General features: G+C 65.0%; 44 protein-coding genes, 1 tRNA gene and 1 pseudogene (1 of these 46 running past the window's edge). 9 read left to right on the top strand and 37 right to left on the bottom strand.

The genetic code is table 11. From position 1 onward, the window contains the following. The 13 genes and pseudogenes from ahpF to FHR95_RS07585 all read right to left on the bottom strand — a co-directional run. Window positions 1-1,136, bottom strand: the 5' portion of a protein-coding gene (ahpF, locus tag FHR95_RS07645) for an alkyl hydroperoxide reductase subunit F (protein ID WP_183313960.1). Its footprint begins 418 nt before the window's first position; 1,136 of the gene's 1,554 nt are visible here — the first part of the coding sequence; it begins with the start codon at window positions 1,134-1,136; its stop codon lies off the left edge, out of view. Between the two features lie 181 nt (window positions 1,137-1,317). Further along, the gene (ahpC, locus tag FHR95_RS07640) at window positions 1,318-1,881 is read right to left on the bottom strand and encodes an alkyl hydroperoxide reductase subunit C (RefSeq protein ID WP_040183500.1); all 564 of its coding nucleotides are present in this window, start codon (window positions 1,879-1,881) and stop codon (window positions 1,318-1,320) included. Window positions 1,882-2,018: 137 nt separating this feature from the next. Continuing rightward, window positions 2,019-2,411 carry a ribonucleotide reductase subunit alpha gene (locus FHR95_RS07635; RefSeq protein ID WP_183313959.1) on the bottom strand — a complete coding sequence of 131 codons (393 nt, stop codon included), beginning with the start codon at window positions 2,409-2,411 and terminating at the stop codon, window positions 2,019-2,021. A gap of 146 nt (window positions 2,412-2,557) precedes the next feature. Beyond that, entirely contained in the window at window positions 2,558-3,481 is a 924-nt protein-coding gene (locus FHR95_RS07630; RefSeq protein WP_246378443.1) for a DMT family transporter, read from the bottom strand. A gap of 13 nt (window positions 3,482-3,494) precedes the next feature. Further along, window positions 3,495-3,638 carry a hypothetical protein gene (locus FHR95_RS17410; protein WP_183313958.1) on the bottom strand — a complete coding sequence of 48 codons (144 nt, stop codon included), beginning with the start codon at window positions 3,636-3,638 and terminating at the stop codon, window positions 3,495-3,497. Between the two features lie 14 nt (window positions 3,639-3,652). Continuing rightward, window positions 3,653-3,821: pseudogene (locus tag FHR95_RS17405) on the bottom strand (aldehyde dehydrogenase family protein); the annotation flags it as partial. Between the two features lie 168 nt (window positions 3,822-3,989). Next, window positions 3,990-4,856 carry a formyltetrahydrofolate deformylase gene (gene purU, locus FHR95_RS07615; RefSeq protein ID WP_183313957.1) on the bottom strand — a complete coding sequence of 289 codons (867 nt, stop codon included), beginning with the start codon at window positions 4,854-4,856 and terminating at the stop codon, window positions 3,990-3,992. A 71-nt stretch (window positions 4,857-4,927) separates the two neighbouring features. Next, window positions 4,928-5,563, bottom strand: coding sequence for a sarcosine oxidase subunit gamma (locus tag FHR95_RS07610; protein ID WP_183313956.1), 636 nt, complete (start codon window positions 5,561-5,563; stop codon window positions 4,928-4,930). After that, window positions 5,556-8,606 carry a sarcosine oxidase subunit alpha gene (locus FHR95_RS07605; RefSeq protein WP_183313955.1) on the bottom strand — a complete coding sequence of 1,017 codons (3,051 nt, stop codon included), beginning with the start codon at window positions 8,604-8,606 and terminating at the stop codon, window positions 5,556-5,558. Before FHR95_RS07605 ends, FHR95_RS07610 begins: the two co-directional genes overlap by 8 nt. Further along, entirely contained in the window at window positions 8,603-8,959 is a 357-nt protein-coding gene (locus FHR95_RS07600) for a sarcosine oxidase subunit delta (protein WP_040183514.1), read from the bottom strand. Before FHR95_RS07600 ends, FHR95_RS07605 begins: the two co-directional genes overlap by 4 nt. A 12-nt stretch (window positions 8,960-8,971) precedes the next feature. Next, the gene (locus tag FHR95_RS07595) at window positions 8,972-10,222 is read right to left on the bottom strand and encodes a sarcosine oxidase subunit beta family protein (RefSeq protein WP_040183515.1); all 1,251 of its coding nucleotides are present in this window, start codon (window positions 10,220-10,222) and stop codon (window positions 8,972-8,974) included. A 47-nt stretch (window positions 10,223-10,269) separates the two neighbouring features. Next, a complete protein-coding gene (gene glyA / locus FHR95_RS07590; RefSeq protein WP_183313954.1) occupies window positions 10,270-11,574 on the bottom strand; it encodes a serine hydroxymethyltransferase in 1,305 nt (434 codons plus the stop codon). Between the two features lie 148 nt (window positions 11,575-11,722). After that, entirely contained in the window at window positions 11,723-12,829 is a 1,107-nt protein-coding gene (locus FHR95_RS07585; protein ID WP_183313953.1) for an FAD-binding oxidoreductase, read from the bottom strand. A gap of 329 nt (window positions 12,830-13,158) precedes the next feature. Between FHR95_RS07585 and FHR95_RS07580 the strand changes: the two genes are divergently transcribed. Beyond that, window positions 13,159-14,445: an aromatic ring-hydroxylating oxygenase subunit alpha gene (locus FHR95_RS07580; RefSeq protein WP_183313952.1), complete on the top strand. Its 1,287-nt coding sequence runs from the start codon at window positions 13,159-13,161 to the stop codon at window positions 14,443-14,445. A gap of 107 nt (window positions 14,446-14,552) precedes the next feature. Here FHR95_RS07580 and FHR95_RS07575 read toward each other — a convergent pair whose 3' ends face one another. The 10 genes from FHR95_RS07575 to FHR95_RS07530 all read right to left on the bottom strand — a co-directional run bounded on the left by FHR95_RS07575 (window position 14,553) and on the right by FHR95_RS07530 (window position 27,104). Next, window positions 14,553-14,897 (bottom strand): hypothetical protein, encoded by a 345-nt coding sequence (locus FHR95_RS07575; RefSeq protein ID WP_183313951.1) that lies wholly within the window; start codon window positions 14,895-14,897, stop codon window positions 14,553-14,555. Window positions 14,898-15,084: 187 nt separating this feature from the next. Then, window positions 15,085-15,324 carry a hypothetical protein gene (locus FHR95_RS07570; protein WP_040183520.1) on the bottom strand — a complete coding sequence of 80 codons (240 nt, stop codon included), beginning with the start codon at window positions 15,322-15,324 and terminating at the stop codon, window positions 15,085-15,087. Between the two features lie 18 nt (window positions 15,325-15,342). After that, a complete protein-coding gene (fdhF, locus tag FHR95_RS07565) occupies window positions 15,343-18,192 on the bottom strand; it encodes a formate dehydrogenase subunit alpha (protein ID WP_246378441.1) in 2,850 nt (949 codons plus the stop codon). A gap of 11 nt (window positions 18,193-18,203) precedes the next feature. Continuing rightward, window positions 18,204-19,922 (bottom strand): NAD(P)H-dependent oxidoreductase subunit E, encoded by a 1,719-nt coding sequence (locus tag FHR95_RS07560; protein ID WP_221199259.1) that lies wholly within the window; start codon window positions 19,920-19,922, stop codon window positions 18,204-18,206. A 159-nt stretch (window positions 19,923-20,081) separates the two neighbouring features. Continuing rightward, a complete protein-coding gene (locus FHR95_RS07555; protein WP_183313949.1) occupies window positions 20,082-20,480 on the bottom strand; it encodes a RidA family protein in 399 nt (132 codons plus the stop codon). 24 nt (window positions 20,481-20,504) lie between these two features. Then, window positions 20,505-21,272, bottom strand: a complete 768-nt coding sequence (locus FHR95_RS07550; RefSeq protein ID WP_183313948.1) for an Ldh family oxidoreductase — start codon at window positions 21,270-21,272, stop codon at window positions 20,505-20,507. Then, window positions 21,269-23,029 (bottom strand): hypothetical protein, encoded by a 1,761-nt coding sequence (locus tag FHR95_RS07545; protein ID WP_183313947.1) that lies wholly within the window; start codon window positions 23,027-23,029, stop codon window positions 21,269-21,271. Before FHR95_RS07545 ends, FHR95_RS07550 begins: the two co-directional genes overlap by 4 nt. After that, window positions 23,022-24,608 carry a BCCT family transporter gene (locus tag FHR95_RS07540; RefSeq protein ID WP_040183525.1) on the bottom strand — a complete coding sequence of 529 codons (1,587 nt, stop codon included), beginning with the start codon at window positions 24,606-24,608 and terminating at the stop codon, window positions 23,022-23,024. Before FHR95_RS07540 ends, FHR95_RS07545 begins: the two co-directional genes overlap by 8 nt. A gap of 53 nt (window positions 24,609-24,661) precedes the next feature. Further along, complete coding sequence (locus FHR95_RS07535) at window positions 24,662-25,654, bottom strand: dipeptidase (protein ID WP_179861987.1); 993 nt, start codon at window positions 25,652-25,654, stop codon at window positions 24,662-24,664. A gap of 10 nt (window positions 25,655-25,664) precedes the next feature. Then, window positions 25,665-27,104, bottom strand: a complete 1,440-nt coding sequence (locus FHR95_RS07530) for an aldehyde dehydrogenase family protein (protein ID WP_183313946.1) — start codon at window positions 27,102-27,104, stop codon at window positions 25,665-25,667. 94 nt (window positions 27,105-27,198) lie between these two features. Here FHR95_RS07530 and FHR95_RS07525 point away from each other — a divergent pair, with 94 nt between their 5' ends. Further along, on the top strand, window positions 27,199-28,086 hold the full coding sequence (locus FHR95_RS07525) for a LysR family transcriptional regulator (protein ID WP_040183527.1): 888 nt from the start codon (window positions 27,199-27,201) through the stop codon (window positions 28,084-28,086). Window positions 28,087-28,297: 211 nt separating this feature from the next. Here FHR95_RS07525 and fdhA read toward each other — a convergent pair whose 3' ends face one another. After that, a complete protein-coding gene (gene fdhA, locus FHR95_RS07520; RefSeq protein WP_183313945.1) occupies window positions 28,298-29,491 on the bottom strand; it encodes a formaldehyde dehydrogenase, glutathione-independent in 1,194 nt (397 codons plus the stop codon). A 248-nt stretch (window positions 29,492-29,739) separates the two neighbouring features. On the opposite strand from fdhA, the gene FHR95_RS07515 reads away from it, so the two are divergent. Next, the gene (locus tag FHR95_RS07515) at window positions 29,740-30,264 is read left to right on the top strand and encodes an invasion associated locus B family protein (protein ID WP_040183529.1); all 525 of its coding nucleotides are present in this window, start codon (window positions 29,740-29,742) and stop codon (window positions 30,262-30,264) included. A gap of 74 nt (window positions 30,265-30,338) precedes the next feature. Here the strand turns inward: FHR95_RS07515 and etfB are convergent, their stop codons facing one another. The 9 genes from etfB to FHR95_RS07470 all read right to left on the bottom strand — a co-directional run bounded on the left by etfB (window position 30,339) and on the right by FHR95_RS07470 (window position 41,281). Next, window positions 30,339-31,160, bottom strand: coding sequence for an electron transfer flavoprotein subunit beta (gene etfB, locus FHR95_RS07510; RefSeq protein ID WP_183313944.1), 822 nt, complete (start codon window positions 31,158-31,160; stop codon window positions 30,339-30,341). Beyond that, window positions 31,150-32,445 carry an electron transfer flavoprotein subunit alpha gene (etfA, locus tag FHR95_RS07505; protein WP_183313943.1) on the bottom strand — a complete coding sequence of 432 codons (1,296 nt, stop codon included), beginning with the start codon at window positions 32,443-32,445 and terminating at the stop codon, window positions 31,150-31,152. Before etfA ends, etfB begins: the two co-directional genes overlap by 11 nt. Further along, window positions 32,445-34,421, bottom strand: a complete 1,977-nt coding sequence (locus FHR95_RS07500) for a (Fe-S)-binding protein (RefSeq protein WP_183313942.1) — start codon at window positions 34,419-34,421, stop codon at window positions 32,445-32,447. Before FHR95_RS07500 ends, etfA begins: the two co-directional genes overlap by 1 nt. A 93-nt stretch (window positions 34,422-34,514) precedes the next feature. Further along, the gene (gene dgcA, locus FHR95_RS07495; protein ID WP_183313941.1) at window positions 34,515-36,587 is read right to left on the bottom strand and encodes a dimethylglycine demethylation protein DgcA; all 2,073 of its coding nucleotides are present in this window, start codon (window positions 36,585-36,587) and stop codon (window positions 34,515-34,517) included. A 12-nt stretch (window positions 36,588-36,599) separates the two neighbouring features. After that, a complete protein-coding gene (locus FHR95_RS07490; protein ID WP_183313940.1) occupies window positions 36,600-37,145 on the bottom strand; it encodes a DUF5943 domain-containing protein in 546 nt (181 codons plus the stop codon). Window positions 37,146-37,198: 53 nt separating this feature from the next. Beyond that, window positions 37,199-38,176, bottom strand: coding sequence for a dipeptidase (locus tag FHR95_RS07485; protein ID WP_183313939.1), 978 nt, complete (start codon window positions 38,174-38,176; stop codon window positions 37,199-37,201). Window positions 38,177-38,371: 195 nt separating this feature from the next. Beyond that, on the bottom strand, window positions 38,372-39,511 hold the full coding sequence (gene gbdR, locus FHR95_RS07480; protein ID WP_040183538.1) for a choline metabolism transcriptional regulator GbdR: 1,140 nt from the start codon (window positions 39,509-39,511) through the stop codon (window positions 38,372-38,374). Window positions 39,512-39,878: 367 nt separating this feature from the next. After that, the gene (locus FHR95_RS07475; RefSeq protein WP_183313938.1) at window positions 39,879-40,652 is read right to left on the bottom strand and encodes a MauE/DoxX family redox-associated membrane protein; all 774 of its coding nucleotides are present in this window, start codon (window positions 40,650-40,652) and stop codon (window positions 39,879-39,881) included. 254 nt (window positions 40,653-40,906) lie between these two features. Next, window positions 40,907-41,281 (bottom strand): Rieske 2Fe-2S domain-containing protein, encoded by a 375-nt coding sequence (locus FHR95_RS07470; RefSeq protein WP_183313937.1) that lies wholly within the window; start codon window positions 41,279-41,281, stop codon window positions 40,907-40,909. 333 nt (window positions 41,282-41,614) lie between these two features. Here FHR95_RS07470 and putA point away from each other — a divergent pair, with 333 nt between their 5' ends. From putA to FHR95_RS07445, 5 genes are all read left to right on the top strand, one after another. Beyond that, window positions 41,615-45,292: a bifunctional proline dehydrogenase/L-glutamate gamma-semialdehyde dehydrogenase PutA gene (gene putA / locus FHR95_RS07465; RefSeq protein ID WP_183313936.1), complete on the top strand. Its 3,678-nt coding sequence runs from the start codon at window positions 41,615-41,617 to the stop codon at window positions 45,290-45,292. 159 nt (window positions 45,293-45,451) lie between these two features. After that, window positions 45,452-46,432, top strand: coding sequence for a 2-hydroxyacid dehydrogenase (locus FHR95_RS07460; protein ID WP_183313935.1), 981 nt, complete (start codon window positions 45,452-45,454; stop codon window positions 46,430-46,432). A 217-nt stretch (window positions 46,433-46,649) separates the two neighbouring features. Continuing rightward, a complete protein-coding gene (locus FHR95_RS07455) occupies window positions 46,650-47,126 on the top strand; it encodes a hypothetical protein (RefSeq protein WP_183313934.1) in 477 nt (158 codons plus the stop codon). 120 nt (window positions 47,127-47,246) lie between these two features. Beyond that, window positions 47,247-48,230: an ectoine hydroxylase gene (gene thpD, locus FHR95_RS07450; RefSeq protein WP_183313933.1), complete on the top strand. Its 984-nt coding sequence runs from the start codon at window positions 47,247-47,249 to the stop codon at window positions 48,228-48,230. Window positions 48,231-48,466: 236 nt separating this feature from the next. Continuing rightward, a complete protein-coding gene (locus FHR95_RS07445) occupies window positions 48,467-48,937 on the top strand; it encodes a hypothetical protein (protein ID WP_183313932.1) in 471 nt (156 codons plus the stop codon). Between the two features lie 74 nt (window positions 48,938-49,011). On the opposite strand, the gene FHR95_RS07440 is transcribed toward FHR95_RS07445, so the two are convergent. The 3 genes from FHR95_RS07440 to FHR95_RS07430 all read right to left on the bottom strand — a co-directional run bounded on the left by FHR95_RS07440 (window position 49,012) and on the right by FHR95_RS07430 (window position 54,191). After that, window positions 49,012-51,174 carry an EAL domain-containing protein gene (locus tag FHR95_RS07440; protein WP_183313931.1) on the bottom strand — a complete coding sequence of 721 codons (2,163 nt, stop codon included), beginning with the start codon at window positions 51,172-51,174 and terminating at the stop codon, window positions 49,012-49,014. Next, on the bottom strand, window positions 51,164-53,959 hold the full coding sequence (locus FHR95_RS07435) for a hybrid sensor histidine kinase/response regulator (protein ID WP_183313930.1): 2,796 nt from the start codon (window positions 53,957-53,959) through the stop codon (window positions 51,164-51,166). The genes FHR95_RS07440 and FHR95_RS07435 overlap by 11 nt, the downstream gene beginning before the upstream one ends. A 155-nt stretch (window positions 53,960-54,114) precedes the next feature. Further along, window positions 54,115-54,191 (bottom strand) — tRNA-Arg (locus FHR95_RS07430). 223 nt (window positions 54,192-54,414) lie between these two features. On the opposite strand from FHR95_RS07430, the gene FHR95_RS07425 reads away from it, so the two are divergent. After that, the gene (locus FHR95_RS07425; protein WP_343065196.1) at window positions 54,415-55,290 is read left to right on the top strand and encodes a c-type cytochrome; all 876 of its coding nucleotides are present in this window, start codon (window positions 54,415-54,417) and stop codon (window positions 55,288-55,290) included. Between the two features lie 189 nt (window positions 55,291-55,479). Here FHR95_RS07425 and rep read toward each other — a convergent pair whose 3' ends face one another. Continuing rightward, window positions 55,480-57,540 carry a DNA helicase Rep gene (rep, locus tag FHR95_RS07420; protein ID WP_183313929.1) on the bottom strand — a complete coding sequence of 687 codons (2,061 nt, stop codon included), beginning with the start codon at window positions 57,538-57,540 and terminating at the stop codon, window positions 55,480-55,482. Between the last annotated feature and the right edge of the window lie 131 nt (window positions 57,541-57,671).

The following is a 57,671-nucleotide window of genomic DNA, read 5'->3' as shown; positions in this document are numbered from 1 at the left end:
ACGTGGCCGACGATGCCGGCCAGATCGATGGCCGCCTCAACGCCGGAGTTACCGCCGCCGATCACTGCCACGCGCTTGCCCTTGAACAGCGGCCCGTCACAGTGGGGGCAGTAGGCCACGCCCTTGTTGCGGTACTCGGCCTCACCGGGTACGCCCATCTCGCGCCAGCGGGCGCCGGTGGCCAGCACCAGGGTCTTGCTTTTCAGGCTGGCGCCGGAGGCGAACCGCACTTCATGCTCTTCGCCAGGCTGGCCGGGCAGCAACGTGACCGCACGCTGCAGGTTCATGATGTCGACCTCATACTCCTTGACGTGCTCTTCCAGCGCCGCGGCCAGCTTGGGGCCCTCGGTGTGGGGCACGGAGATGAGATTCTCGATGCCCATGGTATCGAGCACCTGGCCCCCGAAGCGTTCGGCGGCCACCCCAGTGCGGATGCCCTTGCGCGCGGCATAGACCGCCGCCGCGGCACCGGCAGGACCACCGCCGATCATCAGCGTATCGAAGGCCGGCTTCTCGCCGAGCTTGGCGGCCTCGCGCTCAGCGGCGCCGGTATCCACCTTGGCCAGGATCTGCTCCAGGCTCATGCGGCCCTGGTCGAAGGGCTCGCCGTTGAGGTAGATGCTGGGCACCGACATCACCTGGCGTTCCTCCACCTCGTCCTTGAACAGCGCGCCGTCGATCGCCACGTGGTGGACGCCCGGGTTGAGGATGGCCATCAGGTTGAGCGCCTGAACCACATCCGGGCAGTTCTGGCAGGAGAGCGAGAAATAGGTCTCGAAGCGCAGCTCGCCCTCGAGTCCCTTGATCTGCTCGACCACCTCATCGGACGCCTTGGGGGGGTGGCCGCCCACCTGCAGCAGCGCCAGTACCAGAGAGGTGAACTCGTGACCCATCGGCAGGCCGGCGAACACCACACCGGTCTCCTCGCCGGGGCGATTGAGCGCGAAGGAGGGGCGGCGCGCGTCCTGACCATCGAGCTTCAGGGTGATCTTGTCGGTCAGGCCGACAATATCGGTGAGCAGGCCATGCAGCTCCTTCGACTTGGCGCCGTCATCGAGGGACGCAACGATCTCGAAGGGCTGAGTGACCTTGGCCAGATAGGCCTTGAGCTGAGTTTTCAGGTTGTCGTCCAACATGACAGCGAGATTCCTTCATGTTCGGGTGCTGAGTAAGACATGGGCTCGACGTGCGCTCACCGACAGGTGTCGCGGGAGCTCATGCTTGCGGGGATCGAGGTTGACTCGACCACCCGGGCAGAGGATGCCCGGGCGGGAACAGGTGAGGCCATGGCAGGCCTCACCGGCAGGAGCGGATCGCTTAGATCTTGCCGACCAGGTCCAGGGACGGGGCCAGGGTCTCTTCGCCCTCTTCCCACTTGGCCGGGCAGACTTCGTTGGGGTTGGCACGCACGTACTGGGCGGCCTTGACCTTGCGCAGCAGCTCTTCGGCGTTACGGCCGATGTTGCCGGCGTTCAGCTCGATGATCTGGATCTTGCCATCGGGGTCGACCACGAAGGTGCCGCGCTCGGCGACGCCATCTTCCTCGATCAGCACCTCGAAGTTGCGCGAGATGGCGTGAGTCGGGTCGGCCAGCATCGGATACTGCAGCTTGTTGATGGTCTCGGAGCTGTCGTGCCACGCCTTGTGGGTGAAGTGGGTGTCGGTGGAGACACTGTAGATCTCGACGCCGAGCTTCTTGAACGCTTCGTAGTTGTCGGCCAGGTCACCCAGTTCGGTGGGGCAGACGAAGGTGAAGTCGGCCGGATAGAAGAAGAAGATGTTCCACTGACCCTTCAGGCTCTCCTCGGAGACGTCGATGAACTCGCCGTTGTAATAGGCGGTGGCCTTGAACGGCTTGACTTCGGTGTTCAGCAGCGACATTCGGTAGTGCTCCTTTCGACTTTCGTTGAATACATGGCGGCGATACGAGGCGCATGGTAGCCCGCATCTCCTGATAGCGTAAATTGAATGGCGTCATCACCCTGATAATTCAACCCTATGGAGATGACGATTCCGGGTCAGCCGATGCTTACCGCCTCGCCCTGACGGTCGAACGCCAGGAACTGCGCGATATTGCCCATCTTGAGCGATTCCACCATGCGGTTGAGGTGCTGCTCGGCCTGGGCCTCGGCGTCCTCACCGGCGAGAGCCGCCACGAAGACGATGTCCCAGTCGGCCCCGGCCTGCCGGGACTCTTCCACTAGCGCCGCCATGTCGGAGAGCTCCTCGGGGGCCTTGTCGACGCAGACCACCGGCGTCAGCACGCCACCCTCGCCCTGTTCGAAGCGACGGCGCTGCTCCTCACTGGGATGGTCCGGTAACTCGGCACGGGTGAAGACGAACAGCAGGCGCTGCGGCTCTGCCTGGGCACGCGCCTCATCCAGCAGATCGGCAAAACAGGAAATGGCCACGGGCACTCCTTCGGGTCGGGACGGTGTATTGGCAGGCAGCGTAACGGGCCGGCCCCGCTTCGAAAAGAGCGTTTCGTCGCCCATGCGACCCAGATCACGTTTCGGAGCGCCGGCGAATGTCCGCTACCCCTAATGACCAGCCACTGTCAGCGAGATGCCACTGCAGAACGCAATCGGAGCTCCAGGCGCCGCTCATAGAGTCCCTTGGTCACCAAGGTGCCCAGTACCAGCCCGCCACCAACCAGCGCGATCGGTGCCGGCGTCTCGCCCAGCAACCACCATGCCCAGAGAGTGCCGACCACGACCTCCAGCAGCAGCAGCAGGCCGACCTCGGCAGCGGGCAAATAGAGGGGCCCGCGCTGCAGCAGGGTTACCCCCGTCGGCACGATGAACAGACATAACAACACGACCAGCAACCAGCGATCGATCGGCGGCATGTCGATCCCGCCATCGCCCAGAAGCAGGAACAGAGCAGCGCCACACCCCACGATGAGGCCGTTGAACACCAGCATCGGACTCATGTCCACGCCGGGACGCCGACGGCAAAGCGTGAAATTGAGCGCCAGGGTGGTAGCCGCCATAAGGGCAAAGGCATTACCCACCCAGGAGCCCGCCCCGGTATCGTCGATCACGATCATCCCGATCCCCAGCATGCAGAGCGCGATCGACAGCCAGGTACGGCACGGCAACCGCTCGGCAAGGATCGCGCGGGACAGCAGGGCGGCAATCAGCGGCGCTCCCGCCAGGATCAAAAGAACATTACCCGCCTTGGTGTACTGGTTGCCCAGCACGAAGCCGCAGGTCGTCAGACTGAAAAGCAGTGCCACGGCGATGCCGGTGCCACCGCTGCGCCGATAGGCTGCCAAGGTGCCTCGGCCGTAGCGCGCCAGCGCGATCACCAGAAAGCCCAACGCCGAAAGGAAGCCCCGCCACATCAAGATCTCGGCGTCCGGCAGGGCCGCCAGCTTGATCAGCAGCGCATCCGGCGACATGATCAGCGCCCCGCCCCCGGTCAGCAGCAGGCCCTGCTGACGGTGGGAGAGACCGGCATCCGACCTCCCCAACATCATAGGCGTGCCTCTCTCACGCTTTCCTCCCCTCCAGGACACGGATGACTTCCGGCACCGTCAGGCCCTGGTCGTCGATCCCCACATGCAGTGCCTCCACCGCATCGGCCAGCACCGCATCCGCGGCCTCGGCCAGGCCGATACGCGGTGTCTGTGTCATGCTTGCCTCCCTGCTCATCCGTGGTGGATCGCCACGGTCTTGATGCGTGTTATAGCTGCGCAGCCCCTCGAAGCCCTTTATGCGACCATGCCCGGAGCGGCCGACGCCGCCGAACGGTAACTCGATCCCGCCGGCGGCACCATAGTTGTTGACGAAGACCTGGCCGCTGCGAACGCCCTTGGCCGCGGTGAACTGCTGCAGTGCCGAAGAGGCTACCGGGGTCGGCAAGGCCAAGTCTAGTGGACGATGTTGAGATCCTTGACGAAGATATCGACGGCGCCGAGGCTCCGATCAGCCCACGCTGAAGCAGGTGGCCGATGCGGCCGGCATCTCGCTCATCAGCGGCAACGGCTAACGCTCGAAGATCACGGTGCGCCTTGCATGCAGGAAGACGCGCCGCTCCACGTGCAGGGCCACCGCTCTCGCCAGGGCCAGACATTCGATATCCCTGCCCTTGGCCACCAGGTCCTCGGGGTAATCGGCATGGCTGACCGACTCTACCGCCTGGGTGATGATCGGTCCCTCGTCCAGGTCGTCATTGATGTAGTGAGCCGTGGCACCGACCAGCTTCACGCCCTTCTCGTAGGCCTGATGATAGGGCTTCGCTCCCTTGAAGCCCGGCAGCAGCGAATGGTGAATATTGATGGCACGGCCGCTGAGCTGCTCGCACATCCGGCTCGAGAGCACCTGCATGTAGCGGGCCAGAATCACCAGTTCCGCGCCGGTCTCCTCGATGACCTTTGCCACCTGCGCTTCCTGTTCGGGCTTGGTCTCGGGCGTGATCGGAAAATGGTAATAGGGGATGCCGTGCCACTCCGCCAGGTTCGCCAGGTCCGGGTGGTTGGAGACGATGGCACGAATCTCGATCGGCAGCTGGCCGGTCCGATAGCGGTACAAGAGATCATTCAGGCAATGATCCGCCCTGGAGACCATGATCACCACCGGAATGCGCGCGCCCGGTGCGGCGAGTTCGAAGACCATCTCGAACTCGCCGGCCCGATCCGCGAAGGCGGCCTCAAAGGCCTCGGCATCGAAGGCGGTGAGCTGCGGCGTAAACTCGGTGCGGATGAAGAAGCGGTCGGCAAGACGATCGTCGAAGGACTGCTGTTCGGTGATGTAGCAGCCATTCTCCTTGAGAAAGCGGGTCACCACATCCACGGTCCCCAGTCGGCTGGGGCACTGGGCCGTGAGAGTCCAGGTATCGGCCAGATGGCTCATGGGGTTGTCTCCTGACGAAGCAGGCCGGGGCGAGCCCCGGCCTGTAAACTCTGTGGAAGGAAAGGCGGGGGTCAGCGCTCGACGCCGATGTCGTGCGCTTCACCGGCGTCCAGCAGCCAGCGATAGGTGTAATCTGCGAAGCTGCGGCGTACGACCAGCTCCCAGCGAGCGTCGGAGGGGCGGCGCAGGATCACCGTGGTCTTGGCAAAGACCGTGGTGACGCCCTTGCCGACCGGGAAATGGCTGGGATGCACATCGTAGATCACCGACTTCATCAGCAGCTCGCGGGCGGCCTCGCCTTCCAGCTCGACCAGGGTCTGGCCGCCGCTGACGTTGCTGATGGCGAAGTGGGCACCGGCCAGGGCCTCCCGCAACCGGTTCTCCAGCGTGAACTCCTCGCCACCGGGCACGATCACCAGCCACTCATCGGGAGAGAGCCACTGGATGGAACGCTCGCCCTCGGCATCAAGGACAAGGCCCTGCGGCTCACCGGGCAGCGAGATACCCAGCACCTCGCGAACCGCCTCGTCGAGGACGATGGCGCCGCCGCGCAGGATCAGGTGGCCCAGAAACGGCCGCTCGCGCAGCGTCACGCGACTTCTGGCCGTGGCGGCCGGCGCCCCGAAGCGTCGATAGGCGTAAGCCAGCGGCGATTCCAGGGGAATCTTGGCATCGGTGCGAGTATCGAAGATGGCGACGTTAGACATTCTGACGCTCTCCCTTGGGATCGACGAAGATCGGGCTGACAATTTCGGCTTCGTGGGTCTGACCATCGGCCATGGGCAGATAAACGGTTTCGCCCATGCGCTGTTGACCGCCCTTGATCACGGCCAGGGCAAAGCCTGAATCCAGGGTCGGGCTGTAATAGCTCGAGGTCACGTGGCCCACCATCGGCATGGGAATCGCATGCGTCGGATCAAGGACGATCTGCGCCCCCTCCTCCAGCACCACCTTGGCATCCTTGGGCTTGAGGCCCACCAGCTGCTTGCGACCTTCGCGTTTCGTGTCCTCGCGCGTCAGCGCTCGCTGGCCGATCCAGGAAAACGGCTTGTCGTAGCCCACGCACCACTGCATGCCGAGGTCTTCCGGCGTCACCGAGCCATCGGTCTCCTGGCCGGCGATGATGAAGCCCTTTTCCGCGCGAAGCACATGCATCGTTTCCGTGCCGTAGGGCGTCAGGCCGTATTTCTCGCCATGGGCGAACAGCGCATCCCATACGTGCTGGGCATAGTTGGCCTGGACGTTGATCTCGTAGGCGAGCTCGCCGGTAAACGAGATGCGGAACACGCGGGCGGGGACGTCGGCCACCTTGCCCTCGCGCCAGTCCATGAACTGGAAGGCCTCGCGGTCCAGGTCGATGTCGGTGAGCTCGGCCAGCAGCTTGCGGGCCTCGGGCCCGGTGATGGTCATGGTCGCCCAGTGGTCGGTCACCGATGTGAAATAGACCTGCAGCTCGGGCCACTCGGTCTGATGCCAAAGCTCCAGCCACTCCAGCACGCCGGCCGCGCCGCCGGTGGTGGTGGTCATCAGGAAGTGGTTCTCGCCCAGGCAGCTGGTGGTGCCGTCATCGAACACCATGCCGTCGTCCTTGCACATCAGGCCATAGCGCACACGACCGGGGGCCAGCTTGGCCCACTTGTTGGTGTAGACCCGCCCCAGGAACTCACGGGCGTCGGGGCCCTGGATATCGATCTTGCCCAGCGTCGAGGCATCGAGGATGCCGATCGCCTCACGCACGGCACGGCACTCGCGGGCCACCGCCTCCGCCATACTCTCGAGTTCGCCGTTGACGGCATCCGCGCGTACTTGTGGAAAGTACCAGGGCCGCTTCCACTGGCCCACGTCCTCGAACTCGGCGCCGTGCTCCACGTGCCACTGATGCATGGCGGTGTAGCGCTCGGGGTCGAACAGTTCCCGACAGTGACGGCCGACGATGGCGCCGAAGGTCACCGGGGTGTAGTTGGGGCGGAACACCGTGGTGCCCACTTCCGGAATCGACTTGTTCAGGCAGCGCGCGGCAATGGCCATGCCATTGATGTTGCCGAGCTTGCCCTGGTCGGTGCCGAAGCCCATGGCTGTGTAGCGCTTGACGTGCTCGATGGACTCGAACCCCTCGCGCGTGGCCAGTTCGATCCCCGCCGCGGTGACGTCGTTCTGCAGGTCGACAAACTGCTTGGGGGCCCGCAGCGTCGGCTTCTCGTGGGGAACCTGATAGAGCGCGCAGGCAGGGCCATCGCGACGCGCGGCGACCTTCGGCAGCTCGATCGAGACCGCCTGGAAGCCGAGCTCGCTGGCCGCCTGGCCGCCCGCGTGCTGACCGTCCGCCAGCACCTCGGCGGTGGCATAGATGCCGTGGGCACCGCCGGCCGCGCTCACGCCCTTTACCAGGGTCGGAACGAAGGCCAGCAGGTCATCGCGCCAGGTCGGCCGCCCCCCTGTGTGGGAGGCCAGGTGGATGACCGGGCTATAGCCGCCGGAACTGGCAATGGTGTCACAGTCGAGGGTCTCGGCCTTTCCGACGACCCGAAAACCGTCCAGATCGACCTTCGCCACCCGCGCACCAGTGACTCGCGTGTCACCCTTGGCCTCGACCACCGCGCTGCCGGTCATGATGCGAATACCCTGGGCTCGGGCCTGCTCGACCAGTTCGCCGTCGGGGTTGGCGCGCGCATCGGCGATGGCCACCACCTCGCGCCCGCTCTCCAGCCAGTCCAGGGCGGCACGGTAGGCGTGATCGTTGCTGGTGGAGAGCACCAGTCGCTGGCCGGGCACAACTCCGTAGCGGCGGACATAGGTCGACACCGCGCCGGCCACCAGGTTGCCCGGCACGTCATTGTTGGCATAGACCAGCGGACGCTCATGGGTTCCCGTCGCCAGTACCACCCGGCCAGCCCGCACGCGGTGCATGCGTGAACGTACCTGACGATGACCATCGCGCAGCGGGGCCGTCTCGCCGAGGTGCTCGGTGCGCCGTTCATGCAGCGTCACGAAGTGGTGATCGTGGTAGCCGTTGGCCGTGGTGCGCGGCAGCAGGGTCACGTTCTCCATACCGGCCAGCGTGGCGAGAGCTTCTGCCACCCACTGAGACGCCGGCTTGCCGTCGAGGCGCTCACGCGCATCCAGCAGCGAGCCGCCCATCTCCTCCTGCTCGTCGCAGAGGATCACCCGAGCGCCGCTGCGTGCCGCGGCCAGCGTGGCCGCCAATCCCGCAGGACCGGCGCCGATTACCAGCACATCGCAGTGCTGATGCAGATGATCGTAGATGTCCGGATCCTGCTCCGTGGGGCTGCGCCCCAGGCCCGCTCCCTTGCGAATGAACTTCTCGTAGGTCATCCACAGCGACGCCGGCGCCATGAAGGTCTTGTAGTAGAACCCGGGCGGCATGAACTGGCCGCCCAGCTTGCCGACCAGGCTCATCATGTCACGCTGGACATTCGGCCAGCCGTTGGTACTGCGCGCCACCAGGCCATCGAACAGTGCCTGCTGGGTGGCACGCACGTTGGGCACCTGCCCCGCTTCACTGCTGCCGAGCTGGACCACGGCATTGGGCTCCTCGGCACCGGCGGCCACGATGCCGCGCGGGCGGGAGTACTTGAAGCTGCGGTTGACGATATCCACGCCGTTGGCCAGCAGCGCAGCGGCCAGGGTGTCACCGGCATGGCCCTGATAGCGCTTGCCGTTGAAGGTGAAGTGCAGCTTGCGGGAACGGTCGATGCGTCCGCCCTGGCTGAGGCGATTGGGTTGGCTCATGCGTGGACTCCTGCCTGTTGCGCGACCTGTGCCGGGTGCATCGCCGCTGCGTCGCTGCCGCCCTGGGGATACTCGGCGGTGAATGACGGCTGCTCGCCCATCTTGTAGGTCTCGAGGATCTCGTAACTCACGGTATGCCGTGTGATGTTGAAGAACTTGCGACAGCCCACGGCGTGAACCCACAGCTCATGGTGGATGCCGCGCGGGTTGTCACGGAAGAACAGGTAGTCGCCCCACTCCTCGTCGGTGCAGGCGGCGGGGTCCGCCGGGCGGGCGATATGCGCCTGACCCTTGGGATGAAATTCCTCCTCTTCTCGGAGCTCGCCGCAGTAGGGACAGTGGATATTGAACATGGCGAAATCTCCTTAGTGGGCCACGCCGGCGGCACCGTGCTCATCGACCAGCGCCCCGGTATGGAAGCGGTCGATGGAAAACGGCGCGGCAATCGAGTGCATCTCACCCTTGGCAAGGCTGGCCGCGAAGACATGCCCCGACCCCGGCGTGGCCTTGAAGCCGCCGGTTCCCCAGCCGCAGTTGAAATAGAGTCCCTTGACCCGGGTCTTGGAGAGAATCGGGCAGGCATCCGGACAGGTATCGACGATCCCGCCCCACTGGCGATTCATGCGCACCCGCGAGAAGATCGGGAACATCTCGACGATGGCCTGCAGCGTGTGCTCGATGGTGGGGTAGCTGCCGCGTTGACCGTAGCCGTTATAGCCGTCGATCCCGGCGCCGATCACCAGGTCGCCCTTGTCGGACTGGCTGATGTAGCCGTGTACATGGTTGGACATCACCACGGTGTCGAGCACCGGCTTGATCGGTTCGGAGACCAGCGCCTGGAGGGGATGCGATTCCAGCGGCAGCTTGATACCGGCCATCTTGGCCAGCACGCCGGAGTTGCCGGCGGTCACGCAGCCTACCGTCTTGGCCTCGATGTCACCCCGGTTGGTATGCACCCCGTGGATCTGGCCATCGCGGATCTTGAAGCCGGTGACCTCGGTCTGCTGGAGGATATCCACGCCATGGGCGTCGGCCGCTCGGGCGAATCCCCAGGCGACGGCATCGTGACGCGCCACCCCGGCGCGGGGCTGCCAGGAGGCACCGAGCACCGGATAGCGAGCGTTCTTGGAGCAGTCCATGATCGGCACCAGGGCCTGAACGCCCTTGGCGTCCAGCACTTCCCCGTCGATGCCATTGAGGCGGTTGGCGTTGACCCGACGCTGGATATCCCGCATGTCCTGCAGGGTGTGGCCCAGGTTCAGCACGCCGCGCTGGGAGAACATGACGTTGTAGTTCAGGTCCTGGGAGAGGCCCTCCCACAGCTTCATGGAGTGCTCATAGAGGGCGGCGGCCTCGTCCCACAGGTAGTTGGAACGCACGATGGTGGTGTTGCGGGCGGTATTGCCCCCGCCCAGCCAGCCCTTCTCGATCACTGCCACGTTCTTGACGCCGAACTCCTTGGCCAGATAGTAGGCGGTGGCCAGGCCATGGCCGCCGCCGCCGACGATGATCACGTCGTACTGTTTCTTGGGCACGGGGTTGCGCCACTGACGCTGCCAGTTCTCATGATGGCTCAGCGCGTGCTTGACCAGCCCGAAGCCTGAATAACGTTGCATAGGGGTCTCCTCAGCTCGGCATCGCCGGGCCGTGCCCGGCGGCCGGTTCAAGCGATGGTTTCGACGCCAGTCTCGACGTCGGCGATGGCCGATCCATAGACCGGATGACGCGCACACACCTCGGCGACCTTGGCCTTCACCTCGGCTTCCACGGCGGCGCTGTCACGACCGGCCGCCAAGGCGTCGAGGATGTCGCAGATCCAGCCGGCCAGCGCTTCGCACTCTTCCTCACCGAAGCCGCGGGTGGTGACGGCCGGGGTGCCAATCCGCAGTCCCGAGGTCACGAAGGGGCTCTGGGGGTCATTGGGCACGGCATTCTTGTTGACCGTGATATGCGCCCGGCCCAGCGCGGCATCCGCGTCCTTGCCGGTGACGCCCTGGCGGATCAGCGAGACCAGAAAGAGATGGTCGTCGGTTCCGCCGGAGACCACATCGAAGCCGCGCTCGATGAAGACGTTCGCCATGCGCCGCGCGTTGTCGATCACCTGCCGCTGATAGCGCACGAAGTCCTGACTCATGGCCTCGCGAAACGCCACAGCCTTGGCGGCGATGACGTGCATCAGCGGGCCGCCCTGCTGACCCGGAAAGACCGCGCCGTTGAGCTTCTTGTAGAGGGCCTCGTCGCCGCTGGCGGAGATGATCAGGCCGCCGCGCGGACCGCGCAGGGTCTTGTGAGTGGTGGTGGTCACCACGTGGGCATGGGGCAGCGGGCTGGGATAGTGGCCGGCAGCGACCAGTCCGGCGACGTGGGCCATGTCCACCAGCAGCCAGGCGCCAACGGCGTCGGCGATATCGCGGAAGCGACGCCAGTTGATAACGCGCGAGTAGGCCGAGAAACCGGCGATGATCAGCTTGGGCTGGTGCTCGTGGGCCAGGCGCTCGACCTCGGCGTAGTCGATTTCGCCGGTTTCCGCGTTCAGTCCGTACTGCACCGCCTTGTAGTACTTGCCGGAGAAATTGGGGGCGGCGCCGTGGGTCAGGTGGCCGCCGTGGGCCAGGCTCATGCCCAGCACCGTATCGCCCGGCGAGACAAGCGCCATGAAGGCCGCCGCATTGGCCTGGGCGCCGGAGTGCGGCTGAACGTTGGCGTAGTCGGCGCCGAACAGGTCACAGGCCCGATCGATGGCCAGCTGCTCGACCACGTCGACGTGCTCGCAGCCGCCGTAGTAGCGCTTGCCGGGGTAACCCTCGGCATACTTGTTGGTCAGCTGGGTGCCCTGGGCTTCCATGACCTGGGGGCTGGCGTAGTTCTCCGAGGCGATCAGCTCGATGTGCGCTTCCTGGCGAGCCACCTCGTCGGCGATGGCGGCGGCGATCTGCGGGTCGGTCGTTGTAAGGTTGTTGGCGTTCATGACATCACCCTGGTGGTTGGCTTCGTTACGTTAAGAGAAAGCGACGCGCGAGGTATTCTGGAAACGACACCGCCGTCATTGCGCGAGACAGCGATCCGCCATGGAGGTGAAGCGCCGCCGGATGACGCGCCGGCGGAGCACGGCGCGGTCAATATTCCACCACCACATCACCCAGCGGCTTGCTGCAGCAGGAGAGGATGTAGCCCTCGGCCACGTCGTCATCGGTGATGCCGCCGTTATGATCCATATCGACCTGGCCGGCGGTCAGCGGCACCCGGCAGGTGCCGCAGATCCCCATGCCGCAGGCCTTGGGAATGTGCAGGCCCAGCTTGGCCGCCGCGGTATGCACCGTGTCGCCCGGCTGAATGCGCACGCTCTTGCCGGACTGGCGGAACTCGACGCTGATCATGTCGGCGACATCGAGTTCCTCGGCCTCGGCCTCGGCCTGCTCGACGTGTTCGATCACCGTCTCCTGAACCGCCAACGGCGTGGCGCCGAACGACTCCTCGTGGTAGTGGCTCATGTCGAAGCCCTTGCCCCGAAGCAGCTGCTTGATGGCGGCCATGTAGGGCGTGGGGCCACAGCAGAAGATCTCGCGCTCCATCAGGTCCGGCACCATGAGTTCGAGCATCGGCAGGCCGAGGTAGCCGCGAAAACCGGCCCAGGCGTCGCCCAGCTGGTCGCTGCGCTCGCAGACGATATGCAGCCCGAATTCGGGAATCCGCGAGAAGATGTGCTCGAGTTCACGATGGAAGATGATGTCGCGCGGCGTCCGCGCGCTGTGCACGAACTGCAGGTCCACGGCCGCGTTGGTGTCGAAGAACCAACGCGCCATCGACATCAGCGGCGTGATCCCGACGCCGCCGGACAGCATCAACACCTTGTCGGCGGGGTAGTCGATGACGTTGAAGTTGCCGACTGGCCCATGCACCGCCAGTTCGTCATTGACGCCCAGGTTCTCGTGCAGCCAGTTAGAGACCATGCCACCGGGAATGCGCTTGACGGTGATCGAGAAGCTGTAGGGCACGGACGGCGAGCTGGAGATGGTGTAGGAGCGCATCACCTGCTGGCCATCGATCTCCAGCTCCAGCGTCACGAACTGCCCGGGCTTGAAGAAGAACATCACCGGCTGCTCGGCCATGAAGCAGAAAGTGCGGGTATCCCAGGTTTCCTGGATCACCTTGACGCAGCGCACCAGGTGACGGCCGTTGGTCCAGGTCTGGGTTGTGACGGGATTGAGAAAGCTCATTGTCATTATCGTATCGCCCGGGCTGCAGCATGAAGGCCTCCGGCAGCGGTACTGCCGCCTGCCGTTGAGCGCATTCTGCGCAGGCTGATGCGCCTCGACTTGCCTGCCAGCGACACGGACATGCCCGTGGCCTCCGACCCGGGTGTCTATTGATGAGCGTCGCGTCGCTGCCGCATCACCGGGCGTCGCGGCCAGACAACCGCCCCCCCGGACGCTGATCCACACTCGCCGCAACCCGCTACCGCCATTGCCCGTGAGCGGCCATCGACAGGATCCCGGATTTCCCTTAACAACCCCGAGGCCGCTCGAGCGGCCCAGCAAGAGGATGTATCGCCATGGACCCCATGTCTCCCGCCCGCCTGGATGACCCACTGGCATTGGCACGCGAAGCCACCGCCGAGCTGCTGACCCAACGCCGTCGACACTTCTCGCTGCCGCAGCCTTTCTATAACGATGCCCGACTGTTCGCCCTGGACATGCAGGAGATCTTCGAGAAGGAGTGGCTGTTCGCCGGCATGACCTGCGAGATTCCCGCCAAGGGCAACTTCATGACCCTGGAGGTGGGCGACAACCCGGTGGTCATCGTGCGGGGCGACAAGGGCAGCATCCATGCCTTCCATAACGTGTGCCGGCATCGCGGCTCGCGGCTGTGCGTCAGCGACAAGGGCAAGGTGGCCAAGCTGGTCTGTCCCTACCACCAGTGGACGTACGAACTGGACGGCAGGCTGCTGTTCGCCGGCAGCGACATGGGGACGAACTTCGATCTCGATGCCTACGGGCTCAAGCCGGTGAACGTGCGCAGCGCCGGAGGCTATCTCTTCGTCAGCCTGGCCGAGGCGCCCCCGGCCATCGACGACTTCCTCGACAGCCTAGAGCACTACCTCGCCCCCTACGACATGGAGAATGTCAAGGTGGCGGTGGAGTCGAGCATCGTCGAGCAGGCCAACTGGAAGCTGGTGATCGAGAACAACCGCGAGTGCTACCACTGCAACGGCGCCCATCCGGAGCTGCTCAACTCATTGCAGGAATTCGACGACAGCGATGACCCGCGCGCCTCCCCGGCCTATAAGGCGCTGGTGGCGCGCAAGCAGCAGCAGTGGGAGGGAATGGGCGTGCCCTGGCAGCTGAAGCGTCTGGGCAAGCGCAACCGCCTGACCCGCACGCCGCTGCTGGAGGGCACCGTCTCGATGACCATCGATGGCCAGCCGGGATGCCGCAAGCTGATGGGCCGGATTCCCAGCGCTGATCTCGGGGCCCTGCGCATCCTGCACCTGCCCAACTCCTGGAATCACTTCATGGGCGATCACGCCGTGGTGTTTCGGGTAATGCCGCTAGGGCCCCAGCAGACGGTGGTGACCACCAAGTGGCTGGTCCACAAGGATGCCGTGGAGGGCGTCGATTACGACCCGACCCATCTGCGCCGCGTCTGGGATGCCACCAATGAGCAGGACCGTCGCCTGGCGGAGGAGAACCAGCGCGGCATCAACTCCCGGGGCTACGAGCCCGGCCCCTACTCGGAGACCTACGAATTCGGCGTGATCGACTTCATCGACTGGTACAGCGAGAGCCTGCTCGAGAACCTCGGCCATACCGCCCCGCAGCTGAAGGTCGTAGAGGGCTGAGCCCCTGTGGAAAGAGAACGCCCCCGTGCGACGGGGGCGGATAGCTAGGTTGGCTTTATCGTCCGAGGATCAGGAGACCCTGACGCCTCGGGGCCGGCAAGATCGCCTTATTCCAGCGGGTTAGCCGCCGACCCCGTGGCCTCGACCCGTTCGGGCACCTCGTCTTCGTTCAGCGTTTCATCATCCGGTTCCAAGGTATCGGCGAGATCACCCCCCGCCACCGGATTGGCGTCCGAATCCGTGGCCTTGACCCGGGGCGGCACCTCGTCCTCGCTCAGTGCTTCACCATCCGGACCCAGCGTATCGGCCAGATCACCCTGTTCGATGGGATTAGTCGCTGAATCCGTCGCCTTTGCCGCCGGGTCATCTGCCGCAAAGGCCAACGGGCCGGCAACCAGGCCGAGCGATATACCGAGAATTGCCATCCTCTTCAGCGCGTCTTGGTGTTTCATACGACACCTCCTGATTTGAGAGGCATCCGTCCAAGCGGGCGAATGCGTACTTCTCTCTTTTCTTTCAGTCTAGACACACCGGACTCGACGTTGCGAATCATGCATGACGTACATGATGACACCGGCCCTTTCTCCCTCCGCGTGAATGCGTAGGGAGAAAGGTGAAGCTTGGCAGGGTGGCACTGGCCTAACGCAACTCGGGCAGCAGGAAGCGCTCGATGGCGTCACGCACCGAGGGCAGCATGATATCGGTGCGTGCCATCAGCTCGCGCACCGTTTCCGCAAGCCCCGGCACCCCCACGTCCCTGAGCTTGCATCGCGCCATGCGCGCGCAGGTTTCAGGAGAGGCGCCCGCCGGGATACGGATGCCCAGTGCGATCAGGCGATCACGGAAATCATCGCCATCGATCAGTTCGACGATCATCATGGCCGGCCCTCCTCCATCTCAATCGCTCTCTGCCAGCGCCGCTTCCGCACGGCCCAGGCGGCAGGCGGCATACTTGAACTCGGGGATCTTGCCGTCGGGGTCGAGCGCCGGGTTGGTCAGGATGTTGGCCGCCGCCTCCACGTAGCAGAAGGGCACGAAGACGATGCCCTCGACCATCAGCGGGTCGACCCGCGCCTTCAGGGTGATCGTCCCGCGCCGGGTGGTGATGGTGATCGGCTCGCCCGGGGTCACGCGCAGACGCACCAGCTCCGCCGGTGCCAGGCTCGCTACCGCCTCGGGCTCAAGCTCATCGAGCACCCGGCTGCGACGGGTCATGGAGCCGGTATGCCAGTGCTCCAGCTGGCGGCCCGTGATCAGCACCGTGGGATAGTCGCCGTCGATAGGCTCATCGGGCGGCAGCGGGCGGGTCGGGGCAAATTTTGCCCGCCCGGTCGCGGTCGGGAAGGCATCCGAGAACACCACGTCGGTGCCGGGGGCGTCGTCGGCGGGGCAGGGATAGGTCACCGAGCTCTCGCGCTCGAGGCGCTCCCAGGAGATATGGTCGAGCGAGGCCATGCCCTGCTTCATCTCGGCGAAGACCTCGCGCGGATGGCCGTAGGCCCAGTCCAGGCCCAGGCGATTGGCGATCTGCTGGATGATCCACCAGTCGGTACGCGCCTCCCCCGGCAACGGCACGGCAGCACGCCCCAGCTGCACCTGGCGATTGGTGTTGGTCACGCTGCCGTCCTTCTCCGGCCAGGCGGAGGCCGGCAGGATGACATCGGCGAACTGGGCGGTCTCGGTGACGAACAGGTCCTGTACCACCAGGTGCTCGAGTCGGGCCAGGGCCGCTCGGGCATGCGCGAGGTCGGGGTCGGACATCGCCGGGTTCTCGCCGAGGATGTACATGCCCTTGATGGTCCCGGCCGCAATGGCGTCCATGATTTCCACCACGGTAAGCCCCGGCGTGGCGTCGAGCGGAGTGTTCCACAGCTCCTCGAAGGCCGCACGTATCTGGGCATCGGTCACCGGCTGGTAGTCGGGCAGTACCATGGGGATCAGCCCGGCATCGGAGGCGCCCTGGACGTTGTTCTGGCCGCGCAGCGGGTGCAGGCCGGTGCCGGGGCGGCCGGTATGACCGCAGGCCAGCGCCAGCGAGATCAGGCAGCGGGCGTTGTCGGTGCCATGCACGTGCTGGGAAATGCCCATGCCCCAGAAGATCATCGCCTTGTCGGCGGTGGCATAAAGCCGTGCGAGCTCGCGGATCTGCTCGGGGGCGACGCCACAGGCCGGTGACAGCGCCTCGGGGGTCAGCTCATGCACATGCGCCTTGAGCGCCTCGAAGCCCTCGGTGTGGGCCTCGATGTAGGCCTGGTCGTACAGCCCCTCGCTGACGATGACGTTGAGCATGGCGTTGTAGAGCGAGACGTCACCGCCGGGCGTGAAGCGAACGCTGCGATGCGCGTAGGCGTCCAGCGCCTGGCCGCGGGGATCGAGGATGATCAGCTTGGTGCCGTTGCGGGCCGCCTGCTTGAAGTAGGTGGCCGCGACCGGATGGTTAATCGCCGGGTTGCAGCCGGTCAGGATCACCACCTCGGCCTCTAGGGCCTGCATGAAGGAGGCCGTCACACCCCCCGAGCCGATGCACTCCATCAGTGCCGCCACGGAGCTGGCGTGACAGAGCCGGGTGCAGTGATCGACATGGTTGCTGCCGAAGCCGGTACGCACCAGCTTCTGGAACAGCCAGGCCTCCTCGTTGGAGCACTTGGCGCTGCCAAAACCGGCCAGCGCATCGGGACCATGAGCCGCCTTGAGCTCGGCAAGCCCCGCGGCGGCGAGGTCCAGTGCCTCCTCCCAGCTCGCCTCGCGGAAATGCGTCAGCGGCGTGGCCGGGTCGAAGTCGGGATCAAGCCCCTTGGGCATGCCCGGCCGGCGGATCAGCGGGCGGGTGAGCCGCGAGGGATGATAGGGGTAGTCGAAGCCGAAACGCCCCTTGACGCACAGCCGGTTCTGGTTGGAGGGGCCGTCGCGGCCCTCGACGAACAGGATCTTCTCGTCCTTGATGTGGTAGGTGAGCTGACAGCCCACCCCGCAGTAGGGACACACCGAATCCACGCGGCGATCGGCGACTCGGGAGTCGCCACGCCCCTCGGCGTCGACCAGGGTCGCCGGCATTAGCGCCCCGGTAGGACAGGCCTGGACGCACTCGCCGCAGGCCACGCAGGTGCTTGCGCCCATGGGGTCATCGAAGTCGAAGACGATCTTCGCCGCGGCGCCGCGGTGAGCTAGGCCGATGACGTCGTTGCCCTGGACCTCGCGACAGGCGCGCACGCAGAGATTGCACTCGATGCAGGCATCGAGATTGACGTTCATTGCCGAGTGCGTGGCGTCATGGCCCCCGGCATGGGGCAGCGACGCCGAGCGTTCGGCGACGTGGTGTACCGTGGGCGTCGCACGCTCGGCCCGTGAGGGCAGGCGCTCGCGCACGGCGGTGGCATCGATGGCAAGCTGGTCGGCCATGGCCCAGAAGTGGCTCGAGCGGTCCGGGCCGTCGTGGCGGTCGGGCTGGTCGGCGATCAGCAACTCCATGACGCCTTCGCGGGAGACACGGGCGCGCTCGGAGGTGGCGCTCTTGACCACCATGCCGGGGGTCGCCTCGCGCAGGCAGCTCGCCGCCAACACCCGCTCGCCCTCGACCTCGACCATGCAGGCGCGGCAGTTGCCGTCGCTGCGGTAGCCCGGCGCGTCCTTGAAGCAGAGGTGCGGAATGGTCTCGCCGGCGCGCTTGGCGACCTGCCAGAGGGTCTCGCCGGGGAGGGCGTCGACCTCGGCGCCATCCAGGGTCAGGGTAAAGGTCTCGTGTGCCATCATCTGTCTCCCTACCCTTTCACGATCACGTTCTGGGCGGCGAGTTCGCCGCGGAAATCCTTGAGCAACCCCAGCACCGGATTGGGCGCCGCCTGCCCCAGGCCACAGATGGAGGCGTCCATCATCACCTGCGAGAGTCGCTCGAGTTCCTCGACCTGCCATTCATCACGCTCGAGCAGGCTGAGCATCTTCTCGGTGCCGACTCGGCAGGGCGTGCACTGGCCGCAGGATTCGTCGGCGAAGAAGGCCAGCAGGTTGGTGGCCACCGCCTTCAGGTCATCCTGGTCGGAAAGCACGATGATCGCCGCCGAGCCGATAAAACAGCCCTCGGCCTGCAGGGTGTCGAAGTCCAGCGGGAGATCGGCCTTGCTGGCGGGCAGGATCCCGCCGGAGGCACCGCCCGGCAGATAGCCGGCCAGGCGATGGCCGTCGGCCATGCCGCCGCCATACTCCTCGACCAGCTCGCTCAAGGTGATGCCGGCAGGCGCCAGGTGGACGCCGGGGCGTCGCACCCGGCCGGAGAGCGAGAAGCTGCGTAGGCCCGTCCGGCCATGGCGGCCGTGGCCCGCGAACCACTCGGCGCCCTTCTGCCAGATCTCGGGAATCCAGTAGACGGTCTCGACGTTGTTGACCAGGGTCGGCTGGCCGAAGAGCCCCTTCTGGGCGACGAAGGGGGGGCGATGGCGCGGCTTGCCGGGCTTGCCCTCCAGCGATTCGATCATCGCTGACTCCTCGCCGCAGATGTAGGCGCCGGCCCCGCGGCGCAGCACGATATAGCCCGCCGGCACCAGGCCTGCCGTCTCGAGCTCATGGATCGCCGCACGCAGCACCCGGTGCAGGCCCGGGTACTCGTCACGCAGATAGAGGTAAAGCGCCTCGGCCTCCACCGCCCAGGCGCTGACCAGGGCACCCTCGAGGAAGCGGTGCGGCGAACGTTCGAGGTAGTAGCGATCCTTGAAGGTGCCGGGTTCGCCCTCGTCGGCGTTGATCGCGCAATAGCGTGGCCCCGGCTCCTGGCGCACGAAGTGCCACTTCTTGAACGTGGGGAAGCCGGCGCCGCCCAGGCCGCGCAGGTTGGCTCGTTCGAGCGTCGCCATCAGCGACTCGACCGTGACACCTCCCGCGCGGCAATCAGCAAGCAGCGCATAACCGCCCGCGGCACGATAGTCCGCCAGGCGCTGCCAGACGATCGCCTCGGGATGGAAATGGCCGGTATCCACCACGGCCTCCACGCCCTCGGCGGTGGCGAACGACAGATGGTGATGCCCCACCTCCACCACCGGCGCGGTGTCGCAGCGGCCCATGCAGGGCGCCCGCACCACCCGTACCGCCTGCGGGTCGAGCCCGGCTTCCAGTTGCGCCTTGAGCGTCGCGGCCCCGGCCAGCTGGCAGGAGAGCGAGTCGCAGACGCGCACGGTCACCGCCGGCGGCGGTGCCTGGTCGTCATGCACCACGTCGAAGTGAGCGTAGAAGGTCGCCGTCTCGTAGACCGTGGCCATGGGCAGGTTCATGTAGGCGGCCAGCGCCCGAAGCGCCACCAGCGGCAGATGGCCGTGAGCATCCTGAATGAGGTGCAGATGCTCGATCAGCAGGTCACGGCGCCGCAGCTCCGGGTCGCTGCGCTCGTCACCCAGGAGTTGGCGCAACGAGGCCAGGGCAACGGGGGGCAGGTCACGGCCACGGGGCCTGCCGCGGAAACGGCGCTGAGGGGAGACGGTCTCGACGGTCATGGCGGGCTCGTTATTGTGCTGGTGAGGTGGAACGCAAGGGATGGCTGACGGCCTTTTCACAGGCACCGAGGGGCATCTTCGGCATGGTGTCACCCGCCCCCCATCAGGACAATATTTGGACATCGCAGCGGTGGGCAAATGGATATGAGGATGTCGCTCTCAGCACGCCTCGCCGTCAATGGTCTCCTGCAGGGCAGCATAGGCCACCATCTCGACGAGCATCTCTTCCCGGGCAAATCCCGATACGATGATCGCGGCGCGATTGGGGTAGGGCGCGCTGACGGCCTCGGCATAGAGGCGATTGACCGTGGCCAGGTCGTCGCGTCGCGTCACATAGATCAGCACCTGAGTCAGGCTGGACATGCCACCCCCGGCACACTCGAGGGTGTGGCGCAGGTTCTCCAGGGTCTGGCGGGTCTGGGCCTCGATGCCACCCTCGACGACAGCGCCATCGGCGCCGATCGGAATCTGGGCGGTGAACAGGATGCCGTTGCCGATCACGGCCCACTCCAGCGGGGCCTTGGCGGCATACAGGCCGGTAGCGACAGGTTGGATCATGGCAGCATCTCGTCAAAAGGTGAGTCAGTCATTGTCGTTGTCGCCAGCACCGGCACCGCCCCGCGAGGCCTCGCTGGACTCCACCAGGATGCGATGCGCCAACGTCTTGAGACGCGCCCAGATGGCATCATCCACCTCGATGCCTTCCTCGAGGGCCAGCTGTCGGCAGGCCAGCAGCTCCGACTCGGGATGATGGGCCAGCAGGTCGAGGTCATGGTCGGCGCCCAGCGATGGCAACAGCTCCACGTGATTGGCCATCACCAGGGTGATGCCGTCGTTGGGCTCGTTCTCCTCGGGCACATCGCGTACCGAATAGACGCGCACCTCCGGCGTGGTATGCCCCGCGCGGAAGCCCACCACCTGCTCGGTAAGGGGCACCTGGGCATTGCGCCAGAAGGCGGTGATGTTCATGCCCCGCCCGGCCAGTCGTGACAGGTAGCCCATGATCAGCTGGCGATTGTGGCAACGACGGATCTTGACCACCGATAGGCCGCGGGCCCGCGCCTTGGCAAAGCCAAGCTCGGTGGCCAGGCTGATGCTGCGCAGCACGCTGTGGCCCAGGCCATCGAGCACCGCCAGATCACCGTCCTGGTAGATCACTCGGGGCCGTGCCTCGTGAGACTCCTCGAGCAGGTAGTCCAGGCCCCGGTTGAGCTGCTCGACGCCGTGCAAACCGTGACACTGCATCCAGGCGACCATGTCGGCGGCGTCGGCGGCATCCCCCTCCTCGAAGCCGACCCCGCTGAATGCCTTGCGGCACAGGCCCTGAAGTTCGTTGTAGGACACCTTCATCCGGCGACTCCTCTCGAACGCGCCTGCAAGGATCTTGCCTCTCCCTCGCGATGAGGCTCGAGGGGAAAGCTCCAGTCGTCGAACTCGGCAAGATCCTGTGGCTCGGCATTGAGTTCCTCGACCAGCGGCGCGCCCTGGAAGAGGGTGATCCGCACCCAGCGATCCGACTTGGGGTCGAAGCGACTGGCCCCGAAGAAGGAGAGCTTGGTGCGCAGCAGGTGCATCGGCTTCATGTCGCGATGCCAGAGGTTGGTGTGGATATCACCATAGGGCGCCTTGACCAGCGACTGGACGCGTCGCACCACCTCCTTGTGACGGGGATGCTCGAGCAGGAAGTCGACCACCGTGGCACGCGGCTGCTCCACGAGGAATTCGCAGACCGCCTGGTGAGTGTGTGCCACGCGCGGGCCGATGGCGATCGGCATCTCCTTCTCTGCACCGGGCTCGGCATGACGCACCCCCAGCCTTGGCTCCTCCTTGTCGGCGGAGCGATACCAGAACCAGTAGGCGCCCTCGCGGCTCTGGTAATCATGGGCCAGCGCCCATTCGTAGTGGGTCTCGACCAGCTGTCGAAACCGCATCAGCGGCATGTCGGGCTCGAGATCGAGGTTCTCCGCCACCCCCATCTGGTCCTCCAGCGCATCGACCTGATCAGGATAGAGCTCGATCAGCAGCGTATTGATCAGCTCCTGGGCCTCCAGCGGCAGCGTCCGGGCACTCCACTCCACCAGCTGCTGCCAGATGTCCGCTTCGAGGGGCACGCTGGCCAGCCAGGTCAGCACATCGGGCAGTGCCGCCACCGTGGCCGCATTGCGCTCGGTCTGCTCGGCATCCTCGGTCACGGTCTCGTCGAGATGGCGCATGGCGCGCCGCGTCAATGCGATCAGCGCCAGGCGATCGGTTTCCGTCGGCACCTGACGCAGGGCCAGCGCCAGGGCCGTCTCACGCTGGGTAATCCACTGCGCAATCAGCTGCGGATGGTGGATCAGGAAGGGGGCCATGCCGAGTCCCGTGGAATTGCCGATACCCAGGTAACGCCGCAGTTCGGGCGCCAGCGGGCAGGCGGTATCCGGTGAGCGGCAGGCCGCGAGGTGTTCCACCTGCTCGATGGAAAAATGCCGCAGCAGGTAGACGCCGGCCATCTGCGCCGAGAAGGGGCGCCGAAAGTCGGGGTTGTCCAGCAGACGGGCGAAGTCGGCGAGTCCAAACTTGCCGTTACCGTAGACGGCGGTGGTCCGGTACAGATAGCCGACCCGGGTCAACCAGGCGGGATCGGGCTGCTCGCCATCCGCCAGGGCGTCGACGAAGTGGGCAAAGTTGCGCAGGCTCTTGTTGGCCCGCGACAGCACCAGCACCCGGGGGTGCTGACGCCCTGCCTCCTGCAGCGGCACGTTGGCCGCCATCTGCGCCAGCAGGCTGTCATCGACGTCACCCTCGACCAGGCCGAAGGTCACGTCCCAGGCCTCGGCGATGACCCGGTCGGAGCGCTTCGCGTCGTCCAGCGGCTGGGCGAACATCACGCCGTGATAGCGACCATGCGGCGTCTGCAGGCGGTAGATGGCCGACCCATGGCCGTTGGCGTCCAGGTCGAAGCGCACCCGGCTGATCTGCCACCGCTGGCGGGCCATCTGGCGTACCAGGCTGCGCACGAAGCTCAGCCGGGTGGCATGCAGGCTGCCGAGCCGCTCGAGCCGCATCACCTCGTCGGCGGGACGCAAACCGGACGGCGAGACCGAGATGAGATCCGCGTTAGTCATTGACGATCACCTTGGGGCGGGTGGTGAGGCCCTGCTGACGCGCCATGGCGTAGGCCGCCTGAGGGCCGGTCCACAGCGACGGCAGGAGTATCAGGGAGACGGGGATGGCGGTGATCACGATGAATTGCTGGAGCACACTGATCTGGCCGGCGCCCATGTTGAGCAGGATGGCCGCCATCAATGCCATCGCGATGCCCCAGAAGATCCGCACGCCGGTATGCGGCCGATCATGCCCGGTGCAGACCACGGCAATGGCGTAGCTCATGGAGTCGCCGGTGGTGGCAACGAAGATGGTGGTCAACAGCAGGATGGCCAGCGCCATCAGCGTACCGCCCGGCAGGGCCTGGGCCACGGTGAGCGTCGCCACGTCGAACTGGAAGTTATTGAGGGCTTCGCCGAGGTCGATGGCGCCGGTCAACTGGAAGTGAATCCCCGAACCACCGAGCAGGGTAAACCACACGGTGGTGGCAATGGGCGCCATGACCGCGACGGCAAGGATCATCTGGCGGATGGTGCGACCCCGCGAGATGCGCGCCACGAAGATCGCCATCAGCGGGCCATAGCCGATGAACCAGGCGAAAAAGAACACCGTCCACCACTGCATCCACCAGGCAGGCGCGGTTTCCGAGGTCATGGTGGCCATGGCCAGGAAGGAGCTCACGTATTCGCCGAATCCCTGCAGGTAGGCGTTGGTGAGGAACAGGGTAGGCCCGAACACGAAGATGATGATGGCAATGGCCAGCGCCAGAAAGACATTGAAGCGGCTGAGCAGTTGGATGCCCCTGTTGATGCCGGTGGCGGCCGAGGTGACGTACACCGCCCCGAGCACCACCAGGATCACCAGCTGGGTGGTATAGCCCTCGGCGAAACCGACCAGTTCATGCAGGCCGAAGCTGACCTGGGTGGCCAGGAAGCCGATCGGGCCGACGGTCCCCGCCACCACGGCAATCACGCAGCAGGCATCGACCACACCGCCGATCCAGCCCTGCAGCAGGCGCTCGCCGAACACCGGATATAGCAGGGTGCGAGGCTGCAGCGGAAAGCCCTTGTCGTAGTGCCAGTGAGCCAGCACCACGGCGGTCAGCGAGCCCAGCACGGCCCAGGCCAGGAAGCCCCAGTGCATGAACGACTGCGCCAATGCGCCGGCCACCGCCTCCACGGTCCCCGGCTCGGTGTCGAAGGCCGGCGGCGTGACCACGAAATGGTAAACCGGCTCGCCGGCGGCGAAGAACACGCCGCCCCCGGCCAGCAGGGTGCACAGGATGATCGACAGCCACTTGAAGGTGCTCAGCTCGGGCTTGTCGAGGTTGCCTACCTTGGCGCTGGCCGCCGGTGAGATGGCGAGTCCCATGGCGATAAAGAACGTCAGCAGCAGCAACAGCTGGAAATAGGAGCCGAGCATGGCGGCGGTCCAGGCAAAGCCGGCACCGATGGTGCTGGCCACGGCCTCGCTGTCGTAGAGCGACAGCACGACGAACAGCACGATGAAGCCGGCGCTCAAGCCCAGCACGACGGGGTCACCCAGGGAATGGCGACGCTGGTCGGCACGGGGCTTTGAAGAGTGGGAGGGAGAGCTCATGAGGGGTGCCTCGTTATGTCGTTATTAGGCTGGAATAGCTGGCGTAGTGGACGTCAGGACGAAAGGGGAACGGCGGCACGCTCAAGCAGTGCCACCCAGTTGCGGCCCATGATGCGTTCAACTTCGTCGTCGTCGAAGCCGCGCTGGCGCAGGCCGTCGATCAGGTTGGGGAAATCCCGGCTGTCGCGCAGCCAGGAAAGCGGGCGCGGCCAGCCGGCATTGCTCGCGCTGCCCTCGCCGTAGTCCATGTCCTTGGACCAGCGCCCGTTGCGCATCCATTCCAGCACCGCGACGGGCTGTTCCTGGCAGAGGTCGGTGCCCATGCCTACGTGCTCGATTCCCATCAGGTCGACGGTTCGCGCGATCATCTCGCAGTAGGCCTCGAGGGTGCAGTCCGGGCCATCCTTGAGGTGGAAGGGATAGGCCGAGAAGCCCAGCAGGCCATCGCACTCGGCAATCGCCGCGAGCACACGATTCGACTTGTTGCGCTTGGCCGGGTGAAAGAACTCGGGGTTGGCATGGGAAATGATCACCGGTCGCTCGGAGAGCTCGATGGCCTCCAGTGTGGACCGCTCGGCACTATGGGACATGTCGATGACCATGCCGACCCGGTTCATCTCGCGAATCACCTGCCGACCGAAGCGCGTGATGCCGCTGTCCTCGTTCTCGTAGCAGCCACAGGCGAGCAGGCTCTGATTATTGTAGGTCAGCTGCATGATCATCAGGCCGAGCCGGCGCATCACCGCCACCATGTCGATGTCATCCTCGATCGGCGAACAGTTCTGGGCGCCGAGAAAGATGCCCACCTTGCCGGCGGCTCGCGCCTGCTCGATGTCGCCCGGCTCGCGTACCGGCATGATCAGGTCGTGATGCTGCTCGAAGCGTCGATTCCACTCGCCGAGGCGCGACAGGGTCTCGCGGGTGTTCTCGTGATAGACGAGCGTCGCATGCACCGCGTCGAGACCGCCTGCCTGCATCTGCTCGAAGATTTCCCGTGACCAGTTCGAGTACTGCAGGCCGTCGATGGTCAGCATTTGCTTGGACATGGAGCGCTCCTCAGGCCTTGACGTAGCAGGTCTTGACCACGGTGTAGAACTCGCGGGCATAGCGACCCTGCTCGCGCGGACCGAAGCTGGAGTCCTTGCGGCCGCCGAACGGCACGTGATAATCGGTGCCGGCGGTGGCCAGGTTGACCATCACGCAGCCGGTCTCGGCACGCGCCTTGAAGGCATTGGCCAGTTTCAGGGAGTCGGTGATGATGCCGGCGGTCAGGCCGAAGTTGGTGTCGTTGAGGGTCTCGATGGCCGTCTCGGCATCCGCAACCTTGATCACGCAGGCGATCGGGCCGAAGACTTCCTCGCGATTGATCGCCATGTCATTGGTCGTGTCGGTGAACAGGGTCGGCGCCATGAAGTAGCCCGGCGTCTGGCGTTCGAGACGCTCGCCACCGTAGGCCAGGACGGCGCCCTGCTCGCGGGCCCGCTCGATCCATGCCAGGTTGGATTCGAGCTGGCGGGCATCGGCCACCGGGCCGATCTGCACGCCCTCTGCCAGGGCATGGCCCACCGTCGCCCGGTCCAGCCGGGCGATGAGCTTCTCGACAAAGGCGTCGTGAACCGCCTCGGTGACGATCAACCGCGAAGAGGCCGTGCACTTCTGCCCGGTCCCGGAATAGGCACCGGCGTAGGCCGCCTCCACGGCGAGGTCGAGGTCGGCATCATCGGCCACGATCAACGCGTTCTTGGAGCCCATCTCCAGCTGGCACTTGACCAGGTTGCCGGCGGTGGCAGCCGCTACGCGACGCCCCACATCCAGCGAGCCGGTGAAGCTCAGGGCATCGATCTGTGGGCTGGAGATCAGGGCATCGCCGACGCTGCCACCCGGCCCCATCAGCAGGTTGAAAGTGCCGGCAGGCAGCGCCTGACGGCTGATGATCTCGGTCAGCGCCCAGGCACTGGCCGGCACCAGGTTGGCCGGCTTGAAGACCACCGCGTTGCCGAAGGCCAGCGCCGGGGCGATCTTCCATACCGCCGTGGCCATGGGGAAGTTCCAGGGGCTGATCACGCCCACCACGCCGACCGGCTCGCGGCGGGTTTCCACCTCGACCCCGGGTCGCACGGAGTCCACCCGCTCGTCGATCTGGCGCAGCACCTCGGCAGCGTAGTAATGAAAGAACTGAGCCGAGCGGTAGACCTCGCCCACACCTTCGGCCAGCGGCTTGCCCTCCTCGCGGGCGAGCAGGTAGCCCAGCTCGTCCTTGCGGGCGACCAGCTCGTCGCCGATGGCCATCAGCACGGCATAGCGCTGTTCCAGGCCACTTGTGGCCCATTCGCGCTGGCCCAGACGTGCCGACGCGATGGCTTCGCCGACCTGGGCAGTGCTGGCCTGGGCGTAGTGGCCGATCAGGTCATTGGTGTCCGAGGGGTTGTGGTTAGCGATGGTGCTCTCGCCCTCGCACCACTGACCGGCGATGAAAAGCGGATAGGAATGTGACATGGGGAACCTCCTGGATAGCGTTGACGGCATCCTAGGAGAGTGGCCATGATAAGGATAATCAATAAAACAGATAAAATGATCAGGAAGCCTTACCTTGCTACCCGAACTGAAGCTCCAGCCGCTGCGCTGCGTGCTGGCCATTACCGACCAGGGCGGCTTCCATGCGGCGGCCAGGCATCTGCATCGCAGCCAGCCGGCGATCTCCATGGCGGTACGCGAGCTCGAGGAACGCCTCGGCCAGCCGCTCTTCGAGAAGGGCAATGGCAAGGCCGCCCTGACACCCTTCGGGCAATGGTGCCTGCCGCGCTTTCGCGAACTGGTCGCCCACCATGACCGGGTGAGCCGCGATGCCGTGGCCATGGCCTGCCACCGGGCCGGTCGCGTGGACATCGCCACGGTACCCTCGGTCGCCAGCCGCCTGATGCCCGGTATCCTGGCGGGCTTCGTGACCGACTATCCAGGGATCGAGATCAACCTGCAGGATGGCCACTCCGAACTGGTCAGCCAGATGGTGTTGAGCGGCGAAGTAGAGCTGGGCATCACCAGTCTCTGGCAACCCGAGCAGGGGCTGGACTTCGTCCCGCTGCTGCATGATGACATCGGCGTGGTATGTCGGGACGACCATCCGCTTGCCGACCACCAGAGCCTGCACTGGCGCGAGTTGGCCGGGCACCCGCTGATTCGCAACGGCACCTCGCGACTGCTCGAGGGCTCACCCGCCGCCGGGCTGATCGAGCGCAGTGCCCTATACATCTCCAACATGATCTCGCTGACCGCGATGCTGGAAGCCGGCATCGGCATCACGACCCTGCCGCGCCTGGCGTTCCAGGAGGAGCATGTCCGGCTGCGCTTTGTGCCGCTGGCGGAACCCCGCCTGGAGCGCCGGATCGGCCTGATCTTTCGGGCCGGCGTCAGCCTGTCGCCGGCAGCAGCGGCCATGCAGCGACACGTGATGGCCTTGCTGAGAGAACAAGGAACGTGAGGGAGGGAGAACGGGGCCAAGGCTATCGCAGATGGAAGTAACGCTTGCGGCTCTTCCGGCGACAGCTCTGCGGGGAGGCGCTGTGAACCCATCCTTGGGCGCTACCGATGCCATCCCTGGCATAGGACCTCCCCTTCGACCTGTCCCCGGCGCCTCTCGCTTCGGGGAACTGCGATTGCCCTGGCGGCGGGGCATCCTTCATCGGTGCCGCTTAAGCGGCCACGCTGCCGTGGGGGTCGATGACGAATTTCTTCGCTGCTCCGCCATCGAAATCGGCATAGCCCTTGGGCGCCTGGTCCAGCGTGATCATCTGGACATTGACCGCGTCGGCGATATTCACCTTGCCGAAGAGGATCGCCTGCATCAGCGGACGATGGTAGGCCATCACCGGGCACTGACCGGTATGGAAGCTGTGGGACTTCGCCCAACCTAGGCCGAAGCGCATGCTCAAGGCCCCCTGTTTGGCCGCATCGTCGGCCGCGCCGGGGTCTTCGGTGACATAGAGGCCCGGGATACCGATCTGGCCACCGGCACGCGTCAGCGACATGGCAGAGTTCAGCACGGTGGCGGGGGCCTCCTTGCCGTGGTTACAGCCGCAGGCATGGGCTTCGAAGCCGACACAGTCGACGAAGGCATCGACCTCGCGCTCGCCGAGGATCTCCTCGATCCTGTCGGCCATGTCGCCTTCCTGGGTCAGGTCGAGGGTCTCGCAACCGAAGCTGCGGGCCTGCGCCAGACGCTCTTCGATCATGTCGCCAACGATCACGCAGGCGGCCCCCAGCAGCTGGGCAGACACCGCGGCGGCAAGGCCCACCGGCCCGGCACCCGCAATGTACACCGTGCTGCCCGGCCCGACGCCCGCCGTCACGCAGCCATGGAAGCCGGTGGGAAAGATGTCGGAGAGCAGGGTCAGGTCACGAATCTTCTCCATGGCCTGATCGGCATCCGGGAACTTCAGCAGGTTGAAGTCCGCATAGGGCACCATGACGTATTCGGTCTGGCCCCCGGCCCAGCCACCCATATCCACGTAGCCGTAGGCCGCCCCCGGGCGCGACGGATTGACGTTGAGACAGATCCCGGTCCGGCCCTCCTTGCAGTTGCGGCAGCGGCCACAGGCGATATTGAATGGCACGGAGACCAGGTCACCCGGCTTGATGAACTCGACGTCGCGACCGCACTCGGCCACCAGCCCGGTGATCTCGTGACCCAGCACCAGGCCGGAAGGCGCGGTGGTCCGCCCACGTACCATGTGCTGGTCGCTGCCGCAGATATTGGTGGTGACAACCTTCAGGATCACGCCGTGGTCGCATTTGCGATTGCCGAGCGCGAGTTCCGGATAGGGGATGGATTCGACGGCGACCTGGCCAGGGCCCTTGTAGACGACGCCGCGGTTGGCTGCACTCATGGCTGGCTCCTCGATGTTGTTGTAACGGACAGCGTGGCGGGGGCGGGTAAATACCACCGCTCTAGCCTAAGCTCTCTCCAACGTGGCCCACTTGTCCAACAGAGGCACCCGCATGCCTGTTCGAGACATGGCCTCCCGATCATGAAGGCGTCGGTCCCCCGGACGCGGGGGTCGACCTCGCGCAGTCGAACAGGCATGGTTGTGCTCTATATCCCGTCACGGCCCCTGAGACCATGGAGGAACTACCGATGTCGAATAGCCTCGCAAAACGCCTGTGCATGACCGCCCTGTTATCGCTGCTGGCCGTGGCCTCCCAGGCCGTCGCCCAGCAGGCATCACCGGGTGCCGAGGCCCGCACCGAACAGTTCCGCGACTGGGAAGTGATCTGCCCGCCCGAGCGCAGCCAGGGGGCCTGTACCATGAGCCAGCTGGTCACCAACCCCAACAGCAATGATCCGCTGATGCGGGTGATTGTCGGCTATCCTCCCGAGCTCGAGGGCCGGCCGGCGATGACCTTCCTGCTGCCGCTGGGCGTGCGTCTCGCCCCGGGCCTGCAGCTGAGCGTGGGCGGGGGCGAGCCGACCCAGTTCCCCTACCAGGTCTGCCTGGAACAGAGCTGCCGGGCCGACCTACCCCTCGACGCCTCCATGCTGCAGGCGCTACGCAGCGGTACCACCGCGACCCTCAGTCTGATAGGGCCGCGTGGCAACCGCATGGACCTGGACATTTCGCTGATGGGCTTCACCGACGCCAGCCAGCGCATCGCGCCCTGACGGTCGCACCGGCCCCGCATGAAGGACAGCCCCGGCACTCGGCCGGGGCTGTCGTCGTCTGGCTGGCGGCATGATCAGCGGGGCAGGACGCCCTCCTCGCGCAGCAACTTGAGGATCGCGTCCGCCCCTTGCTCACTGCTGACGCCCTCCAAGACCTGCCCGCTGCCGCCCTCTGCCTTGGCGGCGGCCGCCTTGAAGCGATCCCTCGCCGAGGCCGACTTGATGATCTTCAGGCGCTTGGGCCGCTTGCGGGCCGGCGCCATCGCCCACTCGGCAAGCTCGTGATCTCTCTCGGCCGCCAACGGGGTCACCTCGAGCTGAGCGCGGCGGGCCGGACCGAAGGCGCTCTGGCGCGGTGCCGGGGCGGCGCCGTCCACGCTGACGATAGCCGGCAGTCGCACCTGCAGGCGCCGACGCTGGCCACGCGGCAACGCCTGAAGCAGCGTGGCCACCCCGTGCTCGACCTTTTCCACCGCGGCCAGACCGTTGACCAGTGGCCAGCCAAGATGCTCGGCGAGGGCATAGGGCAGCAGCCCCGAGCCTTCGCCCCGCTCCGCGCGGGCACCGGTGATCACCAGCTGCGGGGTTGCCGAGGCCAGATGCTCGGCCAGGGCCGGAATGGCATCCGCCCCCTCGGGCTGCTCCAGCAGCGTCAGGTGTTCCAGCCCGGTGCCCGCCCCCATGCCCAGGTAGCCGCGCAGGGCGGATTCGCTCTCCTCGCAACGTGGGCCAGCGTGCAGCAAGTTGATCCGACTGCCGGGCAGTCGCTCCTCCAGGCCCAGCGCCAGCTCCAGGCCCCGGGCGTCCTGGTCGGCACGGCGGGCGCGCCCGGTGAGCGGGTGGCGCCCCACCGAGACCAGTACCGTAACGGCGACTCCCTGATGCTCAGGCTGCATCGCGTTGCCCTCCTCGCTGCTGCTCCACCTTGGCGACCAGGGCGGCGAGGATCTCGGCGGCCTCGCCGATCACCGCGAGGTCGGCGCGCTTGATCATGTCGCAGCCGGGATCCATGTTGATGGCCACCACCTTGTCGCAGCTCTGAATGCCCTGCAGGTGCTGGATGGCTCCCGAGATACCCACCGCCAGATAGACCCGCGCCGTGACCCAGGTGCCGGTCGCCCCCACCTGGCGGTCGCGAGCCATGTAACCGTCATCCACCGCCACGCGTGAGGCGCCTTCGGTCGCCCCGAGCACCTTGGCGGCATGATGGAAGCCGTCCCAATCCTTGACGCCATTGCCCCCCGAGAGGATGAACTCCGCCTCGGCCAGGGCCACGCCGGCGGGGTCCACCGCCACCTGGCCCAGGTCCTCGATGCGCGACAGGGCACGGGGGACCGCGGTCGTCAGGCTCAGCGGCTCAGCCGCGTGGCGCGTCTCGTCCACTGGCTCGGCGCACTCGGCGAGCGCCAGGGCGACGCGCGGCAGCTGGCGCTGGATATCCAGGCTCTCCGCCGCGCCACGCGCCGTGCAGCGCCATCCCGAGAGCGCCTCAGTGTCGCTCTCGATCTGCCAGACCCCGGTGGCGGGGCGCTCCCCAAGGCGCAACGCCAGGCGCCGCCCCAGATCGGCACCGCCCAGCGGCGAGTCGGGAAGCAGCCAGTGACGCGGCGCCAACTCGCGCTCCACCGTGGAGAGCGCGGCCAGGCGTGCTTCGGGGGCAAAGCCGACATAGGCGTCATCTTCCAGGTGCAGCAGACGGTCGATGCCCGCCTCGCCGAAGGCCTGCTCCTTAAGCTCGCCGCCCCCCTCGCCCTTGTGCTGCCCAAATATCACGGCCAGCACGGCACCGGGGCGCTCGGGGTCGGCATCGGCCAGGCGCCGCGCCAGGCCCAGCAGGTCCTTGTCATGGCCGGAGAGGCGGCCGCCGGTCAGCTCGGGCACCACCGCCACCAGAAAGGCCGGAGCCTCGATGGTGACGGTGCGGCGGCTATCCTGGGCTGCCTGGTGGCTAGAACCCGTGGCCTGACCGCCCTGCTGAGCACCGCTACGGTCGATGCGCTTGATGCCACTGGGGCCGATAAAACCGATCGCGCGGGGGTTCTTGCGTATCACTCCGCTGGGACCCAGCCACTCACTGACGGCACCCTCGCCCTGCTCGCGGAGCACACTGGCGTGCTCGGGGTGCAGGCGATTACGGGCGATCCACTCGCGACGCGGGTCACGACGCAACATCTTGGTCATCACGCTACCTCTACGGCTCGAGGCCGATGTCGTGCTGCGGTTTCTTCGCTGGGCGCTGCCACCAGGGCGTCGGCCACCAGCTCGGCGATATCGCGCACCTCGGCGCTGGCATCGACGACGCCTTCCAGCATGGCCGTGCACTGGGGACAGCCCACCGCCACCAGCCCGGCGCCGCTCTCCTTGACGTCGTTCATGCGCATATCGGGAATCCGCCGTTCACCGGGAATATCGGTGATCGGCGCGCCGCCCCCGCCGCCGCAGCAGCGCGAGCGGAAGCCGGAGCGTTGCATCTCGTTGAGTGTGATGCCCAGTGCCTCGAGGACGCGGCGTGGCGCCTCGTATTCGCCGTTGTAGCGTCCCAGATAACAGGGATCGTGATAGGTGACGCTGCCCCCTTTCCAGGGCGCGAAGGTCAGCCGACCGGCATCATGGAGCTCGGCGATATAGGTGCTGTGGTGATAGACGCGGTAATCGCCACCGAGCTCACCGTACTCGTTGCCCAGCACATGGAAACTGTGCGGATCGCAGGTCAGGATGTGCTGGAAGTGGTACTTGGCCAGGGTCGCGATATTGCGCCTGGCCAGGGACTGGAAGGTCGCCTCGTCGCCCAGTCGCCTGGCCACATCGCCGCTGTCCCTCTCCTCGTTGCCGAGCACCGCGAAATCGACCTTTGCCGCACGCAGCACCTTGACCAGCGCACGCAGCGTGCGCTGGTTGCGCATGTCGAAGGCGCCATCGCCGAGCCACAGCAGGACATCGACCTGTTGCAGGTCGGCCATCAGCGGCAGATTGAGGTCGGCGGCCCAGTGCATGCGAGCGCCGGGGGCGAAACCACCAGGATTGTCGGTGGCAATCAGGTTGTCGAGCACCTCGGGTGCCTTGTTAGGGGTCTCGCCGCGCTCAAGCGTCAGGAAACGGCGCATGTCGACGATGGCATCCACATGCTCGATCATCATCGGGCACTCCTCCACGCAGGCGCGGCAGGTGGTGCAGGACCAAAGTGTCTCGGCATCCACCAGCGCCTTGCCGCCGCGGCCCACGATCGGGCCATGGGGAGAGCCATGGTGTTCGCCCACCGGCTTGCCGGGGTACGGGGAACCGGCATAGCCGGCATCGCTGCCGCCGGCGAGGCCCACCACCATGTCCTGGATCAGCTTCTTGGGGTTGAGCGGCTGACCGGCGGCGAAGGCCGGGCATACCGCTTCGCAGCGACCGCACTGCACGCAGGCGTCGAAGCCGAGCAGCTGATTCCAGGTGAAATCGGCAGGCGTCTCGACGCCCAGCGAGGCCGCCTCGTTCTCCAGGTCCAGTGCCTTGAGGCCGGTGGAACGGTTACCCTCACCGAAGCGCTCGGCGCGACGGTGGAAGGCCAGATGCAGCGCGCCGGCAAAGGCATGCTTCATGGGCCCGCCCCAGGTCATGCCGACCACCATCTCGGCCAGGCCCCAACCCACCACGGCAGCCAGTGCGAGAGCCAGGACCCAACTGCCGAAGCCGGCGGGCAGAATGCCCACCGTCGGCAGCGTGACCAGAAAGACGCCCAGGGAGAAGGCCATCAGGCTCTTCGGCAGGCGCATCCAGGGGCCCTTGGAGAGCCGAGCAGGCGGATGGCGACGGCGACGGGCCACGAACAGGCTGCCCATGAACATGCAGGCGCTCGCTGCCAGCAGCAGCCAACCCAGCACGCCCCCCCATCCTTCTGAAGCGCCCAGGTCCAGGCCATGCACCAGGATCATCAGCACGGCGGCGGCCACGAAGCCGCCGGCGGTGGCCACATGCGTGTTGGAGATGACCTTGTCGCGCCCCACCACATGGTGCAGATCCACCAGGTAGCGGCGCGGCAAGGCCGCCAGCCCCTTGAGCAGCGGCACGGCAGAGGGCCGCCCCTGGCGCCACAGGCGAACACGCCGCCAGGCGCCGACCACCGCCACGCCCAGAGCGGCGAAGATCAATATCGGCAGGAGGGTCTCGAGCATCTCGGCTTCCTCGGTGAGGAGCCGTAAGTCTTAAGCGGTAAGCGGTAAGTTATCCTCCACTTACCGCTTCCGGCTTACAGCTTACGGCTGGGGTTAAAAGTCCTTGCAGATCCGCAGGGCGTCATAGATAGCCGCATGGGTATTGCGCGGCGCCGTGCAGTCGCCCAGTCGGAACAGCAGGAAGCCGTCACCTTCTTCGCTCAGGCAGGGCTGAGGCTGGATGGCGTAGAGCGCCTCCAGATCCACCTGCCCCTTGTTGCGAGACTGTGCCTTGAGGGCGTAGTAGAGGGCCTCGTCGGGACGCACGCCATTCTCTACCACGACCTGGTCGACCACCCGCTCCTCCAGAGCACCGGTGTACTCGTTCTCGAGCACCGCCACCAGGCCGTCGCCTTCGCGGTAGACCTTATGAAGCGCGAGGTCGGAGGTCATGATCACCTCCTTCTCGTAGAGACTGCGGTAGTAGGTGGGGAAGGTGGTGCCACCCACCGCCGCACCGGGCTTGATGTCGTCGGTGACGATCTCCACCTTGGCGCCCTTGTCGGCCAGGTAGTCGGCGGCCGAGACACCGGAGAACTCGCAGATGGCGTCGTAGATCAGCACGTTCTTGCCCGGCGCCACCTTGCCCGAGAGGATGTCCCAGGTGCTGACCACCAGGCTCTCCTCGCCATTCTCCGCATAGCCCCATTCCGGGACCTGGCTGAGGAACGGTTGACCGCCGGTGGCCAGCACCACGATATCGGGACGCAGATCGAGCAGAGTCGCCTCGTCGGCGCGAGTGCCCAGGCGCAGGTCGACGCCGAGGCGCGCCAGTTCCAGCTGATACCAACGGGTGATGCCGGCGATCTGGTCGCGCTGCGGCGCCTGGGCGGCGATGGTGATCTGTCCTCCGAGCTGCTCCGCGGCCTCGAACAGCGTGACATCGTGACCGCGCTCGGCGGCGACGCGAGCCGACTCCATGCCGCCGGGGCCACCGCCTACCACCACGACCTTGCGCCTGGCCCCTTCCGCCTTCTCGATGATATGCGGCAGCCCCAGGTACTCGCGCGACGTCGCGGCGTTCTGAATGCACAGCACATCCAGGCCCTGATACTGGCGGTCGATGCAGTAGTTGGCGCCCACGCACTGCTTGATCTGGTCGACCTGACCCATTTTGATCTTGGCGATCAGGTGGGGGTCGGCGATATGCGCCCGGGTCATGCCCACCAGATCCACATACCCGCCTTCCAGGATGCGTTGCGCCTGGTTGGGATCCTTGATGTTCTGGGCGTGGATAACCGGCACGCTGACCACTTCCTTGATGCCCGCGGCCAGGTGCAGGAAGGGCTCCGGCGGATAAGACATGTTGGGAATGACATTGGCCAGCGAATTGTGGGTATCGCAGCCCGAACCGACCACGCCGAAGAAGTCGACCTGGCCGGTGGCATCGTAATAGGCGGCGATCTGCTTCATGTCGTCATGAGAGAGGCCGTCCGGGTGGAACTCATCCCCGCAGATGCGCATGCCCACCACGAAGTCGTCGCCGACCTCGGCACGCACCGCCTTGAGCACCTCCATGCCGAAGCGCATGCGGTTCTCGAAGCTGCCGCCCCACTGGTCCTCGCGCTTGTTGACGCGCGGACTCCAGAACTGGTCGATCAGGTGCTGGTGCACGGCGGAGAGCTCGACGCCGTCGAGGCCGCCTTCCTTGGCACGGCGCGCGGCCTGGGCGAAATCGCCGATGATGCGCCAGATCTCCTCCTCCTCGATGGTCTTGCAGGTGGAGCGGTGCACCGGTTCGCGGATACCCGAAGGCGACAGCAGGGTCGTCCAGTTGAAACCGTCCCAGCGGGAGCGGCGCCCCATGTGGGTAATCTGGATCATGATCTTGCCGCCATGCTTGTGGACGGCATCCGCCAGATTCTGGAAATGCGGGATGATCCGGTCGGTGGCGAGGCTCACCGAGCTCCACCAGCCCTGAGGGCTGTCGATGGAGACCACCGAGGAGCCGCCGCAGATACACAGACCGCAGCCGCCCTTGGCCTTCTCCTCGTAATACCTGACGTAGCGCTCGGTGGTCATGCCCCCGTCAGTGGCGTGCACCTCGGCGTGGGCGGTGCTGACCACCCGGTTGCGGATGGTGAGATTGCCGATCTCGATCGGCTGAAAGATCGCATCGAATGCCATGGTGGTGACTCCTCAGCCGCGGGGGGTATCGAGCGGACGGGTAATGAAGCGGCCCACATCGCAGCCGTGCTCGGCCGCACTCTGGGTCTGCTCGGCGACGGTACGCAGCGAGCTGCCGCGCGCGGCGAGAATCTGGTCCATGGCGCCGGCGAACCAGCCGGTGAACATGTACTCGACCTTCCGTCCCACCTGGCCCAGCTGATAGACGAAGGCGCTGTGCTCGAGGCGCACGGTGCAGGTGCCGGCGTCAAGATCGATGGCTTCGGTGATGAAGTGGCCCCAGCCGCGCTGCGAGAGACGCTTCATGTAGTGCTCGAAGACGTCCACCCCCTCGAGGCCATGGCACTCGGCCTCCTTCTCGCACCAGTGCCAGGCGCTCTTGTAGCCGGCGTGATAGAGAATCTCGGCGTACTGCTCGGCGCCCAGCGCCTCTTCCACGGCCACGTGGTTGTTGATGAAGAAGTGCCGGGGCACGTAGAGCATCGGCAGGGCGTCGGTGGTCCAGACGCCGGTATCGGCATCCACCTCGATGGGCAGTTCAGGGGCCATCTGCGTCACGGTCGTATTCCTCGAAGCTTGCTGATTGTTATTGGGCTGCGGACTGCGCGCCGTCAGACGCCCCACACATCGCGGAGGACGCGTACCCAGTTGTCGCCCATGATCTTGCGCACCTGGGATTCGCTAAAGCCGCGACGCAGCAGCGCCTCGGTGAGGTTGGGAAACTCGCCGATGGTGCGGATGCCCTCGGGATTGATGATCTTGCCGAAGCGGGTCAGCCGACGGGCGTAGCCCTTGTCGTGGGTGAGCCACTCGAAGAAGTCCTGGCCATGCCCCTGGGTGAAGTCGGTGCCGATGCCGATGGCGTCTTCACCGACGATGTTCATCACGTACTCGATGGCCTCGACGTAGTCGTCAACGGTGGCGTCGATGCCGGCGCGCAGGAAGGGAGTGAACATGGTCACGCCGACGAAGCCGCCGCGGTCGGCGATGAACTTGAGCTCGGCGTCGGACTTGTTGCGCGGGTGTTCCTTGAGGCCGGAGGGCAGGCAGTGGGAGTAACAAACCGGCTTCTCAGAGGTCTCGATGACCTCCCGGGAGGTGGTCTCGCCGACGTGGGAGAGGTCACACATGATGCCGACGCGATTCATCTCGGCAACGATCTCGCGACCGAAACCGGAAAGCCCACCGTCGCGCTCATAGCAGCCGGTGCCGACCAGGTTCTGGGTGTTGTAGCACATCTGCACGATCCCCACGCCGAGCTGCTTGAAGACCTCGACATAGCCGATCTGGTCCTCGAAGGCATGGGCGTTCTGGAACCCGTAGAGGATGCCGGTCTTGCCCTCTTCCTTGGCCCGAGTGATGTCGGCGGTGGTACGCACCGGGCGCACCAGGTCGCTGCACTCGGCCATCAGCTGATTGGACCTGACGATATTGTCGACGGTGGCCTGGAACCCTTCCCAGACGGACACCGTGCAGTTGGCCGCCGTCAGGCCACCGCGCCGCATGTCCTCGAACAACTCGCGGTTCCACTTGGCGATGATCAGGCCATCGATGACGATGGCGTCGTCGTGCAGCTCTCTTGGGGTCATGGTTGCCGCTCCGGGGGTGTGTTCGACTCGACGGCAGCATAGCGCTGGCCCACCCCGGCTCGGCGCCTGGAAGCGACGACGAGAATTCCAAAAACGTCATGTCTGTCGTGGCCACGACGGGCCACAAAAGCATGCCGGCCCCGGAAGGGGCCGGCATGCTGATCAGGTCGGCAGGAAGTATCGGTAAGGCAAGGGTCAGGAGTGCAGCAGGACGCTGGCGTAGGTCGGCTCGCCACGCGCCTGGTCGAGAGCCATCATGGCCGCGGAGACGGGCTCGACCGGATAGGCCTCGAAGGTCAGCAGCTCCAGATTGGCGCCCACCTCGTCACAGGCCCGCGGCACCGGCAACCGGATCGCGCTTGCGCCCAGTCGCTCGTCCCGTGGTGGCTGGCCGAAGAACTCGCGGTAGCACTTCGAGAAGTGCGGGGTGGAGACGAAGCCGCAGGCAGAGGCCACCTCGATGATCGAGATCGAGGTCTGCTTGAGCAGCTGTCGGGCGCGTGTCAGCCGCAGCTTGAGGTAGTAGCGCGACGGCGAGCAGAGCAAATATCGCTGGAAGAGCCGTTCCAGCTGACGGCGCGACACATCGACATAGGCCGCCAGTTCCTCGAGCCCGATGGGCTCCTCCAGGTTGGCCTCCATGAGGGCCACGATCTCCAGCAGCTTGGGCTGGGTCGTACCGAGGATATGCTTGAGCGGCACGCGCTGCTGGTCCTGCTCGCCGCGCACGCGATCACAGATGAACATCTCGGAAATGCCCGCCGCGAGCTCGCGGCCATGGTCGCGTCCGATCAGGGTGAGCATCATGTCGAGGGGCGCGGTCCCTCCCGAGGCGGTGGCCCTTTCACGGTCGATGGAGAACAGCCGGGTGGTCAGCAGGGCGCGGGGGAAGGACTCCTGCATGGCGGCCAGGCACTCCCAGTGAACACTCGCCTCGTAGCCATCCAGCAACCCCGCCTTGGCCAGCGCCCAGCTGCCGGTGCAGATACCGCCCAGCCGACGCGACAGGCGTGCCTGGCCTTGCAGCCAGGCGACATGCTCGCGCTGCACCGCGCGCGCCGGCCCCACCCCGCCGCAGACCACCACCATGTCCAGCGCCAGCGGCACGGTGATCGCCGTATCCGGCGTGACCTTGAGGCCATCGCTGGCAGAGATCGGCTCGCCGTCGAGGCTCAAAGTGAACCAGCGATAGAGCTCCCGCCCGGCCAACTGGTTGGCCATGCGCAGCGGTTCGATGGCCGAGGCCAGCGAGAAGAGGGTGAAGTTTTCCAGCAGCAGGAAGCCGATGGCCTGGGGGGCCGCTGACTTTTTCGGCGCCTGGGAAGGGGTCGTCATGGGGGGACTCCTTTACGGGGTCTTACACAGGTTGTTGTTATGTCGGTATCAGGACGCCCGCTGGGGTTTAGCTGTCGTGATCAGGCAAGTCTGTCTCGAAAGGTACCGCAAGGCGTCGTGATCTGGCATGTCACAATTACCCAACAACCGCTAGGACGCCAGATGATGACGACAATGCTGTCGCGCTTAGGGAGAGGGGTGTCGCTGACAGGCATGGTACTGGCCACCAGCAGCTGATCGAGGCTCAGCACTGCAGGAAAACGGGGTGATGCCGGCCCGGATCGTGGCAGTTGTGCTGAGGATCGCCGCTCCCGGCGGAGAGCGGCGATCCTGCGCTCAAGCGCTCGTCATGCCGGGTGCCGCGACGTCACAGAATGAACGGTTTAATCGGCATCCAGATCCCCATGGCCATCATGATCAGGTTCTCGCTCAAGGACACGAACCCCAGCGGCACATTGCTGTTGCCCCCCACGCAGGCGCACTTCAGCTCACGCTTGTCGATATAGACGGCCTTGAAGACCGAGATCGCGCCCACCGTGCCGATGAACAGCGCCAAGGGGGCGGCGAGCCATATCAAGGCGCCAGCCAGCATCAGCAGGCCGGCCAGAGTCTCGGCGAAAGGATAGACGTAGCCATAGCGGACATGCCGCTGGGCGAGCAGGTCATAGTTGAGGAACATGGTGCTAAAGCTCTCGACATCCTGCAGTTTCTGGAGCCCCAGCAGGGTCATCGCCGTGGCGATCGCGTACTCCGGCATGCGCAACGAGACGAGCGTACCGCTGGCCGCCCAGCTGACCGCCAGACCGATCATCAGAGAGGTGACGAAAATAGCGATAACTGGCTGATAGGAGGTCTCTTTCTCGCCCGGCACGCTCAATCCCAGATAGTCGCGAACCTCTTCGTAGCCGCCGATGCGCGTATCGCCGATATAGACCTGAGGCGTCGTATCGACCCCGGCCTGCTCCTTGAATTGCTCGATGGCGTCTCGCGAGGTGAGAGGATGGTCGTCTACCTCATAGCCCTTGCGCTTGAGAAGATCCACGGTCTTCATGCCGAACGGGCAGAGGTGCTCTTGCGTTTTCATGCGATAGACGCGAGCCGTTTCGTGCTGTGCAGAAGATGCCGACGTGGCGGTGCTCATGGTCATCAACCTCCTGGCGGTAACAGGATGGAACGCGAGGCCTGCAGGACCCAGCCGACAGACACGCCCTGACACTGGCCGTTCTCCTTCCCTTTACCCTACAGCCTAGACCCCTGGTGTTACCCAAGGGTCAAGGACATGCTCGCCGATGCCATCCACTACACGAATTCGCTGTGCGGCGGCTTCGATGGCCATGCCAGGCACCTCAAGGCGATGGGCATCGAGGTCGGCGTCGATAGTTCGACACCTGGACGTCAGTCGCCGATCACCAGCCAGCCGCCTTCCTCGCGCAGGGGAACCCGATCCAGGGCGCAGCCGAGCCCCAGGCCACCGGTGCCCTCGCCGGTACGCGCGGAGAAGGCGGCGTCGTGGTTGGTGCAGCGCAGCTGCTCGCCGTCTTCGCTAAGTATTCGCTTGCCACGCTGATCCAGGGGCAGGAACTGGTGGGGGCAGGCGTTGACGTAGGCCCTGACCGCGCCGTCGCCGAGGCGCACCACCAGCAGCGGAAAGCGGCCTCGCTCGCCTTCCAGCATCAGGCCGAGATGCCCTTGCGTGGGCAGGGCGTCGACTTCGACCACGCGAGTGCCGGGGGCGGGGGCGCTGCGGTACTGTTGCCAGGCTTGGGACACGGGGCACTCCATAGGGGCGTTCGCGGATTCGGTTTCAAATGAAACCAGTCGCTCAACAGCCTGTCAACGCGGGCCCGGGAGGGCGGCTCACTTAGCGACATATGCCGATGGTGCGTCCGGCGAGCGGCTGGGTAGCCGGCCAGCCCGGTTCTCTCCCGGTGATCGAGCCCGTCTACAACACCTATGTGGGTCGTGCGTTGATTGTCTACCCACAGACCGTAAGCGCAATTCCGGCCAGGACGCCTACGCTATAGGGATGACTTAAAAAAAATAATCATTGCATCCAGGCCTGAGCATCGGCGGTGCGTTACGAGAAGCAAAAAGGTACCGAACATGAATGAAGCCAACCTTCACCTGACGAACTTTGATCTGAACAGTGACGTGAGCGAGCTTCGCTCGCGCATCCGCGCCAACTATGCCGCCGCTGAGGCCGATGTACTGAACGGTCTCGTCGAGCGTATCAAGCTCTCCGAAAAGGACCGCGAGAAGGTGGCAGCCGTCGGGGCCAAGTATGTTGAGCGTGTGCGCAAGGAAAAGTCGCCCTCGATGATGGAGGCATTCCTGGCCGAATACGGGCTCTCCACCGCCGAGGGCGTCGGCCTGATGTGCCTGGCGGAAGCGCTGTTGCGCGTGCCCGATGCAGAAACCATCGACGACCTCATTCATGACAAGATCGAGCCGTCCGACTGGGGTGCGCACCTGGGCAAGTCCTCGTCGTCGATGGTCAACGCTTCGACCTGGGCGCTGATGCTGACCGGCAAGGTACTGGATGAGGATCCCAAGGGGCCGGCGCGGGCGCTGCGCGGTCTGGTGCGCCGCATGGGGGAGCCGGTGGTACGCAAGGCGGTCGGCCAGTCGATGAAGATCCTCGGTCGCCAGTTCGTGCTCGGCCAGACCATCGAGGAGGGCATGAAGAATGCCCGCGAACTCGAGAAGCAGGGGTACACCTACTCCTACGACATGCTGGGTGAGGCGGCGCGCACCGACGAGGATGCCGTGCGCTACCACGAGGCCTACGCCAAGGCGATCACGGCGATCGCCAAGCAGGCCAAGGGTGACGTGCGCGGAAGCCCAGGGATCTCCGTGAAGCTCTCGGCGCTGCATCCGCGCTATGAATACAGCCACCGCGACACGGTCATGGCCGAACTCGTGCCGCGCGCGAAGGAACTGGTCAAGCAGGCGGCCAAGGCCAATATCGGCTTCAACATCGATGCCGAGGAGCAGGACCGGCTGGACCTGTCGCTCGACGTGATCGAGGCCCTGATGTCCGATCCCAGCCTCGACGGCTGGGACGGCTTCGGGGTCGTGGTGCAGGCCTACGGACGTCGCGCCGCGCCGATGATCGAGACGCTCTACGAGCTCGCCGAACGTTTCGACCGCAAGATCATGGTGCGGCTGGTCAAGGGCGCCTACTGGGATACCGAGATCAAGCTCTCTCAGGAGATGGGGGTCGAGACCTTCCCGGTCTTCACCCGCAAGGTCAATACCGATGTCAGCTACATGGCCTGCGCACAGCTGCTGCTCGACCGGCGTGACCGTATCTATCCGCAGTTCGCGACCCACAATGCCCATACCTGCGCCGCCGTGGTGGCCATGGCAGGCGACGACAAGGACAGCTACGAGTTCCAGCGCCTGCACGGCATGGGCGAGTCATTGCATCAGATCGTCAAGCAGTCGGAGAGCACGCACTGCCGTATCTATGCCCCCGTCGGCGCACACCGTGACCTGCTGGCCTACCTGGTGCGCCGCCTGCTCGAGAACGGCGCCAACTCCTCCTTCGTCAACCAGGTGGTGGACGACACGATTCCGCCGAGCGATGTCTCCAAGGACCCCGTGGCCGAGATGCAGCGCCTGGACGCCATCCCCAGTCCCTCGATCCGCCAGCCGCCTGACCTCTTCGCCCCCGAGCGCAAGAACTCGCGGGGGTATCGGATCAACGAACCCGCGTCGATCCTGCCTCTACTGAAGGCACGGGAAGAGTTCGCCGACGCCACCTGGACCGCCGGCCCCATGCTGGCAGGCAACCCGGCGCCCCAGGGGGCTGGCCGCGATGCCGTATCGCCCGCCGACGGTTCGCGAGTGGTAGGCAAGGTGCATGAGGCGACCGCGGACGAGGTAGCGGCCGCACTGGACGCCGCTGAAGACGGCTTTCGCGACTGGTCGGCAAGGCCGGTGGCAGAGCGGGCCGAGGTCCTGCGCAAGACCGCTGACCTCTACGAGCAGCACATCGCCGAGCTGACCGTAATCGCGACGCGCGAAGCCGGCAAGATGATGTTCGATGGCATCGCCGAGGTTCGCGAGGCGGTGGACTTCCTGCGCTTCTATGCCAACGAGAGCGAACGGCTGGACGCGGAAGAGCCCGGCAGCGCCCGCGGCATCTTCGTTTGCATCAGCCCCTGGAACTTTCCGCTGGCCATCTTCACCGGCCAGATCGCGGCCGCACTGGGGGCCGGCAATGCGGTGCTCGCCAAGCCCGCCGAGCAGACGCCAATGATCGCCGCCCGGGCCGTCGAGCTGATGCGCGAGGCCGGCCTGCCGGAAGCGGCGCTGCAACTGCTGCCCGGCGACGGGCCGACGGTAGGCGGGCCGCTGACCAGCGATTCGCGAATCGCCGGTGTCTGCTTCACCGGCTCGACCGAGGTGGCGCAGATCATCCACAAGGCGCTGGCCCAGAACGCCGGCCCGGATGCGGTGCTGATCGCCGAAACCGGCGGGCTCAACGCCATGATCGTGGACTCGACGGCGCTGACCGAGCAGGCGGTGCGCGACATCCTGATCTCGTCCTTCCAGTCGGCCGGCCAGCGCTGTTCGGCGCTGCGGATGCTGTACGTCCAGGAAGAAGCGCGCGACCGGCTGCTCAACATGCTTGATGGGGCCATGGACGCGCTCACCATCGGCGACCCTTGGAATACTGATACCGACGTCTCGCCGGTGATCGACGCCGAGGCCCAGGCCGATATCAGCGCCTATGTCGCGGCGCAGCAAAAGGCCGGCAAGGTATTGAAAACATTGCCGGCACCGGACGAGGGCACGTTCGTCACCCCGGCCGTGGTCAAGGTCGGGGGCATCGAGGATCTCGAGCGAGAGATCTTCGGCCCGGTCCTGCATGTGGCCACCTTCAAGGCGCGCGACATCGACAAGGTGGTCGACGCCATCAATGACAGGGGCTACGGCCTGACCTTCGGCCTGCATACGCGGATTGACGACCGCGTGCAGCAGATCGTCGAACGCGTCCATGTCGGCAATGTCTACGTCAACCGCAACCAGATCGGCGCTATCGTCGGCTCCCAGCCCTTTGGCGGCGAGGGCCTCTCGGGCACCGGGCCCAAGGCCGGCGGCCCCCTCTATGTCAACCGCTTCCGCCGCACCGCCAAAGAGGAGCGCCACGAGGCGCCGAAGGGGAATGCCGTGACCTTGGGTGATCTTCAGTCGGCCCTCGATGGCCTGGATCCACGCAACTGGGCGGCGCGACCCAATCGTGTCGAGGTGCTACGCAAGGCGCTCTCCGGCAAGGGTGGCGTGGTCCGCAAGGCGCTTGCCGAGACCGCGGCCATGGATATGACACCGCAGACGCTGCCGGGGCCGACGGGCGAAAGCAACCGCCTGGCGCTCTATCCCAAGGGGCCGGTGCTGTGCCTCGGGCCAACTCTGGATATCGCCATCGCCCAGGCGGCGCAGGCACTCGGAGCGGGCTGCCCGGCGGTGGTCGTCGCACCGGGGGCAAGGCAGGCCGTGCAGCCACTGAGTGACGCCGGGGCACCTGTCGCCGCGCTCGAGGGCAGCGTCGAGGCCGAAACGCTGACCTCGCTCAAGGGCATCGAGGCCGTGGCGGCGGCCGGTGCCAGCGACTGGACTCATGGGTTGCGGGTGGCACTCGCCAAGCGCGACGGGGCCATCGTATCGCTAGAGACCCAGACCGTCGCACCGGAACGCTACGTGGTGGAACGTCATTTGTGCATCGACACCACCGCCGCGGGTGGCAATGCCAGCCTGTTGGCGACGGCCGAATAGCTTCGAAGGCACTGCTGGAAGGCACTGCTGTTTGGTACCGCGAACCGTCCCTTCAGGATGACAGGGGCGGTTCGCTTTTTTATGCCAACGTCGCAAGAGGCGTTAGCGCAAGAACCCGCGCACTCGACGCCCTGCCTAGCGCCTAAAGGAGCCTGAACCATGAAGAAGCGCATCCTCGCCTATGGCCGCCTGAATGATGAGCAACTGGCTCAGCTTGGCCAAGACGTCGAGGTCCAGACCTTTCCCGGCCTGGCCTCCGCCGACGACCCGGCCTTCCGGGCCGCACTACCCCACGCCCACGGACTGATCGGCGCCGGCCTGGCCATCACGCCCGAGCTGCTCGATGCCGCGCCCCGGCTCGAAGCCATCGCCACCATCTCGGTGGGCTACGACAACTACCCAGTAGAGGCGCTGACCCGCCGCGGCATCCTGCTATGCAATACCCCCGACGTGCTCACCGAGACCACCGCCGACACCGGCTTCCTGCTGATCATGGCCGCCGCCCGGCGCGCCCTGGAGCTGGCCGACCTGGTCAAGCGCGGTGACTGGAACGCCGGGATCGGTCCCGAACACTTCGGCAGCGACGTGCATGGCAAGACCCTGGGGCTGATCGGCTTCGGGCGCATCGGCGCCGCCGTGGCCCGGCGCGGCGCCCTAGGCTTCGGCATGCGCGTCCTCTACTCGAATGCCTCCCCCAAGCCCGAGCTCGAGCGCGAACTGGGGGCGGAGCGGCGCGAGATGGACAGGCTGCTTGCCGAATCCGACTTCGTCTGTGTCACCGTGCCCCTCACCCCCAAGACCGAGCACCTGATCGGCGAGCGAGAGTTTGCCCTGATGAAGCCATCGGCGATCTTCGTCAACATCGCCCGCGGCAAGGTCGTCAACGAGGCCGCACTCATCGAGGCGCTGGAGATGGGGCGCATTCGCGCCGCCGGCCTTGACGTCTTCGAGCAGGAGCCGCTCTCGCCGGAGTCTCCGTTGCCACACATGACCAACGTGGTGGCCCTACCGCACATTGGCTCGGCGACCCACGAGACGCGCACCGCCATGGCCCAGCGCGCCGTGGACAACCTGATCCTGGCGCTCAAGGGCGAACGGCCGATCGATCTGGTCAACGATGTTGCCTTGAGGGGCGGCTGACCCCGACAGGCCACATCATGTCGGCGAGGCAAGAGTTGAAATGCCTGACCGTTGTGGTCGTCACATGTCGCTGTGTATTGATCTGAATCAATCAAATCGCTCTTCTCAGATTATTTCTCATTGTCATTAACCCACCATAATTTCCCTTCCGTAGCCCAGCGCTATAGTCCCGACGTAGGGCCCGCACATGAAGCAGGCAATACGGGGGACAACGACAATGCCACAGGCCATCCCGAACAGCCGGATTTACAGCTTGTTGCCGGAAGAGCAGTTGATACTGGCCGCTGATCATGAGACCCAGCAGAAGCATCATTTCCGCGGTTTTCAGCTAAGTTTCCTGACGCTCGATCCCGCCATGAGTGGCGTGATGGGAGAACTGTCCAAGGAGTGCGAGAAACGCCTCGAGAGGCTGGCCAGCACGGCAACATCGATGCAGATATCCGACGGAGTGAGGGTCGGCGAAGCCCATAACGCCATTCCTGCCGAGATACGTCGACAACATACCTTCGTCGTCAATGACGACAAGGCTCAGCAGGTGCTCTCGCAAGCCCTGTCAGTGGCGGATCATTCCCTGAACTTCCAGGAGCTGCTGTTGACATCTTGCAGCACCCCAGCAATGGCTGACCTGCTCAGACAGTTTGTCGAACAGAAGCACTGTGCCTATCAAATCATCAAAGAGCTAAGAGAGCGCTGAGTCTGTCCGGCCACTGACACATAAAGGATATACCAATACGCGCCGCGGCCCCGGGGCACGTGCCATGCCTGATAGGCCAAACGTTTCTAGTGACTTCACTCCGCAAAGGAGACCATCACGATGACAATGACAAGATCCTCCCTTGAGGTCTCTACCCGTAAACAACTGACGGAAACCTCGGACCTCCCGGGAATCGGGGCGACGGATACCCAGGTGCCAGATCCCTATCCCACGCGCTTTACCTATGCACCCGAACAGAAGTTGATCGAGCGTCGTGAGCCCGTCGTCAAGGGCCGGGACTACCCTGGCCCTCTTACCCAGCGTCAGCTCGATGAATTCGAGGAGAAGGGTTTTATTTTCCTGCCTCATTTCATCGAGGGAGAAGAACTCGAGGCCCTGCGGGAAGAAATGCGCCGCCTCATGGTGCAAAAAGAGTACATAGGGCGGGACTTCAGCATCACTGAGCCACAGGGTAAGGAGATACGCTCCCTGTTCGCTGTGCATTTTCTTTCCGAACGGCTGAATGCTCTAGCACACGACGAACGCCTGACCGAGCGTGTCCGCCAGATCCTCGGCAACAAATCCTATATTCATCAATCCCGCATCAACTACAAGCCTGGCTTTGCCGGCAAGGGGTTCAACTGGCATTCGGACTTCGAGACCTGGCATGCGGAAGACGGCATTCCCAAGATGCATGCCGTCAGCGCCTCGCTGATCCTCACCGACAATCACCACTTCAACGGCCCTCTGATGTTGGTACCCGGGTCTCAGAATACTTTCGTGCCTTGCGTGGGAGAAACACCAGAGGACAACTATCGAAATTCTCTCAAGCACCAGGAAGTCGGCGTGCCCAGCCAGGAGGCCTTGGCGGAACTGATCACTAGGGCCGGCGGTATCGAGGCGGCAACAGGAGATGCCGGCGGCCTGCTGCTCTTCGATTGCAACGTGCTGCATGCCTCCAATGCCAACATGTCACCGGATCCACGAAGCAACGTCTTCTTCGTCTATAACCGGGTCGATAATCGTTGCCATAAGCCATTCGCTGCCGCCAAGCCCCGCCCACGCTTCCTGGCCCATGAGCCCGAAGAACGCTGGACACCCTGACCGGATAACGGGAAGGACTGCTCCTGGTGAAAGGCCCTCTTGGAGCGTCGTGTCGGATGGAAAAAATTTCCTTGCACAGGCTCGGGTTGCTTCTCGCCCACATCGGTCATCGTGCTCAGGAAAGCCCCTATGGGAAGAGGTGATGTGACATGTCTGATTTCATACTGGATAGCCCGATTCGTTGCTGTCTCCCCGAGGAAGAGTTCCGCCTGGCTCAGGTCCACGAAACGGAAGAGATGCATCGCTATCGCGGGTTTGCGCTGAGCTTTCTGCCCCACTTCCCCTGCATCAGCCGACTAATGAAGGCATTCGGCATCGATTGCGAGCAACGGCTGGAGCACCTGGTGGCCATGGCTGAAGGCCTGGGTCTGGCGGGAAAACTGAGCACTCCAGCGGTGCCTCACGACCTGGAAGCACAGCAGCGTCGACAGCATTTCTTCGTCGCCGATAATGACGTCGCACAGTTGACGCTCGGTCAAGCGTTGGCGGCTTCATATGGCGACTGGCAGTTCTATCAGTTGATGCTGGATTCATGCGGCACGCCGGACCTTCACGTACTACTCCACGATGTCATCGAACAGAAAATCAATGCCTGCCGGGTGCTCGAGGAAGTCTGGGATACCTGGGAGGAGACGCTGATCTGTCAGCACTTCGGGGACGCCTCCGCGTGTCCGAATGCCTCCTGCCTCAGCGACAGGTTGGCTTGAGAAACGTGCAAAGCGTCTTGTCGATTCTTGAAACCCCGCCACGCTCGCGAGGTGCGCCCAAAAGGCGCCGAGGCTCAACTAAGGAACTGCCAGGCCTCTTCCAGGCGCTGCTCGAAGGGCCTTTCATCGGGCGCAAGCTCCGCCACTCGGATGCTTGGCGAGAGTCGCGCTTGACCGGGAGCCTGGGCATCATTACTGCGTCCGACGGCTCGACGCAGTCGCTCAGCGACCTGCCTTGCCTTGTCGAGATCGGCACCCATCAACAGGGCGGTGACCTCGGTGGCACGGTAGCGGCCGGTCAGATCGGCATCCTCGGCCACTTCCAGCATCAGGCGGGCCAAGTGCTGCAACTGCCGGTCGCCAGTGTCGCGCCCGAAGCGCTTGTTGATGAGGGAGAGTTCGTCGAGTCTCGCCGATACCAGTGCCATGGAAAGGCCAAGCCGACGCCCCAACTGGCAGGCCGCTTCGGCCTGATCACGGAAGCTCGTGCGGCTGAGCAGTCCCGTGCAAAGATCATGGCCATCCTGGGCGGAAAGCGCCAGTTCATTCTCGACCATGCTGGCCAGATCATCGAGCATCTCGGCATCCTTTTCTCCGAAGGCCCGAGGCTCGGTATCCACCAGGCAGAGGGTGCCGACCTTCTCGCCGCCACGAAGGTAAAGAGGCCGCCCGGCATAGAAGCGTATGAAGGGGGCGCCAATGACGCCGGGATAGTCATGGAAGAGGGGGTGAGCACGGGCATCGCGCACCACCATCTGCTCATCGCGCTCCAGCGCCTTGTGACAGAAGGCGATGTCACGTGAGGTCTCCGTGACATCGAGGCCCTGCCGGGACTTAAACCATTGGCGGTCACGATCCAGCAGGCTGATCAGCACAGTGGAAACGCCGAAGAGCCGACGCCCCAGCCGGGTAAGACGGTCGAAGCGCGCCTCGGCGGGGGTGTCCAGCAGGCCAAGGCAGCTCAGCGCCGCCAGCCGGCGCTCCTCTCGCTGTGCCTCGCGGGCAGCGAACCAGTCAAGGACGGCGTCCGGCGCCAGGGGGCGCGAGATCAGATAGCCCTGGGCCAGATCGCATTCCAGTTCATCGAGGTAACCCAGCGTCTCCTGGTCCTCGACACCCTCGGCGGTGGTGCTCAACCCCAGGCTACGACCAAGTTCCACTACTGATCTGATCACCGCCCGCGACTCTTCCGACGTCGGGGCCGTCATCACGAAACGCTTGTCGACCTTGATCTCGGTGAAAGGCAATCGCACCAGTTGCACCATCGAGGAATAGCCGGTGCCGAAGTCATCGATGGAGAGCTGAAAGCCCTGCAGGCGCAGCCGAGTCAGAGTATCCAGCGAGGTGGTGGCATCCTGCATGGCGCTGGACTCGGTGAGCTCGAGCACGATGCGCTCGGGATTGATTCCATGCTCACGACAGCACTGGAGGATGGCATCGAACAGGGCGTTGTTGCCCAGAGAGCGAGCGGAGATGTTCAGCGATAGCAGCATGTCCTGAAGGACATGCTGCCCGACACGTTTGGCCGTTGCATCCGATGACATCTCGGCTAGCCAGTCGAGGGCCTTTTCGCTCACCTGCAGAGTGAGACGATCGATCAAACCATGGGCTTCGGCCAGCGGGATGAAGATGTCGGGCGGCACGAAACCCAGCCGAGAATGGTGCCAGCGAGCCAATGCCTCGAAGCCCACGATGGTGCCGGTGTGGCAACGCACCTTGGGTTGGTAGGCCATCTCGATCTGACCAAAGTTCAGCGCCTCTTCCAGATCCTCGACACTGGCATCCCCAGCGGAAGATATCTCGACAGGCGAGTCACCGACGGGCGGCTCCTCGTCCTTTTCGGAGGCCTTGTGGAGCAGTTCGCGAAAAGCGGAAGCCGAAAAGGGCTTGGCAATCACCCCGACGATATCCAGGCCGTGCTCGCTTGCCGAGCGCGCGGCGGCATCCATGACCCGGCTGCCTACGCCGCTGGTGAGGATCAAGCGTGCCCGACAGCCCCGCCTGGCCAGTTCGGCCATCACCTCCACACCGTCCATCTCCGGCATGATCAGGTCAAGCGCCAGGATATCCGGATGCCAGTGCATCGCCTCCTCGAAAAAGGCGGCGGGTGAGGTGATGTGTCGCGCCTCGAAGCCGGCGAACTCGGCAATACGGGAAATGGTCTCGCCCGTCATGGCCTCGTCGTCGAGGATCAGCAGGCGCGGCGACTTCCCCCTGTCCCATGGGTCAGTCTTCATCCAGGGTCTCTCTGATCATTCTCAACAGGGCGGCGGGGCGATAGGGCTTGCCGAGGAATCGGACGCCCTCATCCAACCTGCCGTCGTGGACGATGGCATTCTCGGTATAGCCGGAGGTATAGACCACCTTGAGCTCGGGCCTGAGCCCGCGTGCGGCAATGGCCAGCTCTCTGCCCGTCATGCCCCCTGGCATCATGACATCGGTAAAGAGCAGCACGATAGCGGTATCAGCGGCAAGCATGGCCAGGGCACTCGAACCATCCTTCGCCTGGCGCACACCATACCCTGCCGCCTCCAGTTGTGCCACGACATACCCTCTGACCATGGCATCATCCTCGACCACCAGCAGTGTCTCGCTCCCCCGAAGACGCGCCTCTTCCGCTGGAGCAGGTCGGGGACCCACCGCGGCTTGTCGAATGCGCGGCAGATAGAGCTTGATGGTCGTGCCTTCATCCGCTTCGGAGTAAAGGTTGACGTGCCCGGCGGACTGCTTGAGGAAACCGAACACCATACTCAGGCCCAGCCCCGTTCCCTTGCCCTTCTCCTTGGTGGTGAAGAAGGGCTCGAAGACCCGATGCCGGATAGCCTCCGGAATGCCCCTGCCGGTATCGGTTACCGCGATACAGACATAGTCACCCGGCGCCAGCTCGAGATAATCGTCGGTGTACTGGGCCGGGAGCGAGACATTGCGGGTCTCGATGGTCAAGTGCCCGCCATCGGGCATGGCATCACGGGCGTTGATGGAGAGGTTGAGGATCGCACTCTCGAGCTGCGAGGGATCGATATTGGCCGACCAGAGGTCGCTCCCGGGATGAAAATTCAGTTCGATCTGCTCGCCCAGGGTTCGCCGCAGCAACTCGCTCAGCTTACGGATCAAGCGGTTAATGTCGGTGGGTTGCGGATCCAGCGCCTGTCGACGAGCGAAGGCGAGCAGCCGCTGGGTCAGGTCGGCACCTCGCTGGGCGCTGTCAACGACGGCCTGGATCAGCGGACTGAGCCGAGCGTCTTCCGAGAGTGCCTCGCTGAGCAGGTCGGCATTGCCCATCATCACGGTCAGCAGATTGTTGAAGTCGTGTGCCAGGCCCCCTGTCAGGTGGCCGATGGCTTCCATGCGATGGGCTTCCTGAAGCTGCGCTTCGAGGCGTTTTTTCTCGGTGACGGTTCGAAAATAGACGGCCAGGCCCTCCTCACCCGGATAGGCGTTGACCTCGAACCACTGGGCCAGGGGCGGATAGTAGAAGGTGACGTGCTTCGACTCACCGGTTTCAACCGCGGCCCGGTAACAGGTCCAGGCCTCGCTCTCCCTGGCCTCGGGAAAGGCGTCCCAGATGCTGCGACCCAGAAGTGCCTCGGCGGATCTTTCCAGCACGCGCTCCGCCTGCTGGTTGAGGTAGGAGAAGCGCCACTCTTCGTCGAGCAGGAAGAAGGCATCGCTCATGTTCTCGAGACTTCGGGTCAGTCGCTGCGCCAGTGACACCTGCCGCGTCTCCGCCTCATGCTGGGCGGTGATATCCTCGATCACAGCCACCAGGCTGACGATCGTGCCGTGAATATCGCGCTGAGCGGAGACACTGTTTCGACACCAGACGATCCCACCCTGGCGATCCAGCATGCGCTTCTCGATGATAAAGCCGTTCATCTCGCCGGCCAGCAAACGCGCCAGCTTATCGAGATTGGCCGGCCTGTCGTCGGGATGCGTCAGGGAAAGGAAATCGGTGGAGGTCAGGGACGCCTCGGTATAGCCCAGCATGTCGCAAAAGGCCTGATTGGCATACAGGAAGCGCCCTGTGGTATCGGCCTGCACGATCCCCGTCGCGGCCTCGGCGAAGAGGCGGCGCCAGCGCTCTTCGCTGCTGCGATAACGCTCAAGGAGAGTCTTGAGTTCACGGGAACGGGCGATCAGCTCCATGTGCGTCGGTTCGATGACCAGCGCTTCGTCGAGATACTCGGTCACGTCCTCGGTACGGTGCAGAATCAGTGACAGTTGATGGTGCTCATCGAAGACCGGGACATTGATAGGGCTCCAGTAGCGCTCCTCGAAGTCGCCCGTCTCGGGATTGGGAATCGGGTAGCGCAGGACCGGCATGACATCGGGTTGGCCATAGCGCTTGACGCGCTCCAGCGAAGCGATCAGTTCCTCGAACCCGGCCGCATTCGACTGGTCGGGCGTCACGGGAAAAACGTCGAACAGGTAGCGCCCGAGGATGGCCTCGCGGTCCGTGTAGGTCGTCTGCAGATAGGCATCGCTGACCCCGACGATCCGGTAATCGTCGGCATTCAGGACCAGATACAGGCCAGGGGCGGATTCGAAGATGGCGCGGAACTGCGACGTCAGGGCCTGCTCACGGGCCAGCAACTCGCGATTACGCCGTTCGGTGGCATTGCGCTCGGTGACGTCATTCACCACCGAGAGCACCGAGACCACGCTTCCCTGATCATCGAGCTGGATGGAATTGTGCCATTCACATTCGATCAGGGTCCCATCCCGGGTCAGGTTGCGATTGGTCGAGACGTGCTGTGGCTCGGTTCCGCCGAGGAGTCGTCGAATGACCTCACCGACAGACTCGACGTCCTCCGGATGAACAAAGCCAAAGTCGAAGGGGTGTAGACCGACAACCGCCTTGGCCGGCCAGCCGAACAGGATTTCGGCCTGCCTCGACCAGCGCGCGATGCGAAAGTCGCTGTCCCATTCGATGACGGCCAAGGGCAGGTTGTCGAGGTGGAAGCTGAGCAGCTCATGAGCCTGATGCAGGGAATGGCCACCTCTGCCGGGATCATCGGGCATCGCGTCAATCTCCGTGATCGTTGGGCATCGACCCACTATCACGCAACGTAAAGCCCGGTTCAATGGACAGCTCCATCTCCTTGAAAGCGTATACCTAAAGCGTGGCCGCCAGACGCGAAAAGGGCCCACGACATCGTCGCAGGCCCTGAAATTCGTGGCGCGCCCGGCAGGATTCGAACCTGCGACCCTCGGCTTCGGAGGCCGATACTCTATCCAACTGAGCTACGGGCGCGAACGCCTGGCGATGGGTGCCAGGCGGTCGACATCGTACCCGCCAGCCCTGGCGCTGTCCAGCGGCTATCCCGCTCGCCCCCCGCCATGGTATGAGTCGTGGGCATTTTCCAGGCGTTAGTGATGCCGGTATACTGACCGGCAGTCATGCGCGCCATGGTGTCCACCGGCTGACGTGATGCCGAGCGTGTTTCCGAAGACAGGACCGTCGAGAGGTGGTGAGAGTGAAATCCAGCAAGCTGATTATAGGGTGTCTGGCCACCCTGGGCCTGACCGCAGGCGTGGCCATGGCACAAGACGACGCACAGCGTGAGGCTATCGCAGAACGCCTGAAGCCGGTCGGGGAACTCTGCCTGCAGGGCGAGGACTGCGGCACTGCCATGGCGGCGAGCGGCGGCGGCGCTGACACCTCCGATGGAGGCGGCGGCGACATCGATGGCGCTGGCATCTACAACAATGTCTGCATGGCCTGCCATGAGACCGGTGCCGCCGGCGCCCCCGTGCGCGGCAACGAAGATGCCTGGAACGAGCGCACCGGCAAGGGCTTCGAAACCCTGCTGAGCCACTCTATCAATGGCTTTAACGCCATGCCCGCGCGCGGCGGCAACCCCAACCTCTCCGACGCAGAGATGAGAGCGGCAACGGCTTATCTGGTCGAGCCAGTGATGGATGTGCCGGAAGCCGGTGGCGACGCCGCTGCCAGCGCCGACGAGCAAGCCGCAGCTTCCGGTGAAGAGCAAGCAGCCGCCGACGCGGAAGATACCTCCTCCAGCGAAGAGCAAGCTGCTACCGCCGAGCAGGATGCCGCCTCCGGCGACGAGCAAGACGCCGCCATGAGCGATGCACCGGCCCATGCCGGCATTGATGGCGAGGCGATCTACAACCAGATCTGCATGGCCTGCCATGAGACTGGCGCCGCTGGGGCCCCGGTGCGCGGCAACGCTGACCAATGGGCAGACCGCATGCCAAAAGGCATGGAAACCCTCTACGCGCACTCCATCAATGGTTTCAACGCCATGCCAGCCAAGGGCGGCAACCCCAACCTCTCCGATGACGAGGTGAAGGCCGCTACCGACTATCTGGTCGAGCCGGTGCAGTAAGCTTCCGGCGACAGGAAAAACACACGGGGCGCCCACGGGCGCCCCGCTGCGTTGGGTCACTCGATGAGTGAGCGGAGCTGCCTGAGTCCACCACCGGCATTGCTACCGGAGGAGGCAAAGCTCAAAACACCGTTGGCCCAGCAGTGAGCGCCCAGCCCAATGGAAAGCCTTCAGCCCAGTAAAGAGCCTTCAGCCCAATAAAGAGCGCAGCCCGGCGATGGCGTCCTGCCCGCGCGCCTGCTTCTTCTCCGGATCCTCACGATCAGCACGACCCTCCCACTCGAGATCACCCTCCGGTAGCTCATCGAGGAAGCGGCTGGGTGTGCAGTCCATCAGCTCGCCGTAGGTCTTGCGCTGGCGCGCCAGCGTCAGGGTCAGGGTGCGGCGCGCCCGGGTGATGCCCACGTAGGCCAGACGACGCTCTTCTTCCACCGTGCCCACCTCGATGGCGTTACGATGGGGCAGCAGCTCCTCCTCCAGGCCCATCAGGTAGACGTGGGGAAACTCCAGGCCCTTTGAGGCATGCATGGTCAGCAGCTGGACGCGATCGGAGTCGTCCTCCTCGGCCTGCTGTTCGAGGATGTCACGCAGTACCAGTCGCGAGATGGCGGCTTCCACGTCATCGGTCTCGGTCTCTGTGCTGGCCGTGTCCTCGGGGTCACGGTCCATGGACTTCTCGAGCTGGTCGACCAGCAGCCAGACGTTGGCCATGCGCCGCTCGGCGATGGTCGGCGCACTGGCGTTCTGGTAGAGCCAGGCTTCATAGTCCATCTCGTGCAGCATGCCGCGTATGGCATCGATGGCATCACCCTGGTCCATGCGCCGCCTGACTCCGTCGATGAAGTGGGTGAAGCGCGACAGCCGCTCCATCGCGCGTGCGGGCAACAGCTGCTCCAAACCCAGCTCATGGCAGGCGGCGAACAGCGAGATATTGCGCCCGGAGGCCTGGTCGTTGGCATAGTTGGCCAGCTTCTCCAGGGTGCTGGGACCGATCTCGCGGCGCGGCACGTTGACGATGCGCAGGAAGGCGTTGTCGTCGGCCGGATTGATCAGCAGCCGCAGGTAGGCCATGGCGTCCTTGATCTCGTTGCGCGAGAAGAAGGAGGTGCCGCCAGAGAGCTTGTAGGGAATCTGATAGTGCTGCAGCTTGAGCTCCAGCAGCCGGGCCTGAAAGTTGCCACGGTAGAGCACCGCGAAGTCACGCCATTCGGCCCGCTCCTTGATGCGCCGGGTGAGGATCTCGCTGGCCACGCGCTCGGCCTCGGCCTCCTCGTGGCGGTTGACCACCACGCGTATCGCCGCGCCCTCGCCCATCTCCGACCACAGGGTCTTGTCGTAGACGTGGGGGTTGTTGGCAATCAACGTATTGGCGGCGCGCAGGATGGTGCCGGTGGAGCGGTAGTTCTGCTCCAGCTTGATCACCTTGAGACGCGGGAAGTCCTCGCCCAGGGTGACCAGGTTCTCGGGGCGCGCCCCGCGCCAGGCATAGATCGACTGGTCGTCATCGCCCACCACGGTGAAGGTCGAGCGTTCGCCCATCAGCAGCCGCACCAGCAGGTACTGGCTGATGTTGGTGTCCTGGTACTCGTCCACCAGCATGTAGTGGATCTTGCGCCGCCAGCGGGCCAGTGCCTCGGGATCGTCACGCAGCAGCACCACCGGCAGCAGGATCAGGTCATCGAAGTCCACGGCATTGTAGGCCTTGAGGTGGCGCACATAGGCTTCAAAGACCCGTGCAGCGTACTGCTCATCGTCGTCCGCGGCATGCGAGAGGGCCTGGCCGGGCAGCACCAGGTCGTTCTTCCACTGGGAGATCTGGTGCTGCACGGCGTTGATCTGATCAGCGTCGACCTGGGCGTCCTTGTTCATCAGGTCGCGCAGCAGTGCCTTGGCATCCTCCGGGTCGAACAGCGAGAAACCCGGCCGGTAGCCCAGCGCCTTGAGCTCGCCGCGGATGATGTTGAGGCCCAGGGTATGGAAGGTGGAGACGGTCAGCCCGTGCCCCTCCTTGCCCTTGAGCATGCTGCCCACGCGCTCCTTCATCTCGCGGGCGGCCTTGTTGGTGAAGGTCACCGCGGCAATGCGCCGGGCGCTCATGCCGCACTCCTGCACCAGATAGGCGATCTTGGTGGTGATCACGCTGGTCTTGCCGGAGCCCGCCCCGGCCAGCACCAGGCAGGGGCCGTCGATGTAGCGCACGGCCTCCTGCTGGCGGGAGTTGAGGCCGTTGAGGCGCTGCTGGATGGACATCGGTATCGCCTTCCTCCACGTTCGCGCAGCGAGCTGCGCTCCTGGTATGGATTGACCCGTCAAGGGTTCGGTTGTCTCTACTGCATGCGGTTGTCCTTAATGCCTTCGGATCAGGGAGCGAGGGGCTATCA

The organism is Halomonas fontilapidosi (assembly GCF_014192285.1).
GTDB classification, from domain to species: Bacteria; Pseudomonadota; Gammaproteobacteria; order Pseudomonadales; family Halomonadaceae; genus Halomonas; species Halomonas fontilapidosi.
The sequence above is the reverse complement of the archived record's forward strand: the minus strand, read 5'-3'. Positions and strand labels throughout refer to the sequence as shown.

Coding starts and splice junctions, on each gene's coding strand:
- ahpC (WP_040183500.1), bottom strand. CDS start 1,881: ATGTCGCTGCTGAACACCGAAGTCAAGCCGTTCAAGGCCACCGCCTAT.
- FHR95_RS07630 (WP_246378443.1), bottom strand. CDS start 3,481: ATGATGTTGGGGAGGTCGGATGCCGGTCTCTCCCACCGTCAGCAGGGC.
- FHR95_RS17410 (WP_183313958.1), bottom strand. CDS start 3,638: ATGACACAGACACCGCGTATCGGCCTGGCCGAGGCCGCGGATGCGGTG.
- purU (WP_183313957.1), bottom strand. CDS start 4,856: ATGAGCCATCTGGCCGATACCTGGACTCTCACGGCCCAGTGCCCCAGC.
- FHR95_RS07610 (WP_183313956.1), bottom strand. CDS start 5,563: ATGTCTAACGTCGCCATCTTCGATACTCGCACCGATGCCAAGATTCCC.
- FHR95_RS07605 (WP_183313955.1), bottom strand. CDS start 8,606: ATGAGCCAACCCAATCGCCTCAGCCAGGGCGGACGCATCGACCGTTCC.
- FHR95_RS07600 (WP_040183514.1), bottom strand. CDS start 8,959: ATGTTCAATATCCACTGTCCCTACTGCGGCGAGCTCCGAGAAGAGGAG.
- FHR95_RS07595 (WP_040183515.1), bottom strand. CDS start 10,222: ATGCAACGTTATTCAGGCTTCGGGCTGGTCAAGCACGCGCTGAGCCAT.
- glyA (WP_183313954.1), bottom strand. CDS start 11,574: ATGAACGCCAACAACCTTACAACGACCGACCCGCAGATCGCCGCCGCC.
- FHR95_RS07585 (WP_183313953.1), bottom strand. CDS start 12,829: ATGACAATGAGCTTTCTCAATCCCGTCACAACCCAGACCTGGACCAAC.
- FHR95_RS07580 (WP_183313952.1), top strand. CDS start 13,159: ATGGACCCCATGTCTCCCGCCCGCCTGGATGACCCACTGGCATTGGCA.
- FHR95_RS07575 (WP_183313951.1), bottom strand. CDS start 14,897: ATGAAACACCAAGACGCGCTGAAGAGGATGGCAATTCTCGGTATATCG.
- FHR95_RS07570 (WP_040183520.1), bottom strand. CDS start 15,324: ATGATGATCGTCGAACTGATCGATGGCGATGATTTCCGTGATCGCCTG.
- fdhF (WP_246378441.1), bottom strand. CDS start 18,192: ATGGCACACGAGACCTTTACCCTGACCCTGGATGGCGCCGAGGTCGAC.
- FHR95_RS07560 (WP_221199259.1), bottom strand. CDS start 19,922: ATGACCGTCGAGACCGTCTCCCCTCAGCGCCGTTTCCGCGGCAGGCCC.
- FHR95_RS07555 (WP_183313949.1), bottom strand. CDS start 20,480: ATGATCCAACCTGTCGCTACCGGCCTGTATGCCGCCAAGGCCCCGCTG.
- FHR95_RS07550 (WP_183313948.1), bottom strand. CDS start 21,272: ATGAAGGTGTCCTACAACGAACTTCAGGGCCTGTGCCGCAAGGCATTC.
- FHR95_RS07545 (WP_183313947.1), bottom strand. CDS start 23,029: ATGACTAACGCGGATCTCATCTCGGTCTCGCCGTCCGGTTTGCGTCCC.
- FHR95_RS07540 (WP_040183525.1), bottom strand. CDS start 24,608: ATGAGCTCTCCCTCCCACTCTTCAAAGCCCCGTGCCGACCAGCGTCGC.
- FHR95_RS07535 (WP_179861987.1), bottom strand. CDS start 25,654: ATGTCCAAGCAAATGCTGACCATCGACGGCCTGCAGTACTCGAACTGG.
- FHR95_RS07530 (WP_183313946.1), bottom strand. CDS start 27,104: ATGTCACATTCCTATCCGCTTTTCATCGCCGGTCAGTGGTGCGAGGGC.
- fdhA (WP_183313945.1), bottom strand. CDS start 29,491: ATGAGTGCAGCCAACCGCGGCGTCGTCTACAAGGGCCCTGGCCAGGTC.
- FHR95_RS07515 (WP_040183529.1), top strand. CDS start 29,740: ATGTCGAATAGCCTCGCAAAACGCCTGTGCATGACCGCCCTGTTATCG.
- etfB (WP_183313944.1), bottom strand. CDS start 31,160: ATGCAGCCTGAGCATCAGGGAGTCGCCGTTACGGTACTGGTCTCGGTG.
- etfA (WP_183313943.1), bottom strand. CDS start 32,445: ATGACCAAGATGTTGCGTCGTGACCCGCGTCGCGAGTGGATCGCCCGT.
- FHR95_RS07500 (WP_183313942.1), bottom strand. CDS start 34,421: ATGCTCGAGACCCTCCTGCCGATATTGATCTTCGCCGCTCTGGGCGTG.
- dgcA (WP_183313941.1), bottom strand. CDS start 36,587: ATGGCATTCGATGCGATCTTTCAGCCGATCGAGATCGGCAATCTCACC.
- FHR95_RS07485 (WP_183313939.1), bottom strand. CDS start 38,176: ATGACCCCAAGAGAGCTGCACGACGACGCCATCGTCATCGATGGCCTG.
- gbdR (WP_040183538.1), bottom strand. CDS start 39,511: ATGACGACCCCTTCCCAGGCGCCGAAAAAGTCAGCGGCCCCCCAGGCC.
- FHR95_RS07475 (WP_183313938.1), bottom strand. CDS start 40,652: ATGAGCACCGCCACGTCGGCATCTTCTGCACAGCACGAAACGGCTCGC.
- putA (WP_183313936.1), top strand. CDS start 41,615: ATGAATGAAGCCAACCTTCACCTGACGAACTTTGATCTGAACAGTGAC.
- FHR95_RS07460 (WP_183313935.1), top strand. CDS start 45,452: ATGAAGAAGCGCATCCTCGCCTATGGCCGCCTGAATGATGAGCAACTG.
- FHR95_RS07455 (WP_183313934.1), top strand. CDS start 46,650: ATGCCACAGGCCATCCCGAACAGCCGGATTTACAGCTTGTTGCCGGAA.
- thpD (WP_183313933.1), top strand. CDS start 47,247: ATGACAATGACAAGATCCTCCCTTGAGGTCTCTACCCGTAAACAACTG.
- FHR95_RS07445 (WP_183313932.1), top strand. CDS start 48,467: ATGCATCGCTATCGCGGGTTTGCGCTGAGCTTTCTGCCCCACTTCCCC.
- FHR95_RS07440 (WP_183313931.1), bottom strand. CDS start 51,174: ATGAAGACTGACCCATGGGACAGGGGGAAGTCGCCGCGCCTGCTGATC.
- FHR95_RS07435 (WP_183313930.1), bottom strand. CDS start 53,959: ATGCCCGATGATCCCGGCAGAGGTGGCCATTCCCTGCATCAGGCTCAT.
- rep (WP_183313929.1), bottom strand. CDS start 57,540: ATGTCCATCCAGCAGCGCCTCAACGGCCTCAACTCCCGCCAGCAGGAG.